This window comes from Caulobacter sp. GW821-FHT09H08, from assembly GCF_059415885.1.
Map to the genome: position 1 here is coordinate 925,841 of NZ_JBWKOC010000003.1, position 53,862 is coordinate 979,702.

Below are 53,862 nucleotides of genomic sequence, written 5' to 3' on the forward strand. Positions count from 1 at the left end.
CGGTCGGGCCGACGTCGAAGGCGGTGACGTGGCCGTCGCCGGTGACGGGCGTGACCTTGCCGGTCTTCACGTCGATGGCGAACAGCTTGCCTTGGCCGACGTCCAGGGCGGTGGCGTAGATCGTCTTGCCGTCACGGCTCCAGGCGATGGCGTCGGCCGAGCGGTCCCAGGTTGGGGCCAGTTCACGGGTCTTCTGGGTCGTCTCGTCATAGATCATGACGCCGAAACGGTCGGCTTCGAATCCCGGGCGCTTCATGGCGCGATAGGCGATCAGCTTGCCGTCCGGCGAGGCGATCCCCGGAGTGTCCCAGGCCTTGTTGTCGGCGGTGTAGTTCGTCGGCTTGGCCGAGCCGTCCAGCGGCACGCCCCACATGTCGTAGTTGGTGGTCCAGGGCTCGTCCTTGCCGGCGACCTTGGCAGAGAAGATCACCAGCTTGCTGTCGAAGCTGACCACGAAGTCGTCGTCGCCGCCGTAGGGCTTGGTCGGGGTGTCGCCGTCGAAGCCCTTCATCAGGTCGATCGGCTGGCCGGCCGCCACGCCGTTGGCGTCCAGGCCATAGGCGAACAGGTGGTTCTTGGTCCCGTCGTTCCAGGTGTCCCAATGGCGAACGAACAGGCGGTCGAAGACGACGCCCGTGGCCTTGGTCGAACCCTTGGCCGCGAGGCGGGCCTCGGTGCAGGTCAGGTCGGCGCAGTCGGGGAACACAGCCAGGCCGACCACGATCGCCTTGCCGTCCGGTGCGACCCGGTAAGCCTGCACGTCGAACGGCGCGGAGGTCACCTGCGTCGCAGTCTCGCCCGCTACATCGGTCTTGAAGACCTGCTCGGTCCCGCCGGCGCGGCTGGAGGAGAAGTAGATGGTCTTGCCGTCGGCGCTCCAACGGCCGCTCGAGGCGCCGCCGTCCGAGATCTTCAGCCGGCGCGGCGCCATCCTGGCCTTCAGGTCGGCGATCCACAGGGACATCGAGGCCTTCTGGGCCGGATAGTCCATGGTCCGCACCGCGTAGAGCACGTAGCGGCCGTCCGGCGAGACGCGCGGATCGCTGAGACGGTCCAGGCTGGCCATGTCCTTGGCGGTGAAGACGTGGGCCTTGGCAGTGGAGGCTTGGGCCGGCGGCGCTTGCTGCGCCTGCGCATGGGCCGTTCCGGCCATGGCGGCGGCGAGGGCGACGACGGAGGCGGCGAGACGCAAGCTCTTGATCATGAAACCCAATTTCCCGGAAACGGTTATCCCTTTGGCGGCGGAGCCTAGCCCTGCTTTTCGCCGCCGCCTAGGGGAACTGGGCATGAGATTCCCGAGCACGGATCGTCGATCGACGTTCTGTTGCCGCGTGTGCGTCTGTGTAATAAAAGTGAAATAAAGTCAGTCGCTTAGCGCGTAACAATCCGAAACAGACTTTGCTTTGCCGCGACGCAGCATCGCTCCTACATGCTAAGACGGGGCGAAAGGGCGACCGTAGAGTCGTCCATCGAACGATAAGGGTCTCTAGTGTCGGCTTCGGGTTATTTTCAGCACACGGTCGCAGGACCGGTGATCTTCGCGGGGATCGGCCTGCACACGGGCGCGCACGTGCGCGTCGTCGTGCGCCCGGCGGCCCCCGACATGGGGATCATCTTTGTGCGGACCGATGTGCATGACCGTGACAACCGTGTCCCCGTCACCGTCGAGTCGGTCTGCCAGACCCAGCTGGGTACGGTCATCAACAATGTCGACGACGTGCGCGTCTCGACCATCGAGCACCTGATGGCGGCCCTGGCGGCCCTGTCGATCGACAACTGCATCGTCGAGCTGGACGGTCCGGAAGTGCCGATCATGGACGGCTCGTCGGAGCCCTTCGTCCAGATCCTGGACCGCGCCGGCCGCCGCAAGCAGGAAGCCGTCCGCCAGTACATCGAGATCCTGTCGCCGGTCACGGTGGAGGAGGGCGACAAGCGCGCCAGCCTCCTGCCGGCCGACCGCTTCGAAGTCGCCTTCGAGATCGATTTCGGCAGCAAGGCCATCGGTCGTCAGGCCGTGGATTTGGCCGTCGACGAAGAATCGTTCCGCTCGGAACTGTCCGACTGCCGCACTTTCGGCTTCGTCCGCGACGTCGAGGCGCTGCGCGCCATCGGCCTGGCGCGCGGCGGCTCGATGGAGAACGCCGTGGTCATCGACGGCGACCGCGTCCTGAACCCGGAAGGCCTGCGCCGCCCGGACGAATTCGTTCGCCACAAGGCGCTGGACGCCGTGGGCGACCTGTATGTGCTGGGCAAGGCCATCGTCGGCCGCTTCGAAGGCGTTCTGGCCGGTCACGGCCTCAATAACGCCGTGGTTCGAGCGTTGCTGTCCCAGCCGCGCGCCTGGCGCCTGCGCGCTCTCGCGCCGGAACTAGCCGAAGCGGTTTAGGGGAACCCCTTTCGTGTTTGGCTTCGCATTTGCGCCTTCGGCGGCGTGGTGTAGAAGCCTTTCACGGCGCAGGGGCGCGCGTTTGCTTCGAAGGTGAGAGACTCCGTGCTTCGTATTTTCTCGGGACGTTCGGCCGTCACTATCGCCGCTGTCCTCGTCGCCGTTTCGGTGGCGGGCTGCGCCGGCAAGGCCAAGAAGCCGACCCTCGCCTACGAAGAGCGTCCCGTCGAATTGCTGTATTCCACCGGCGCCGATCGCCTGGACCGTGGCAGCTGGAACGAGGCCGTCGACTATTTCCGTGAAGTCGAGCGTCAGCACCCCTATTCGGAATGGTCGCGCCGCTCGATCCTGATGACCGGCTACGCCCACTACCAGGGCAACCAGTACAATGAGGCCATCGGTGACGCCGACCGCTTCATCTCGCTGTACCCGGGCAACCCGTCGGCTCAGTACGCCTACTATCTGAAGTCCATCTGCTACTTCGAGCAGATCGTCGACGTGAACCGCGACCAGGCCGCCACCGAGCAGGCCCTGGCGGCTCTGCGCGACGTCGTCCAGCGTTACCCGAACACCGAGTACGCGACCGACGCCCGCCTGAAGATCGACATGGTCAACGACCAGCTGGCCGGCAAGGAAATGGCCATCGGCCGCTGGTACCTGCGCAACGGCAACACCCTGGCCGCCATCGGTCGCTTCAAGGCCGTGATCGAGAAGCACCAGACCACGTCGCACACGCCCGAAGCGCTCTATCGCCTGGTCGAGTCGTACATGACCCTCGGCCTGCTCGAGGAAGCCAAGCGCAACGGCGCCGTCCTGGGCTACAACTTCCCGGGCGACCGCTGGTACGCCGACGCCTACAAGCTGCTGAACGACAACGGCCTGAAGCCCGCCGTCGAGCCGCTGAAGGCCGGCACCAAGCGCAATGCGCTGGAGCGCATCCTGACCAAGGACAAGGATACGACCCTGGCGCCTCCTGGCGAGAAGAAGGCCAAAAAGGGCGGCCTGATGGGCGTCCTGGGCATGTAGATGCGAGCGACGGAACAGGTCTGTGCCTGTTCCGTTCTCATTTGCCCCTTTGAAAAACTTTGATTCCCGGCGATCTTGCGCGTCATGCTGATCGGCCTTTCCATCCGTGACGTCGTGCTCATCGAGAGCCTGGACCTGGCCATCGGCGAGGGCCTGACCGCGCTGACCGGCGAAACCGGGGCCGGCAAGTCGATCATCCTTGACGCCCTGGGCCTGGCGACTGGCGCGCGCGCTGATGCCGGCCTGGTTCGCCGAGGGGCGGCGGGCCACGCCTCGGCGACCGCCATCTTCGCGCTGCCGGCCGACCACCCCGCCTTTGCCTATCTGGACGACAAGGGCCTGGACTACGGCCGCGACGAGGACCTGGTCCTGCGCCGCCAGCTGTCGCCGGACGGCCGCAGCCGCGCCTTCGTCAACGACCAGGCCACCAGCGTCGGCGTCCTGAAGGACCTGGGCGGCCTGCTGCTCGAGGTCCATGGCCAGCACGAGACCGTCGGCCTGCTGGACCCCAAGACCCATCGCGGCCTGCTGGACGCGTTCGGCGGCGTCGGCCTCTCCGCCGTCGCCTCGGCCTGGAGCGCCTGGCGCGCCGCCCGCGAGAAGGCCGTCGAACTGCGCGACCTCGCCGGCCGCGCCGCCGCCGAGACCGAGGAACTGACCCTCCGCCTGTCCGAACTGGACCGCCTGGATCCCCGCGAGGGCGAGGAGACCGGCCTGGCCGAGGAACGAGCCCTGTTGAGCTCGGCGGAAAAGGTGATCACCGACGTCGCCTCGGCCCAGGACATCCTGGGCGGCGACTTTTCTGGGAAACTGGCCCAGGCCTACCGCGCCCTGGATCGGGCGCGCGAACGAGCCCTGCAAGCCGGCGCGCCGGCCGATGGCGCGGCCATGACCCGCCTGCAGGCCGCCTGCGACGCCGTCGACCGCGCCCTGGTCGAGGCCCAGGAAGCCAGCGCCGCCATCGATGCGGTCGCCGAGTCCTTCGAGTTCGAGCCCGACCGCCTGGAAAAGGCCGAGGAGCGCCTGTTCGCCCTGCGCGGCATGGCCCGCAAGCTCAATGTCCTGGTCGAGGACCTGCCCGCCAAGCGCGCCGAGTTCGCTGCTCGCCTGCAGGCCATCGAGACCTCCGAGGACGCCCTCAAGGCCGCCGACAAGGACGCCGCCGAGGCGCGCGAGGGCTATCTCTACGCCACCGAGCAGCTGTCGGCCGAACGCCGCGCCGCCGGCGACGCCCTGGCCACGGCCGTCGAAGCCGAGCTGACGCCGCTGAAGCTGGAGAAGGCCCGGTTCCGCGTCGCCGTCGAGGCGTTGCCCGAAGAGCGGGCGGGACCGAACGGCCTGGACCGCATCGCCTTCGAGATCTCGACCAATCCCGGCGCGCCGTTCGGACCCATGGAAGCCATCGCCTCGGGCGGCGAACTGGCCCGCTTCGCCCTGGCGCTGAAGGCGGCGCTGGCGGGACGGGGCGGCGGTCCGCAGCCGCTGATGATCTTCGACGAGGTCGATCAGGGCGTTGGCGGGGCCGTGGCGGACGCGGTGGGCCTGCGCCTCAAGCGCCTGGCCAAGAACGCCCAGGTGTTGGTGGTGACCCACTCGGCCCAGGTCGCCGCGCGGGGTGACGCCCACTGGCGGATCTCCAAGTCCGGCGACGACACCTCGACTCGCACCAAGGTCGAGCCCCTGACCCCCGCCCAGAGCGAGGAAGAGATCGCCCGGATGCTGTCCGGCGCCGAGGTGACCGAGGCCGCTCGTGCGGCCGCGCGGGCCTTGATGGCCTAGAGGGGCCGTCCTCGCCCTTCGACAGCCTCAGGGTGAGGACTACTTTTCACGACGGCTCGGTAGGAACCTCACCCTGAGCTCGTCGAAGGGCGAGGTTTCGGTTCCTAGGCGCTGACCGGCGTGGCGCTAATGGCTAGCGGCTTGCGGGCTTGGTGGGTCTTGATCCACTGCTGCAGCGGCGCATCGACCAGGCGCTCGAACAGCCAGGCCACGACGATCGCCGCCGGGATGGTGGCCCCCCACAGCGCCCATTCGACGGCGGACGGCAGGCCGATTTTCTGCTCGACGACCCGCACCACGCCCAGCCAGACGATGGCGGTCAGCGTGTTGGTCAGGAACAGCGAGAACGACAGGCGGCCCGCCGCGCCGGCCCAGCGCCACGTATGAGTCGGCGAGGCGCCGGCGGCGTAGATCAGCAGGCCCAGCAGGGCGAGGCTCAGATGGTCAAACTTGCCGAACGCCTGGAGGCCCAGGACCGTAATCAGGGCGAAGACGGCCAAGTCATTGGCGTGGCGGCGGGCCATCTCGCCGACCGGCAGGCGCGCGACCAGCAGGCCCATCATGAACAGCGGCACGCCCCGGATCAGGCCGAAGCGTAGGGGAAGCTGGTAGCCGGGCGTGCCGAAGATGAAGTCGGCGACGAAATCGACGACCAGATAGGCCGCGACGCCAATGGCCAGCAGCAGCAATGGCGACTTCGCCTTCGCGATCTGGCGCCAGACCATCGGGAACAGGGCGTAGGCGGCGACCAGGGCCGACAGGGTCCAGGTCGGCATGTTCCAGCCCGAGTTGCCGGGGGCGAACCAAGCCTGGACCAGGAAGACCTGAGGCAGCAACTGATCCCACCGGAACCACTGCGGGTTCTGCGGGGCCAGGCCGATGGCGCTGGTGGCCAGGAAGAAGGCGACGAACAGGACCAGCATGACCAGGTGCGAGGGCCAGATGCGCTGCACGCGGCGCTTCAGGAAGCCCAGGGTGTCGACATCCGAATTCAGGACGCGCGGCCCATAGGTGCGCGCCAGCACATAGCCCGACAGCATCAGGAAGAAGTCGGTCGCCAGATAGCCGCGGCCGAACGCCGGGTTCAGGCTGAACAGCGACACCGGAGCCCGCTCGGCCACGTGGTAGAGCACGATGAACAGGGCCGCCAGGAAGCGCAGGGCGTCCAGCGGACCGTCCCGCGACAGGATGGGCAGGCTGGGAACTGTGCCGGCTTTGAACATGGCGAACTCCTTCAAGCCCTACACCGCAAGGCCTGGGCCAGTTTTCGCCTGTGAGGTGAGCGGTAGCTGACTCCCCCCGTCCGGGCGGCGTTGCTAACCTGCCAGCGTCTTCCCGTTGCCGGATTCGCGCCCGTGTCCCAGATTCTCGTCGCCGACCTCACCGAAGCCCAGGCCGTCGAGGAACTGGAGCGCCTGGCCGACGAACTGACGGCCCATGATCTGCGCTATCACCAGCAGGACGCGCCCACGATCAGCGACGGCGAGTACGACGCCCTCAAGCGCCGCAACCTCGATATCGAGACCCGCTTCCCGCACCTGATCCGCGACAACTCCCCGTCCATGAGGGTGGGGGCGGCGCGGGCCGAGCAGTTCTCGCCGGTCGAGCATGGCGTGCCGATGTTGAGCCTCGACAACGCCTTTTCCAACGACGAGGCGACCGAGTTCGACGCTCGCATCCGCCGGTTCCTGCGCCTGTCGCCGACCGACACCGTGGCCTACACGGCCGAGCCCAAGATCGACGGCCTGTCGGCCTCGCTGCGCTACGAGAAAGGCGTGCTGGTCCAGGGCGCGACGCGCGGCGACGGCCGGGTGGGCGAGGACGTCACCGCCAACCTGCGCACCATCGCCGACATCCCCCACCGCCTGAAAGGCTCGGGCTGGCCCGATGTGATCGAGGTGCGCGGCGAGGTCTATGTCGAGCTCGCCGCCTTCGCCGCCTTCAACCAGGTCGCCGAGGAGGCCGGGCAACGCACCTACGCCAACCCGCGCAACTTCGCCGCCGGCTCGCTGCGCCAGATCGATCCGAAGATCAGCGCCCAGCGGCCGCTGCGGTTCTTCGGCTACGCCTGGGGCCTGGTGTCCGAGCCGTTCGCCGACAGCCAATGGGGGGCGCTGGAAAAGCTCGAAGAATGGGGCTTCGTGACCACGGCCCCGCCGGCTCAGCGGGTCGAGAACGCCCAGGGCCTGCTGGGTATCTACGCCCAATTCGAGACCCTGCGCCCGACGCTTGGTTTCGACATCGACGGCGTGGTCTACAAGGTCGACGACCTGGAGCAGCAGCGCCGCCTGGGCTTCGTCTCGCGCTCGCCGCGCTGGGCCATCGCCCGCAAGTTCCCGGCTCAGCGGGCCCGCACGATCCTGGAAGCCATCGACATCCAGGTCGGCCGCACTGGCGCTCATACACCGGTCGCGCGTTTGAAGCCGGTCACGGTCGGCGGCGTCTCGGTGACCAACGCCACACTGCACAATGGCGACGAGATCGCCCGCCTGGACGTCCGCGTCGGCGACACGGTCGTCCTGCAGCGCGCCGGTGACGTGATCCCGCAGATCGTCGAGGTCGACATCGCGGCGCGCCCGGACCCGGAACCGCCCGTCTACGAATTCCCTCGCCACTGCGAATGCCCGCTGAAGACGGAGCTCACCCGTGAGGTCAACGCCTCGGGCCAGGAGTCGGTCGTGCGCCGCTGCACCGGCGAGTTCGCCTGTCCGTTCCAGCGGGTCGAGCACCTGCGCCACTTCGTGTCCCGCCGCGCCTTCGACATCGAGGGCCTGGGCGAGAAGCAGCTGCAGGCCTTCTTCGAGGAGGGCTGGATCACCGAACCGGCGGACATCTTCCGACTGGCCAAGGACGAGGAGAAGCTGGCGGCCCTGCGCGAGCGCGACGGCTATGGCGAGACCTCGATCGCCAACCTCGTGAAGGGCATCGATGCCCGCCGCACCATTGGCATGGACCGGATGATCTACGGCCTGGGCGCGCGCGATATCGGCGAGACGACCTCGACTGTCCTGGCCCGCAACTTTGATCGCTTCGAGGACCTGCAAGCCGCCGCCGAGGCCGCCGCCAAGGGCCTGCCGGGCGAGACCTATCTGGAGCTCTCGACCGCCCAGGGCGTCGGCCCCAAGGCGCTCGACCTGCTGATCGAAGCCGGGAGGGGCGGTCTGCTCGCCGATCCGTGGCCTCAAACCGACGACCTGGAGATCAAGATCGGTCACGCCGTGCCGAAACTGACCAAGCCGGCCAAGGCGGCGCTGGCCCAGCGCTACGGGACCTGGGACGCCTTCGCCCAAGGCCTAGTCGAGGCCGCCTCGGGCGCGCCGGGCGACGACTATCTACACCTGGCCGCCGTCGATGGGGTCGGGCCGGTGGCGGCGCAGTCGCTGGCCCGGTTCTTCGCCGAGGAGCACAACCGCCAGAAAGTCGCCAACCTCGTCGCGGAACTCGACATCCAGCCGGTCGCCAAGCCCAAGACCGACACCGCCGTGGCCGGCAAGACCATCGTCTTCACCGGCTCGCTGGAGAAGATGACTCGCGACGAGGCCAAGGCTCAGGCCGAAGGCCTGGGTGCGAAGGTCGCCTCGTCGGTGTCGAAGAAGACCGACCTCGTGGTCGCCGGCCCCGGCGCGGGCTCGAAGCTCAAGACCGCCACGGAGCTCGGCATCCAGGTCATGACCGAGGACGAGTGGCTGGCGATGGTCGCCCAATGAAGGTCATCGCCCTCGACTTCGAGACCGCCAACGAACAGCGGTCCAGCCCGTGCTCGATCGGTCTGGCCTGGATCGAGGACGGTCAGGTGGCGCGGATCGAGCATCACTACATCCGTCCGCCGGGCAATCGGTTCGCCTCGTTCAACATGGCGTTCCACGGCATCCGGCCCGAGCATGTCGCGGACGCCGAGGAGTGGCCGGCGGTGCTGGAGCAACTGCGGCCGGAACTGGAGGGCGCGCTGGTCCTGGCGCACAACGCCTCGTTCGACATCAGCGTGATCCGCCGGACCTGCGAGCACTATGACGTGCCCGCGCCGGGCTTCGACTATCTGTGCACGGTGCAGGTGGCGCGCAGCGTCTGGGCCGACCTGCCGTCGCACAAGCTGAACGTGGTCTGTGATCACCTGGGCGTCGACTTCAAGCACCACGACGCGGCGGGCGACGCTTATGCCTGCGGGCAGGTGGCCCTGGCGGCGGCGAGCCTGAACGGTCTGGCCCACGTGCGCGAGCTTCCCGCGCGGCTGGGCATGAGCCTGGGCCGGCTGGATCACGACGGCTATACCCCGTCGCGGGCGGCGGTCAGCTCGCGCCGGCGCTGGGCCTGATCGCTTTCCGAATTCCCGCCTCGTTTTCGTGTCAGCTCTTGTCGCGAGGGACGAGATCGCGCAACCAAGCGTTCAAACGCGCATTTGAAGGCGCGAAAAGGGAGCTTTGAATGATCCGCACCGCCATGATCGCCGCCGCCTTGACCCTGGTGTCGGGCTCGGCCTTCGCCGCTGACGCCACCGGCCTGTGGGCCACGCCGGGCAACGGCGGCCAGGTCGAGATCGCCCGCTGCGGCAACAGCCTGTGCGGCAAGCTTGTGACGTCCGACAACATCCGGTCCAACCCGGCCCTGAAGGACATTAAGAACAAGGACGAGAGCCAGCGCGTCCGGACCTTGAAGAACCTGCAGATGCTGTACGATTTCACCGGCGGCCCGACCAAGTGGACCGGCGGCAAGGTCTACAATCCGGAAGACGGCGGCACCTATTCGGGCACGCTGGAGCTGATCAGCGACAACGAGCTGAAGCTGAAGGGCTGCATCGTCGCGCCGCTGTGCAAGACGCAGAAGTGGACGCGGATCCGGTAGGTTTCGACGTCGACGCTGCTGCCAGGACCTGACAGTGGCGCGGCCTAATCCTTGTCTTGCCGATCTCGAAGAGGCGTCGGCGAGACAAGGAGAACGCTATGAAACACGCCTTTGTCGAAGGTCTGGTCATGCTGGCCGAGCTGACGGTCAAGCCCGACAAGCTGGCGGAGTTTCTCGACTATACCGTCGAGAACCTGGAATTGAGCCGGTCGTACCCGGGCAACATCAAGTTTGACATCCTGGTGGACGACGCCGAGCCCGAGAAGGTGACGTTCTACGAGGTTTGGGAATCGTCGGAGGCCCAGCGCGCCTACATGGCATGGCGCATCCAGGCCGGGGACCTGACGAAACTGCTTTCACTGCTGGCGAGCGAGCCCAAGTTCACGGCCTTGCGCAGCATCGCCGCCTAGCAAGGCCGCTAGCGTCACAGCGGCGCGCAGACCTCTTCCATCCACGCCCGGATTTCCGGCTCCACGCGCGGCCCGATCTCGCGCAGCACCCGCGCGTGATAGGCGTCGAACTGCGCGACCTCCTCGGCCGTCAGCAACGCCTTGTCGATGAGTCTCCGGTCGATCGGCGCCAAGGTCAGCGCCTCGAAACGGTGCATCGGGCGGTCGCCGCCGTTCACCGGTTCGGCCGGCATGACGATTTCCAGGTTCTCGATCCGGATGCCGTACTCGCCGTCCTTGTAGTACCCCGGCTCGTTCGAGACGATCATGCCGGGCTGCAGGGCGATGGTGTTCGGGGCCTTGGAGATCCGCTGCGGGCCCTCGTGAACGCCCAGATAGACGCCGACGCCGTGGCCGGTACCGTGGTCGTAGTCCAGGCCGTGCGCCCACAGCGCCATCCGCGCCAGAGCGTCGATGGCCGAGCCGGTGGTGCCGGCCGGGAAGCGCAGGCGAGCGATGGCGAGATGGCCCTTCAGCACCAGGGTGTTGCGGTTGACCATCTCGGCCGACGGCTCGCCGATGGCGACCGTGCGGGTGACATCGGTGGTGCCGTCCAGATACTGGCCGCCGCTGTCGACCAGCAGCAGCGAGCCCATGGCCGCGCGCTCGTTGGAGCGCTCGGTCGGGCGATAGTGGGGCAGGGCGCCGTGGCCGTTGGCCGCGCCGATGGTGTCGAAGCTGAGGTCCTTCAGCACGCCCGTGGCCTCGCGGAAGGCTTCCAGCTTGGCGACGGCTTCCTTCTCGTCCGGCGGATTGATCTGACCCTCGGTGGCCAGCCAGTGCAGGAAGCGGGTCAGGGCCGCGCCATCGCGCTTGTGCGCCTCGCGCGTGCCATCCAGTTCGACGGCGTTCTTGCAGGCGCGCGGCAGGGTGCAGGGGTCCATCGCCCGCACCACCTTGGCGCCAGCGGCGGCCAGGGTGTCGAAGTACCAAGCCGAGGACTGGGTCGGGTCGATGACCACGGCCTTGCCCGACAGGTCGCCCAGCGCCGCTTCCAGCTTGTCCGGCGTCTCCAGCGAGACCTGGTTGCCGAGCCAGGCGGGGAGGTCGGCGGTGACCTTGGCCGGCTCGATGAACAGGCGGGCGGTGCCGTCGGCGTTCAGGATCGCCTGCGATAGCGGCAGAGGCGAGCGGATGACGTCGCCGCCACGGATGTTGAAGAGCCAGGCGATCGAGGCCGGGGCGGTGATCACCGTCGCATCCGCGCCGAACGCGGCGACCGACGCGCCGACGCGGGCGCGCTTGGAGCTGGATTCCTCGCCGGCATACTCGACGTGCTGCGGCACGATCGGCGCCATCGGCTGGGCGGGACGAGCGTCGCCCCAGGCCTGGTCGATCGGATTGGCGGCGACGGGCTTCAGCGTCGCGCCGGCGCGCGTGGCGGCGGCCTTGAGGCCTTCGAGCGCCGAGGGGCTGTGCAGGCGGGCGTCATAGCCGATCACCGCGCCTTTTTCGGAGGTTTCCAGATAGGCGGGGACGCCGCCCTCGACGAGGTCGCGGATCTCGAACACGCCCTGATCGACCTGCTCACGGACCTGCAGGGTGTAGCGGCCGTCGACAAACACGGCGGCGCGATCCTTCAGGATCACGCCCGCGCCCGCCGAGCCGGTGAAGCCGCTGGCCCAGGCCAGGCGATCATTGGCGGCGGGCAGATATTCGTTCTGGTGCTCGTCCTCGTGCGGGACGAGGAAACCGTCCAGGCCCTGCGCGGCCATGGCGGCGCGAATCAGGGGGACATGCTTGGGTCCAAAGGACGGGTCGGTGGATTCATCGAAGGTCTGGCGCATGCCTCGGATGTAATCCGCCGATCCCGGCCTGGAAAGGGGAGGATTTCTCCCGCGTTACTGGGGCGGCTGAGCCGGCAGGTTGTCCGGTGAGGCGGCCTGGTTGTTGCGGCTGGCGGCGGCGCGGTCGGCGGCATCCTTGGCGGCTTGGGCGGCGTTGTCGGCGGCCTGCTGGCCGTCGCGGCGGACCTGATCGGCGGTCGCGCGGGCGTCACGCGCCGCGTTCTCGGCCGCCATCTGCGCGGCCTGGGTGGACGACTGCGCGCCTTCGACGACGCCGGCCTGGCGGCCTTGCTCCTGGGCCTGCAGCAACTGGTTCTGGTCAGGACCGGTGGGGCGCATCATCAGGAAGCCGACGGCGACGACAGCGACGATGGCGATCATGCCGGCGATCAGCCAGCCGGTCGTGCCGCCGCGTTCGCGCACTTCGACGCGGTGCTCAGTCGGCGGGTTGTTGGGGTCGGTATAGGTCATGGGCGGTTCCTCCAGCCTCAAGGTCTGTAGCTGAAGGAACGTGACCCGGGAGACCTAAGTTCCTACGGGCGCTGAAGGACCAGGGTCGCCCAGGCGTCGCGGTGGATGCGGTTCACGACCTTGAAGCCGCGCGAGAGGTAGGCGGCCTTGACCATCCGCTCCTGGGTGCGCAGCAGGCCCGACAGGATGACGGTGCCGCCGGGAACCAGGGCGCGCTTGATGTCCTGGGCCAGGCTGATCAGCGGGCGGGCGAGGATGTTAGCGAAGACCAGGTCGTAGGGCGCATTCTCGGCGACCAGCTTGTTCGACAGGCCCGAGGCGTGGACGAAGCGGGCGTTGGCCTTGTTGACCTGGGCGTTCTCCTTGGAGATCCGCACGCTGGGCTTGTCGATGTCGGTGCCGACGGCCAGCTTGCTGCCCGTGCGGGCGGCGGCGATGGCCAGCAGGCCCGTGCCGGCGCCGACGTCCAGCACCTTGTTGAACTTGCGGGCCTTGATCAGGCGGTCATAGGCTTGCAGGCAGCCGACCGTGGTGCCGTGGTGACCGGTGCCGAAGGCCGCGCCGGCCTCGATGCGCAGGTTGACCGTGCTGGCCGGCAGGCGGCCGCGATCGTGCATGCCGTAGACGAAGAAGCGGCCGGCGCGCACCGGCGGCAGGCCCGAGAGCGCCATGGCCAGCCAGTCGGCGTCGGCCAGCGTGTCGCGCGCGACCTTCAGGTCGTATTCGGCGAGCAGGACCATCAGGCCCTCGTCTTCCTCGTCGGTCGTCGGGAAGGCGTCGATGCGCCAGATGTTCTTGTCCTCGTCCTCTTCCAGGATCGAGTAGGTCGCGCCTTCCAGGCCCGGATGGTTGTCGATGGCGTCTGCGGCGGTCTCGGCCTCGATGCGCGAGCCGCGGGCGACGATCTGCTGGGGCGTATAGTCGGTCATGCGCACCCACTAGAGCGAGATGACCGAAAAAGCGAGCCTCAGAGCGTGGCAGCCGAAAGTGTGAGCGGTTTCGGCGTCTGCCACGCTCTAGATGTTTGGAGGCGAGCCTGTTTGTCGGCTTCTGATGGCCCATCAGAAACCGACAGGCTCTAGCGTGTCGTCATACCGGTCGCGGCCGCGTCGGCCAGCACCATCGGGACCGGCTGTGGCGCGCGATCCTCGGGCAGGGATATGTCGAGGATGTCGCCGCGCTGCGACGCCCAGTTCGGGTTGTTCGGATCGGGCGGAGCCGTCGCGGGGCCGTGCTGGGTCGGCTGATAAGGCGGAACCTCGGGGGCGGGCGGCACGTCATAGCCGACGTCGTAGGACGCCGTCTGGATCGGCGGCGGAGGCTGGGTCGATCGCAGGAAGTCGGTGCCGATGACGTAGTCGGGGACCTTGCCGGACGGCCAGGAGGTCGGCTCGGCTACGGCTTCCTGATAGGCGCCCGTCGGCTCCATCTCCGGCGTGTACGGCCCGTCCTGCGAACCGGTCTGCATGGCCAGGCCCGCCAGGGCCCCAACCACGGCGAAGGCCGGCGCGCCATACGCGATCGGGCGGGTGAGGGCGAAGGCCTTCAGGTGCTCGAGGAGGCGGGTGAGGTGCTCTTCCATGTCGCGATAGCGCGCGAAGGCCGCCTTTGGTTCGCCACGACCCGCGAAAGGCGCTCGCGAGACTCGCCGGGGCTCCTCTAGTCTGCCTGGAAAGAGGGATTCATGACCGACCGCGCCACCAAGCTGCTTCGCGAACGCCACGGCGGCGAACACGCCCGCGTCACCTATGTGGAGCTGTTCTTCGACCTCGTCTTCGTGTTCGCGGTGACCCAGCTGTCGCACGCCGTGCTGGCCCATCCGGACGGCCCGGGCCTGCTGCACGCGGCCCTGTTGTTGCTGGCCGTCTGGTGGGCATGGGTCTACACGGCCTGGGTCACCAACTGGCTGGATCCCGAGCGGCCGCTGGTGCGGATCATGCTGTTCGTGATGATGGCCGCCGCCCTGGTGCTGGCCGCCGCCATCCCCGACGCCTTCGGCGAGCGTGGCCTGGTCTTCGCCGCCGCCTATGTCTTCATCCAGGTGGGGCGGACGGCCTTCTTCCTGTGGAGCACCTGGAGCGATGCGACCCATCGGCTGAACTTCACCCGCATCCTGTTCTGGCTGGTGCTGTCCGGTGTCTTCTGGATCGTGGGCGCCTTCACGGAGGGCGAGGCGAGACTGTTGATCTGGGCGCTCGCCATGGGGCTGGAATATGTCTCGCCGGCCTTGGGCTTCTGGACGCCGGGCCTGGGCAAGACCAGCGCCAACGACTGGTCGGTCGAGGGCGCGCACCTTGCCGAGCGTTGCGCGCTGTTCACGATCATCGCCCTCGGGGAGTCGATCATCGTCACCGGCGCGACCGTGGTCGGACTGCCCTGGACGGTCGAGGTCTTCGCCGCCTTCGCCAGCGCCCTGGTGTGCAGCATCGCCATGTGGTGGATCTATTTCTCGTCGACCGCCGAGGCGGCCAGCGAGGCCATCGCCCATTCGTCCAATCCCGGCGCCATCGCGCGGGTGGCCTACACCTACAGCCACCTACTGCCGGTGGCGGGGATCATCGTGGCGGCGGTCGGGGACGAGTGGGTGATCCACCACCCGCTGGGTCATACCGACTTCAAGACCGCCGCGGCCGTCATCGGTGGGCCGGCGCTGTTCCTGTTCGGCGCGCTGGTCTTCAAGCTGGCGGTGTTCAAGCGCTGGTCGTTGACGCGCATCGCGGGCATGGCCGTTCTGGCGGGGCTGATCCCGGTCGCCGGCCATGTCAGCCCGCTGGTGCTGTCGATCCTGTCGAGTCTGGTCCTGGTGGGCGTCGGAGCCTGGGAAACCGTGCTCACGCCGGAAAAGAAGTAAGCGAGGCCTTGGGGAAGGCCTCGCTCGCAAGAGGTGGCCGCGCTCCAGGGTGAGCGGAGCGCGGCCCTCGGACGATGGGCGCCGGTTGAGGGATCGGCGCGGTCTCGTCAGAGATTGTATTCGGGCTTGCCGTAGACGGCGATCAGGTCGACCGAGAAGGCCGCGCCGTCGGCCAGGTCGGTGAAGTAGGCATTGCTGGCGTTGGCGTATTGGCCGACATCGGCCTTCATCGCCTCGGCCAGCAGCCAGCCGACCATGGCCGCCTTCGCGCCGATATCGGTCTTGCCGTAGCTGTTGAAGTAGTCGGTCCGCGTGTCGATCAGCGCGTGGACCTTGGCGTCGTCCGGCGTGGCGCCGAAGATCTTGGCGTAGGCGGTGCGGGTGGCCTCGAACAGGGTCTTGGTCCCGTACTCGGCGGCGAACGAAGCCGCGCCCGCGCCGTCACGACCCAGATTGACCGCGAAGTTGATGTAGCGGTTCTCGGCGTTGAAGGTCTGGTAGTAGGCCGAGTTCAGGTTGTTCGGGTTCGGACCGATCGGCGACACCAGATAGTCCATGCCGCCTTCGCCCGGGGTCTTGCCGGTGAAGAACTGGTAGGACGTGGTCGCCACAGCGGCCGTGGCGTCGGCCATGTTGACGATGGCCTTCAAGGCGTTGGCTTCGGTCATCTCGCCCGAGGCCACCTTGTCGGTCAGGCTTTGGACGTAGGCGCGATCGGTGTCGCTAGCCGGGCTGTAGCGCAGCAGGTTGTCGAAGGCGTCGGACAGGCGGACCAGGGTGTTGGCGCCCTTGACCAGCAGGTTGTTCCATTCGGCCAGGGTCCCGGTGACCTTTTCGACGATGATCGTGCCGCCTTCCCAGGTCAGGCGCGAGCCGCCATTGCCGTCGCTGACGACGCCGGTGAACTGCTTGCCGTCCAGGTCGAAGCGGTCTTCGGTCTTCGAGAAGTCGCGGACCAGATCCGTGCCTTGGCCGACGCCCGAGAAGGCGAAGCGGTCGGCGCCTGCGCCGCCGTACAGCTGGTCGTCGCCCGCGCCGCCGATCAGGATGTCGTCGCCGCCGTTGCCGTACAGGTAGTCGTTGCCGGCATTGCCCTGCAGCTGGTCCTGGCCGTCATTGACGTTGGCCAGATCCTGATCGCCCTGCAGGGTGTCCGAACCGTCGCCGCCGATCAGGCGGTCGTGGCCGCTGTCGCCGCGCAGGGTGTCTTCGCCCGCTTCGCCGCGCAGCACGTCGTTGCCGGCCTGGCCATAGATGAAGTCCTGGCCCACGCCGCCATAGATGGCGTCATGGCCGTCGCCGGCGTGGATGTTGTCGTTGGTCGACGTGCCCTTGATGCGGTCGGCGGCGGAGCCCGACCAGATCTCGACCTGTTCGACATTGACGATGCTGCCGCCGCCCGCGATCTGCTGCACGCCGGCCGCGCCAAAGTCGACGATCACCGACGCGCCCAGGCTCGTCAGGTTGATGTAGGCGTAGTCGCCTTGGCTGGTGTGCTCGCCGCCGTTGAAGTGGTCGCCCACGCCGCCGTACAGGCGGTCGAAGCCCGCGCCGCCGTTCAGGACGTCGCCGTAGCCGTCGTTGTCGTTGCCGCCGCCGGCGTACAGGTAGTCGTCGCCATCGCCGCCGTTCAGGGTGTCGGCGCCGTCGTCGCCGTACAGGGTGTCGTTGCCTTCCAGGCCGTTCAGCGTGTCGTTGCCGTTGCCGCCGTTCAGCTGGTCGATGCCGGTGGTGCCGTTGAGGGTGTCGTTGTTGGGGGTGCCCAGGATGACAGCCATGATCTCGTTTCCTTCTCTCTGATCTCTAGTTTTGTTGTGGAACAGGCGTGCGGCCGCGATCCGCGCGGCGCGCGGTTGGCCTCGGGAGCCTGTTCGATGGGATGACCGGAGCGCCCGGCCGGTGGTCCTAGGCCCCGAGGGGCGGTCGGGGGCCTGGCGCTCCGGGGGCTGGCGGGACCGGCGCTCGTCTTCGCGCTTGCGTTCGGCCGTCGCCGCGAGAACCCGTCCGGATCGCCGACGACCAGGCGCCAGACCAGCGGCGTTCGGCGCGCATCGGTGCGACCCGGGGAGGGGCCGAGCGATACGTCGCGAAAGGAACGGCGTTGGTCGACATGGTCAGGTGTTCTTCGGGGAGCTCGCTTAAAATGGGTGTGCAGTTCTTACTGGAACTTTTCCCCTCATCGGGGAGCCGGGGCGATACCCACCGAGCGCCGCTGGCAGTAGTGAAAATTTGTTCACGTAAGCGAGCGTAATGATTTCTGCATCTTCAGGTTTAATATCAAGTCATTGAAATGACTTCGAAATTCGAAATTCTGTCCAGATCGGACATGTCTAGTTTTTAATGAACATTGGTCGCCGATTACAGTTCGGTAAGGCAGTTCTTACGTCAAATGACAGGCGCGCTGAATCGACCGCGCGCCGTTTTTGGCGCCGGCTTGTCGACATCCTGATGGCGCCTGGAGCGGTCGATCAGGCCTTTTCGACGAAGCTGTCGATGACCTTCTTCTCGCCGGCCTTGTCGAAGGCGACGGTCAGCTTGTTGCCCTCGACGCCCGTGACCTTGCCGTAGCCGAACTTGACATGGAACACGCGGTCGCCGCGCGAATAGGCGCTGTTGGTCGGGGCCGAGACCGCGACGAGGCGGCCTTCGCCCTCGATCGGCGCCGAGCGGGCGGACGAGCCGGAACGGACGCCCTGGGTTCCGCGCCACGAACTTCCGCGATCGCTGAAGCCCGCCGTCCGTTCCTGGGCCCGTTTCCAGCCCGGGCTGTCATAGCTGCCGGCCTGGAAGGCGGACGTGCCCGGATCGTCCCAGCGCGAGGCGGCCGTCGACTGCATGCCGGGACCGCCGCCGTAGTAGCCGGTCTCGGACGCCGCATCGACGTGGGCGATCGGCAGTTCGTCGACGAAGCGGCTGGGCAGCTGGCTGGTCCAGCGGCCATAGACCTGACGGTTGGCCACGAAGCTGATCCGGGCCTCCTCGCGGGCCCGGGTGATGCCGACATAGGCCAGGCGGCGCTCTTCCTCGAGGCCCTTCTCGCCCTTGTCGTCCATGCTTCGCTGGCTGGGGAAGACGCCTTCCTCCCAGCCGGGCAGAAAGACCAGCGGGAACTCCAGGCCCTTGGCCGAGTGCAGGGTCATGATCCAGACGGCGTCGCCGGTGGCCTCGCGGTCCAGATCCATGACCAGCGACACGTGCTCCAGATAGGCCTCGAGCGTGTCGAAGGCGCCCATCGACTGGACCAGTTCCTTCAGGTTCTCCAGGCGGGTCTGGCTGGTGGGGCCCTTGTCCAGGCGCAGGGCGTCCGTATAGCCGCTCTCCTCCAGCACCGTCTCCAGCAGGCGCTGGTGGTGCACTGAGCCGATCAGCGAGCGCCAGCGATCCAGGTCGCGGATGAAGTTGGACAGCGCCGTGCGGGTGCGGGCCGGCAGTTCGTCGCTGGTGATGATCTCGCGCGCCGCTTCGGTGGTCGAGATCCCGTTCAGCCGGGCGATCTGCAGCAGCTTCTGCACCGAGGTGTCGCCGATGCCCCGCTTGGGCGTGTTGACGATCCGCTCGAAGGCCAGGTCGTCATCGGGCGACTGGATCAGGCGCAGATAGGCGTGGGCGTCGCGGATTTCCGCGCGCTCGAAGAAGCGCGGCCCGCCGACCACCTTGTAGGGGATCTGCAGCATCACGAAGCGTTCTTCGAAGGCGCGCATCTGGAACGAGGCGCGCACCAGAATGGCCATCTGGTTGTATTTGCGGCCGGCCTTCTTTGCCCGCTCGATCTCGTCGGCGATCATGCGGCTCTCGGCCTCGCCGTCCCAGACGCCGGAAACCTTGACCTTCTCGCCGCCCTTGGCCGGGGTCCACAGGGTCTTGCCCAGGCGGCCCTTGTTGGCGGTGATCAGGCCCGAGGCCGCAGCCAGGATGTGCTCGGTCGAGCGGTAGTTGCACTCCAACCGGACCACCTTGGCGCCGGGGAAGTCGCGCTCGAAGCGCAGGATGTTGTCCACCTCGGCCCCGCGCCAGCCATAGATCGACTGGTCGTCGTCGCCGACGCAGCAGACGTTCTGGCGGCCCTGGGCCAATAGGCGCAGCCACAGATATTGGGCGACGTTGGTGTCCTGGTACTCGTCGACCATCACGTATTTGAAGCGGCGCTGGAACTCGTCCAGCACGTCGGGATGGCCGGTGAACAGGCTGATATTGTGCAGCAGCAGGTCGCCGAAGTCGCAGGCGTTCAGGATGCGCAGGCGCTCCTGGTACTGACGATAGAGGCTGATGCCCTTGCCGTTGGCGAACTCGCCGGCCTCGCTGGTCGGGACGCGATCGGGCGTCCAGCCGCGGTTCTTCCAGCCGTCGATGATCTGCGACAGGATCCGCGGGGTCCAGCGCTTGGCGTCGATGTTCTCGGCCTCGATCAGCTGCTTCAGCAGCCGCTCGTTATCGTCGGTGTCGATGATCGTGTAGTTCGACTTCAGCCCCACCAGCTCGGCATGGCGGCGCAGGATCTGGGCGGCCACCGAGTGGAAGGTGCCCAGCCAACGCAGGCCCTCGGCCTCCGGGCCGATGATGTGGGTGATCCGCTCGCGCATCTCGCGCGCGGCCTTGTTGGTGAAAGTGACGGCAAGCATCTCCCACGGGCGGGCCTTGCCGGTCGCCAGGATGTGGGCGAGGCGCGTGGTCAGCACCCGGGTCTTGCCGGTGCCGGCGCCGGCCAGGACCAGCAGCGGGCCTTCGGTCGTCTCGACCGCCTCGCGCTGTTCCGGGTTCAGGCCGTCCAGATAGTCGGGCGCGCTCACGCTCGCCGGAGGACGGGCTCGGGCGAGGTCGGAGATGCGAGGAGAGGGGAGGTCGCCCGGGAAGGCCGAGTCGTCATCGGGATACATGGAACATATGTAGCACAAACCTCGCCGGGCTTAAGCCCCAACCGACCCCGATGAGGCCAGCAAAGCGGAACCTCCGGTCATGCGCGCCGTTGATCCGCCAACACGAACAGAGCCGACAGGCACGGAGACTCTCATGGCGGATGGAACCAGCAGCGGGGGCAATAGTGGCTTGGCGTTCATCGTAGGCGGACTGGTCGTCATCGTGGCGGTGCTCGCCTTCTTCGTGATGTCCGGCGGGTTCACCCAGCATAAGAAGGTCGATGTGGACATCTCCGCTTCGGCGCCCAAGCTGCCTGACGCGCCAGCGCCTAAGCCGGCGGGTTGAGGATCGCCATGAAAACCCTCGCACATGACGCCAGACACCAACCGGCGCCCCATCATGATCGGAGCGGCCTATGGGCGGCCCTGTTGGTCGTGGCCATCCTTGCCGCCGCCGTCTGGGGCGCGTGGAAGCTGGGCGTCATGGCCGGCGATCAGGTCGAGTGGCGCTCGCGCCTTCCCGACGTGGCGGCGCTTCGCAAGGGACCCAACCCTCAACCCGCGCCGATCCCGACGTCCCGCCGGCCTGGCGTGACGTCGGAGCCGCAGCGATAGGCTGGAAGCCAGCGGTCCCGGCTAGTTCGGCCGGGCTCGCTGTACCGCCGGAACCAGCAGGCCCGCCTGGTCGGTCGGCGCCTTGATGTCGTGATTGGTCGCCTTGCCCGCACCGGCGCCGCTACCCTGGCTGGCCCGGGCGCTTTCGACCGGAATCCATTCCTTGTGGTCGTCCTTCTTGCCCTTGCGGGCGCCGTCGCCGTTCACATCGCCGGCGGCGACGTTCAGAGCTCCCGACGGGCGAGCCTTGGTCTTCTGGCTTTCGCCCTTCACGCCATCGTACTTCATGAAGGCCGGCGCGGCCTGGACTTGTGTGACGCTAAGCATCGCGCAGGCGGCGATGGCGGGGAACAGGACTGAACGCTTCATCTTGAGCTTCCTTCGATTGTGTCGCGCCTAGGCGCGTTGTCCCTGGTTGTGTTCTGCCGGGAAGGCGCGCGAGCGCTCAGTTGCAGCGCCGGGCGGCGGCCGTCCGCGAAATGCATCCGGGTTGCACGCTGGTTGCACACGAGCCGCGTGTGGATCACTGTTTCCCAATGCACAGCTTGGCGCCGAAGCTGGAACTGGCCCTGAAGGCCCTCTCGATGAGCCGGGGGCGGATGGCGGCTGAGTTGGTGGTCGACAAGTCGCTGGTCGGGCGCTGGATTTCCGGGAAGGTTATCCCTTCGGCGCACAACCTGGCGCGTCTGACAGAGCTGATCGCGCAGCGGCGGCCAGGCTTCACGCTCCTGGACTGGGATCGCGACCTCGCCGCCCTGGCCACCGCGCTTGGCGTTGAGACGTCGCCGTCACCGTCGTCGGACATTCTCGCCGACTGGATTCCACCGGCCATCCTCAAGGAAGCCCTGCAAGGCGCGGCGGCGCGGGGCGCTGCCTATGAGGGCGTATGGCGATCGACCCGCCCGTCCAGCGATCTGCCTGGCCGTTTCCTGCATGACCACTGCCTGATCCAACGCGCGGAAAACGGCCTGCTGTCGTTCCGCACCGGCGTGGAGGGCGTCAGCTACGAGGGTGGCGCCCTGCTGCTGCAGCATCAGCTGTTCAGCGTGGCGGCTGACCGCGCGCACGGGACCTTGCTGTTCAGCATCTTCAACGGCGTGGCGCGGCAGAAGGCCGAGGTGCTGGACGGCATCACCCTGGCCTGTCTGCGCGACGCCGGCGGCTCGCCCGTGGCCTCGAGCTGCGTGCTTCACCGTGTGGCCGATCCGACCGGTGATCCCGACGAGGATTTGAGGATCTACGAGACCTGCATCGCCAACCAGGGAACGCCCTTGGCGCCGGAAGGCTCGGTTCCGGAAGCCATCCGCGCGCATCTGGTGCGTCAGGCCGATCCCGCCGGCATGGGCCTGGGCGGTTTGCTCAGGATGTACTTCGGTCAGTCCATGGCCCGGGGCTCCAGCCTCGACGGCGGAGTCTGAGGTTCAGCCCGGCTGGCCCGCGCGCGCCAGGGCGAACACCCGGCAGGCCGAGGCGAGGGGGCGTTCCCCGCGCTCCAGATCGATCTTCTGGATCAGGCCGGCAAAGCTGAGGCCGTCGCTGGCCGCCGCGCGGTCCAGCACCGCCCAGAACTCCGGCTCCAGGGCCAGGGACGTCGCGTGCCCCGCCAGGTTCACCGAACGCTTTTTCAGCAATCCAGCCAGGTTCAATCCTCGCGCTTGGCGCCGTCGAGGTCGCGCTTGAGCTTGTCGATGCGAGCGGCGTCCAGGGTTTTCTCGCCCTTGGTGCGGCCGAACTTGGCGCGGTTCTCTACCGCGCGGGCCTTGTCGTCGGCCTTGGCCTTGGCCTTGCGGGCCTGGTTCAGATTGACGATGTCGGCCATGGCGGGACTTCAGTTTCCTGGAACAGGGGGTTTCTTCTTCGGGACAGGACGAATGACCACGGTTTCCTGCAGGCGCAAGGTCTGATCCTTCTTGAGGATCAGTGGCGCGCGACCCGGGAACACGCAGTTCTGCATCGAGCGGTCATTGTACAGCATCCAGCGCTTCACCGCCTGGCCATTGGCCTTGCAGGCCAGGCCCACGGACCAAGCCGGGACGTCCGCGCCGCCGCTCCAGGCGAAGCCCATCGAGGTCCCGGCGTCGATGGCCGCGCCGTTCGGCGTGATGGTCTTGCCGCCCGACGCGAAGGTGAGGCGCTCGGGGGCGACCAGGCGGATCGAGAAGCCGCCGAAGCCGCGCTCGTCCTCGCTGCCGCCCAGCCCCAGGGCGTCGACGCGCGAGGCGATGGTGGTATCGAACTCCACCCGCCGGGCGCCGGCCTTCAGCGGCCGCACCGTGACCTTGGTGGTCTCGCGGGCGACATAGGCCAGCTCCGGCCCGGAATTGACCATCCAGTCGACCTCGACCGTCAGGGTTCCGCCGCCCTCGGCGTCGCCCAGGAACGTCTTCGAGCGGACGAAGTAGCTGAGCCCCTTCATGTACCAGCCGTCGGCGACCGTCTTGCCGTCCGTCTGGACCTTCATCCAGGCCCACCAGGCGCCCCGCTGGTGCGGGTGGTCGCCGGGCTTGTCCTCGGTCAGGGCCGTGCCGTCGGGCGCGTAGAGCGGGCTGACATAGTTCGAGCGCCCGGGCTCGGCGGTCGGATCCAGCGGCTTGGTCCGATAGACAAGCACCGTCTTGCCGGCCTCGGTCAGGGTCACCGCATCGTCGGCGAAGACCGCGTCCACGCGCTTGTCGATCGCGGGATCCGCCAGCGCGGGCGCGGCCGACAGCAACAGGGCGGTGGCGAGAAGAGCGCGGAGGCTCATGCGGCGTCCTCTAGGAGTTCGGGAACGTATCAAGAACAATCCAGGCGTGCATGGCAAGCTGAAACTTGGATCCTGAAACTTGGCCGGTGGCGTGGCCGTTTGATGTCCGAAGGGCCGAGATGGGCCCTGGCAAGCCTTGGAGACGACAGATGATCGACCTCACCCAGATCAAGGAACACCAGGAAGTCGTCGGTTCGGACGGCGGTCACGTCGGCCGCGTCGACCACATCGCCGGTGGCGAGATCGAGCTGGCCAAGCTGGACCTGGGCGGCGGCTTCAAGCACCACATGATCCCGCTGTCGTGGGTGGAATATATCGACGACGACAAGGTCCACCTGGCCCTGACCAAGGACGACGCCAAGTCCCAGTGGCGCGAGAAGCACTAGGCGCTCAGCGTTCGTAGGATCAGGAGGCCTCCACGTCGCAAAGTGGGGGCCTTTTGATTGACCTGGCCCAAGAAGCAGCTGCCTATCCGCGCGATCAGCGCGGAGGGTCTTCGATGTACACGCTCTATGGTTCGCCCAGCACGGCCGGCACGGCCATCCACTGGATGCTCCTGGAGCTGGACGTCCCGTTCGAGGTCCATCTGCTCGACTTCGACAAGGCCGAGCACAAGACACCCGAATATCTGGCGATCAATCCCGATGGCGTGGTGCCGACGTTGATCGTCGATGGCGCGCCGATCACCCAGATGGCGGGCCTCGCGACCTTGCTGGCCGAGCGCCACCCGGAAGGCGGCTTCGCACCGCCGCTGGGCTCCGTCGAGCGCGCCGAGTATCTGAGCTGGACCCTGTGGCTGGCCAACGCCTTCCAGCCCAACTTCCGGGCCTGGTTCTATCCACACGAGCCCGCCGGCGGCGAGGCCGTGGAGGCGGTGAAGGCCGCCGCCGGGGCGCGCATCGAAGCCGGGCTGGCGCGGATGGACGCGCGGCTGGCGGATCGCGACTACCTAGTGGGCGACGGTTTCACGACGGTGGACCTGCTGGCCACGATCCTGTGCCGCTGGACCCGCAACATGCCCAAGCCCGCGACGGCGTTCCCGAATCTGAAGCGCTACCTGGACACCATCCGCCAACGGCCGGCGCTGCGTGAAGTGCACGCGCGCGAGGGTCTCACCGACTGGATCGACGGCTAACCGATCCGAGAGGACATCCCGCCGTCCACCGGCAGGACGACGCCCGTGACGAAGCGGGCTTCGTCGCTTGCGAGGTAGAGGGCGGCGTAGGCCGTGTCCCAGGCCGTACCCATCGCGCCGCCCAGCGGAACGCGGGCGCTGCGGCCGGCGCGGACGGCCTCGATGCTCTGGCCGGTCATCTCCGCGATGCCGGCCACCGCCATGGGCGTGTCCATCAGGCCCGGCGCGACGGCGTTGCAGCGTACGCCCTTGCCGGCGTTGGCCTGGGCGACGCTGGCGGTCAGGCGGTTCACCCCGGCCTTGGAGACCTCGTAGGCCAGCTGAATGCCGCCGGCGATCCCGGCCAGGGACGAGATGTTGACGATCGACCCCGCGCCCTGCTCGCGCAGGACGAGGAGGGCGGCGCGGGTTACGCGCCACAGGCCCTTCAGATTGACGTCGAGGATGCGCTCGAAGGCGTCCTCGGTCAGGCGATGGGCGGGACCGTCGCCACCGCCGCCGATGCCAACATTGTTCACCAGGATGTCGAGGCCGCCCAGTTGGGCCTGCGCGGCCGCGACGATGGCGTCACCGGCGTCGGCCTTGCGGATATCGGCGGCCAGCGCGTGAGCCGTTCCGCCCTCAGCGGCGATCAGGGCGACGGTCTCCTGGGCGCGATCCAGGTGACGGTCGACGCAGAGGATGCTGGCGCCTTCCCGAGCGAACAGCAGGGCGATGGCGCGGCCGTTGCCGATGGTCTCGCCCGGGGTCTGGCCGGCCCCGACGACAATGGCGCGCTTGCCTTCCAGGCGGCCCGCCACCTCAGAAGGCCTTCAGGTCGGGATCGAGCGTCTGACCCTCGTCCAACTGCACGCCGAAGGTGTTCAGCAGCATCGAGACCTGGGTGTACTGGCCGGCCGTGAACACCACGTCCATGGCCTGCTTCTCGCTGAAATGGGCGAGCAGGGCGGTCCAGGTGGCGGTCGAGACGAAGTGGTCGTGGTGCAGCTCGTCGGTCGCCTGGATCAGGGCGGTGTCGGCGGGGCTCCAGCCCGGCGCGCCGGCCCCGGTCTTCAATCGCTCGATCTCGTGGTCGGTCAGGCCGCAGCGACGGCCGATCTCGGCGTGCTGGGTCCACTCGTAGCCGCTGCGGCACAGGAAGCCGGTGCGCAGGATGACGACCTCGCGCTCGCGGGGCGGGAGGTCGCTCTTCTTGGAGAGGATGTAGTTGCCCCAGGTCAGGAACGCCTTCAGCGCCTTGGGCGCGTGGGCCATGGTCCGGAAAATGTTCAGCACCGGTCCCGCCGGGATCACCCCACCGCCGCCCAGGGGCGCCAGGACCTCGGCCTGATCCGGGGTGAGGGCGTCCATCGACAGCGGGCGGATCCTGGGCTCGGGCAATCTCACGGCGCGTCTCCCTCTTGTATCGTTGGCGCCATTTCGGCCGACGCGCGGCGAGGCGTCAAACGAATGTTTGAGGTGTTTGTGGTCGGCCTCTTGTCGCTGTGTAACTCCAAGGTTACATGTAACCTCAGCGTTACATGATCGATGGGGCGACGAAGCGATGAGCGAAGTGAATCTGGTCGAGAAGGCCGAGCGCCTCTCCAAGCGACGGGCGAGGATCTTCGCGGTGCTGGCCGTGATGTTCCTGGCGTTGCAGACGATCTACCTGTCGAACGGCGCGCTGCATGAGAGCACGCGCATCGCCCATTTCAAGATCGGGGCCTGGGCGCTGAACGCCGCGCTGCTGCTGTTCCTGCTGGCCACCGGCGGCTTCCTGCTTCGGGGCCAGGCGATGCGGAACCTGCTGAACGACGAGACGACCCGCGCCCACCGCCGCATCGCCACCGCTTGGGGCTTCTGGGCGATGATCGCCACGGGCTTCGTGCTTTACATCGTCGGCCAGTTCGAGGAGGTGACGACCCGCGAGGCGCTGCACATGCTGATCACCTTCGGCGCGGCCGTGCCCTTGCTGGTGTTTTCGTATCTGGAGCGGCGCGCTTACCGGGATGCATGAACGGCTGAACAACCGCCTGCGCGAGGTCCGGACAGGCAAGGGGCTGACCCAGGCGGACCTGGCCGAGAAGGCGGGCGTCTCGCGCAAGACGATCAACACCGTCGAGAACGGGGTCTTCGTGCCGTCGACGATCCTGGCCCTGACCTTGGCCAAGGTGCTTGAGGCCAGCGTCGAGGACCTGTTCCAGCTGCCGGACTAGACAAAGAAAAGGGGACCGGCGCGAGCCGATCCCCTTTGTCGTTTCAACGCTGTGGCAGCGCCTACTTCACGCTGGCGCAGAAGCGCTGGATGCGCGAGCAGGCGTCTTCCAGCACGTCGCTGCTGGTGGCGTAGCTGATGCGGAAGAATGGCGAGAGGCCGAACGCCGCGCCGTGCACGACGGCCACGCCCTCGGCTTCCAGCAGTTCGCCGGCGAAGTCCTCGTCGCTCTCGATGACCTTGCCCGAGGGCGCGGTCTTGCCGATCAGGCCGGCGCACGAGGGGTAGACGTAGAAGGCGCCTTCCGGAGTCGGGCAGTGCAGGCCGGTGGCCTGGTTCAGCATCGACACCACGAGGTCGCGGCGCTCCTGGAACAGCTTGGCGTTCGGCTTGATGAAGTCCTGGGTGCCGTTCAGGGCCTCCAGCGCCGCCCACTGCGAGATCGAGCAGGGGTTGGAGGTCGTCTGGCTGATCATCTTGCCCATGGCCTTGATCAGCGGTTCCGGACCACCGGCGTAACCGATGCGCCAGCCGGTCATCGAATAGCCCTTCGAGACGCCGTTCATCGTCAGGGTGCGGTCATAGAGCTTGGGCTCGACCTGGGCGATGGTGGTGAACTCGAAGTCGTCGAACACCAGGTGCTCGTACATGTCGTCGGTCAGCACCCAGACCTGCGGGTGGCGCAGCAGCACGTCGGCGATGGCCTGCAGCTCGGCACGAGTATAGGCGCCGCCCGAGGGGTTGGACGGGCTGTTGATGATCAGCCACTTGGACTTGGGCGTGATCGCCGCTTCCAGGGCTTCCGGCGTGATCTTGAAACCGCTCTCGGCGGTGGTCTCGACCGACACGGGCGTACCGCCGGCCAGCAGGGTCATGTCGGGATACGACACCCAGTACGGCGCGGGGATGATGACCTCGTCGCCCGGGTTCAGGGTGGCGACCAGGGCGTTGAAGATCACGGGCTTGCCGCCCGGCGCGACGTGGATCTGGGCCGGCTTGTAGTCCAGGCCGTTCTCGCGCTTGAACTTGTCGCAGATCGCCTGCTTCAGCGCCGGCATGCCGTCGGGATCGGTATATTTGGTGTGGCCGGCCTTGATCGCGTCGATGGCGGCATTCTTGATATTGTCCGGCGTGTCGAAGTCCGGCTCGCCCGCCGACAGGGCGATGATGTCACGGCCGGCGGCTTTCAGCGCGCGCGCCTTGGCGCTGATGGCGATGGTGGCCGACGGTGCGATGCGCCGCAGTGCGGCGGACTCGAGCGACATCTTGCAGGACTCCCCTGTGCTTGCTTGGCCCTTCAAGCGGGCCGTTTCAGGATTGCGGCGGTGTTTACGCCCCCGTTCGCCGCGGTGCAACGCAGCAAGGGCGGTTTCCTGGATGGTCCGCGACATTTTGGCGACGCTTCCCCCGCGTGACCGTCTTGCGTCCGGCAAGTCTGCGAGATACCGCTACCATTTGTAGGATCGATCGCGCGCAACGGCGGTCGGCCTCGGGGGAAACGTGGGCCGCGAAGTTGGCCCTTGGGGGAGGGAAACCACCATGAACACGAAGATTCTGTACATCGCCGTGGCTGTCTTGGCATTGGCGCTGGGCGCGGCCTCGCCAGGCTTCGCTCGCCAGTCGGGTGACGGCGACATCCTGCAGAAGGCGATCAACAAGCCGTCGGCCAACTGGCAGGTCTATGGCGCAGGCCAGAAGACCAGCCCGGTCAAGGACAAGGCCGTGGCCGGCGGCGGCGGCATGAAGGTCGAGGTCCTGGCGGCCAGCGACAAGCCTTGGGGCGTCGGCGCCCAGCAGGGCCTGACCGGCAAGGTCAGCAAGGGCGACGTGATGCTGGTGGCCTTCTGGGCCAAGGCCGAGGGCGTCGATGGCGGCGCGGCCGAAGGCACGGTCTCGGCCGTCCGCGTGCAGCAGGCCGCCGCGCCCTACGAAGCGGCCATGCAGGGCTCCAACGTCAAGATCGGCGGCGAGTGGAAGATGTACACCGTGCCCGGCCGCGCCACGATCGACATCCCGGCGGGGGCGGCCAACGTGTCGCTGCACATCGGCGCGGTGAAGCAGAACCTGGTGCTGGGTCCGGTGTTCGTGCTGGACTTTGGTCCGGACTACGACCTGAGCAAGCTGACCCAGTAAAGGGTCAGGAACGCGCGCGGATAACCGCCGCGAAGCTCGCCAGGTGACGCGCGATTGCCTGGCGGGTGCGCTCGTCGATCAGGGTCCCGTTTTCGAACTTGGTATGGGCCTGGCCCACCAGGATGTCGGAGAGCGGGGCCAGGTCGGCGCCGGTGCGCTTGAGGTTCAGGCGCAGGGCGTCCTGGGCGCGGACCGTGCCGGTGATCCCGGGGCTGGCCCCCAGGGCGCAGGCGATCTTGCCGTCCAGCGGGGCGGGCTTGCCGCGCGAGGCCCAGTCGATGGCGTTCTTCAGCACCGCCGTCAGGCCGCCATTATACTCCGGGCAAGCGATCAGAATGCCGTCGGCCTGACGCACCGCGTCCTTCCAGGCGACGACCGCAGCGGGGTCGCCTTGCTCCTCGACGTCCTGGTTGAAGAACGGCAGGTCGCCCAGGCCGAAAACCTGGATCTGCATCTCCTCGGGCGCCAGTTCGCGCGCGGCGTGGAGCAGGGCGGTGTTGTACGAGGCCGCCCGCAGGCTGCCGGAAACGGCGAGAATCTTCATAGGCCGAGGTTTAGCCGGCGCGGGCGCGGATGTCCTCTTCGCCCAGCAGCATCGGGGCGATCAGGTCCCAGAGGCGCGTGAATTCCTCGGCGGAGGCCGAACCCGGCTCCCATTCGCACACCGAACGACCATGGGCGATCGACTGCTGATAGGCGTTGCGGGCGCGCAGGCCGATCGGCGCCAGGGGCATGCCGGTGAAGCGCAGGGCCTCGGCGGCCTTCAGCACGGCCGGCGGCTCGATGCCGTTGCGGCGCGACGGGGCCTGGCTGAGCACGATCACGCCTTTCTTGCCCAGGCGACGCACGGCCTCGGCCGAACGCACCACCGAGGCGATGTCCAGGAAGGTCGGACGGCAGACCAGCACGCAAAGGTCGGCGCAGTGGATCGCCTGCAGCACCTCGGCTTCCGGCGAGGCGGGAGTGTCGATGACCAGGGCGTCGAAGTGTGCGTTCTGGCCCAGCATCTGGGTGGAGAACAGCTTGCCGGCGTTGATCTCGGCCAGAACGGGGCCATCGCCGTTGCGGGCGCGCAGGGCGTCGGAGGCGGAGCGTTGCGGATCGATGTCCGCCAGCATGGTCTTGAGGCCGGAGAGATGCGCGGTGATCGCCAGATTGACCGAAAGCGTCGTCTTGCCGGCGCCGCCCTTGCGGGAGATGACAGCCAGGGTTTTCACGTCACGACTCCTTGTCAGGCCAAGGTTTTCGGATCTTGCAGCCTGTGGATAAGTAACGCCGTGATGTGAAGCCCGCGCAACAGAATTGTCGTATTGGGCGAGTCTTAACGTCCCCGGATCGCGGTTCGGGGGCATCCGCCGGAAAAACGCCCGGTTCTGGTGAGCCTGTCCGTCGGATCGTTTCGGAGGCTTCGCTTGACCCTGGGCGGCGCCTGCGCGAGGAGGGGCCGTGATCCGCCGCATACTCGATTTCGTGACCAACATGGACGCCCGCGCCTGGCGCACGGTGGCGGTCTCGTTCGTCCTGTTCGGCGGCGTTGGCGTGGTCTTCCTGTTCGGCGCGCAGTTGCTGGGCGTCAACGGCGAGGCGGCGGTCGAGCACTGGCTGGGCGCGGCCAGCGGGCCGTGGGCCCTGCCGGCGGCCGTGGCGGCCTTCGCGATCATGGCCTTCCTGGGCGTGCCGCAGTTCGTGCTGATCGCCGCGGCGGTGGTCGCCTTCGGGCCCTGGACAGGCTTCGCTTACAGCTGGATCGGCACCCTGGCTTCGTCGCTGGTCGGCTTCTGGCTGGGCCGGGCCTATGGGGCGCGGATCCTGCGCGACTTCGCGGGCGAGGGCGTCAACAAGTTCATGCGGATGATCGGCAAGAACGGCTTCATGGCCAGCCTGATCGTGCGCCTGGTGCCCTCTGCGCCGTTCATCGTCGTCAACATGGCCGCCGGCGTGACGCCCATGCGCCTGCGCCACTTCGCGGCCGGCACCGCCATCGGCATCATCCCGAAGATCGCCCTGACCGCCTTCGCCGGCAATTCGATCGTCCAGGCCATGAAGGGCGGCGGCAAGCAGCACATCGCCATGATCGCCCTGGCCATCGTCATCTGGCTGGGCATGGGCCTGGTCAGCCGCGCCTGGCTCAAGCGCCGTGAGGCGGGGGAAGATCAGGAGGGCTGAGGCCGGCAGCAGCGTAGGTCGCCTCGCGCCACGCCTTGACGATCTCGCCGAACCAGCGCGTCCGCGTGGCGTCGTCCATGCCGTCGGTTTCCTCGACCCCGGCCGCCCAGGCCTCGATCACGAACGGCATGAAGGTGCGGGCGGCGTGGCGGCAGGCGGCTACCGCCTTTTCCGCAGCCGCGGGCGGCGGCGCCACGAACGGTTCGATCAGGCGGGTCAGCAGGTCTTCCAGCGCCGCGCGCCAAGCCGCGGCCTCCGGCGCGCTGCGGGCGTCGCGCAGCAGCAAGAGGGCCAGCTTCGGGTTGGGGCGGGACATCCTCACCAGCCGCGCGATGCTGGAGCCGTAGCCGCCCCAGGGGCGTCCGGCCTCGGCCTCGATGCGGGCCAGCAGGTCGTCGAACAGCGCGTCGATCAGGCTCTGGCGCGAGGGGTAGAGCCGATAGATCAGGATCTTGGCCACGCCCATGCGGTCGGCGACGTCCTGCATGGTGGCCGCCTGCAGGCCCTTCTCGGCGAACACCTCGACGGCGGCTTCCAGCACGGCCAGGCCGCGCGCGGCCTTGTCGACCCGGGGCTTGGGCTGGCCGGGACGGCCTCTCGGGGTAGGGACTTTCGCGACGCCGCTCATCGGTGCTATGTAGAATGAAACTATAAAGTTTCAAATAACGGGGAGCGAGATGCGCAAAGGAATGTTCGCGGCGAGCGCGCTGGCGGTGGTGATGATGGCAAGCGCGGCCCAGGCCGGCGATCCGGCGACGCCGATCACGGTCGAAAAGCAGAAGGCCTTCGCAGCCGGCCTGCCGATGAGCGACCGCCAGGACTTCGAGTTCGCCGACAGAGGCTTCATGGGCACCCGCGCCGATCCGCTGATCAAGCGCGAGGATGGTCAGCCGGCCTGGAACCTGGCGGCCTACGACTTCCTGAAGGGCGAGGCGCCGGCGACGGTGAATCCCAGCCTGTGGCGCCAGGCGCAGCTGCTGTCCAAGCACGGGCTCTTCAAGGTCAGCGACCGCGTCTATCAGGTGCGCGGCTTCGACATCTCCAACATCACCTTCGTGCGCGGCGACACCGGCTGGATCGTCATCGACCCGCTGACCATGCGCGAGACGGCCAAGGCGGCGCTGGATCTCGTCAACGAGAAGCTGGGCAAGCTGCCGGTCACGGCGGTGGTCTACACCCACAGCCACACCGACCACTTCGGCGGGGTGCGGGGCGTGATCGACGAGGCCGACGTCAAGGCGGGCAAGATCGCCATCGTCGCGCCCAAGGGCTTCATGGAGGAGGTCGCGGCCGAAAACATCCTGGCCGGCAACGCCATGAGCCGCCGGGCCCAGTACCAGTTCGGCATCATGCTGCCGCCGGGCGCCGAGGGGCAGATCACCTCGGGCATCGGCCAGACCATCGCCAAGGGCTCGATCACCCTGATCCCGCCGACGGCGATCATCGACCACACCGGCCAGGAGCTGACCCTGGATGGCGTGAAGGTGCGTTTCCAATACACGCCCTCGACCGAGGCCCCGGCCGAGATGAACCTCTACTTCCCGGAGCTGCGCATCCTGGACATGGCCGAGAACGCCAACGTCTCGATGCACAATATCCTCACCCCGCGCGGCGCGCTGGTGCGTGACAGCAAGGCCTGGGCCGACGACCTGACCGAGTCCCTGCGCCTGTTCGGCGACGGCTCCGACATCATGATCACCAGCCACGGCTGGCCGCGTTTCGGCGGGGCGGTGGTCAAGGACTTCCTGGCCGATCATCGCGACGCCTACAAATACCTGCACGACCAGACGGTGCGGATGATGAACCTCGGCATGACCGGGGACGAGATCGCCGCCAGGATCCAGCTGCCGCCGGCGCTGGCCAAGGACTGGTTCAACCGCGGCTACTACGGCTCGATGAGCTTCAACAGCCGGGCCGTCTATCAGCGCTACATGGGCTGGTACGACGCCAATCCGGCCCATCTGGTCCCCGCGCCGCCGGCCGATGCGGGCAAGCGCTACATCGAGGCCATGGGCGGGGCGGCCAAGGTCAAGGCCATGGCCAAGGAGGCGGCGGGGAAGGGCGATTATGCCTGGGCCGCCACCTTGTTGAACCACACGGTCATGGCCGACGACGGCGACAAGGAGGCCAAGGCGCTGTTGGCCGCCGCCTATCAGCAGATGGGCTACCAGACCGAGAACTCGCTGTGGCGGAACATCTATCTGACCGGCGCGGATGAACTGCGAGGCGGGGTGCGCAAGCTGCCGACCTCGATGGCCCCGCTGGACATGATCTCGGCGCTGGAAAGCCAGATGATCTTCGACGTCCTGGCCATTCGCCTCAACGCCCAGAAGGCTGGCGACGCGCGGCTGAAGATGGTCTTCGCCTTCCCGGACCGGAACGAGCGGTTCCTGGTCGAGGTCCGCAACGGCGTGCTGGTCGCCCAGCCCTCGCAGGGCGGAGAGGCGGTCGACGCCACCCTGACCGTCGCGCGGCCGGTGTTCCTGGACTCCCTGTTCCGGGGAACCTCGCTGCTCCCGAAAATCCTGACCGGGGAAGTCAAGCTTGAGGGAGATCGCGCGGCGATGGGCCGTTTGGCGGGTTGGTTTGACGCCTTCCCGACCGACTTCCCGATCGTAACGCGCCCGAACTGATCAGCGTATGGAATAAATTTGCGCCAGCTGCGGCCGATTGTGCGGCTGGCGCAAATTGCTTGCTCGATTCTGGGGCGATGTGTAGAAAGTCCGCTATGAACGTCGCGCGCGCACTGCTTTCGCTTCGGCTTATCAGCCCCTGGGCGCTCTAGGGGCCGCGCATCGTCGTGGCCGGGCGCACAGGGGATAGCTCACCCGCAGCCCGCACGCAGACACCCCATTCGACGAGTACTTCCATGACCACCGTATCCCCAGGCGCTTTCGACAAGCGCGACAACGTCGTCATTTTCGACACCACCATGCGCGACGGCGAGCAATCGCCCGGCGCGTCGATGTCGCTGGAAGAGAAGCTGGAACTGGCCAAGATCCTCGAGGAGATGGGGGTCGACATCATCGAGGCCGGTTTCCCGATCGCCTCGAACGGCGACTTCGAGGCCGTCCGCGAAGTGGCCAAGATCGTCAAGAACTCGACCATCGCCGGCCTGTGCCGCGCCCACCAGGTCGATATCGACCGCTGCGCCGAGGCCCTGAAGCCCACGCAGCGCGGCCGCATCCACGTGGTCATCGCCACGTCCGACCTGCACATGAAGCACAAGCTGCAGATGGAGCCGGACGCCGTCATCGACGTGATCGCCCGCTCGGTGACCCACGCCCGCAACCTGCGCGACGACGTCGAGTGGTCGGCCGAGGACGCCACCCGCAGCGACCGTCAGTTCCTGCGCCGCGCCATCGAGACCGCCATCAAGGCCGGCGCCACGACGATCAACCTGCCTGACACGGTCGGCTATACCTATCCGTCGGAATACGCCGACCTGTTCAACTGGATGGTCAATAACGTGGAAGGCGCCGACAAGGTGATCTTCTCGACCCACTGCCACAACGACCTGGGTCTGGCCGTGGCCAACAGCCTGGCCGGCGTGCAGGGCGGGGCGCGCCAGGTCGAGTGCGCCGTGAACGGCCTGGGCGAGCGCGCCGGCAACGCCGCGCTGGAAGAGATCGTCATGGCCCTGAAGGTGCGCGGCGACCGTCTGCCCTACCAGACGGGCATCGACACGACGCACATCACCCGCGCCAGCCGCTACGTCTCGGCCATCACCGGCTTCCCGGTGCAGTACAACAAGGCCATCGTCGGCAAGAACGCCTTCGCGCACGAGAGCGGCATCCACCAGGACGGCATGCTCAAGAACCGCGAGACCTACGAGATCATGACGCCGGAGTCGGTGGGCCAGGCCCCGTCGAGCCTGGTCATGGGCAAGCACTCGGGCAGCCACGCCTTCCGCGCCAAGTTGAAGGACCTGGGCTACGAGCTGGGCGAGAACGCGCTGAAGGAAGCCTTCGGCCGCTTCAAGGACCTGGCTGACCGCAAGAAGCACGTCTACGACGACGACATCATCGCCCTGGTCGACGACGCCCTGGCGCGCGGCTCGGAGAAGATCCGCGTCTCGCACCTGCGCGTGGTGGCCGGCACCGAAGGCCAGTCGGCCGAGCTGACCCTGGACGTCGATGGCGTCTCCAGCACGGCCGAGGCGACCGGTGACGGTCCCGTGGACGCGGTGTTCAACGCCATCCACAAGATCGTGCCGCACAGCGCCGCCCTGCGCCTCTTCCAGGTGCACGCGGTGACCGAAGGCACGGACGCCCAGGCCCAGGTCTCGGTGCGTCTGGAAGAGGACGGCCGCATCGCCACCGGCGCGGCCGCCGACACCGACACGCTCACGGCCTCGGCGAAGGCGTACGTCAACGCCCTCAACAACCTCTTCGCGCGTAAAGAGAAGAGCCGGCCGGAAGCCGCGATCGCCAGCGGCTTCTGAGGAGCCGAAAACCCCGCCCTTCGACAAGCTCAGGGTGAGGTTTTCTACCGAGCCGCATTCGTCCTCACCCTGAGCTTGTCGAAGGGCGAGGGCGGCTGCACGGGTTCAAGCCGCCTGCCGCTTACTGAACGGTCGCGTCGCCAGGAGTTCGGCCCCCAGGTGCGCCTGGGGCTGAACCTCCAGGCCCAATTCCCGCAAACTGTCGGCGAGCGCCCTGCGGGGCGCTTCGTCCAGCAGCGCGCCTGCGTCCACGACCAGCGTCCCGCCGGGCCGCAGCATGGCGTAGGTCGCGGCGACGACCGCGCGCGCGTCCGGCAGGGTGGGACAGTCCAGCACCAGCAGCACGTCGCTGCGCTCGTCGGCCGCCCCGCAGGTGGCCCGGCGCGCGGCTTCGACACGCTGATAGCCGCGTCGCCACAACTGGCACATGGCCTCGCCCGCTCCGGGGCCGGCCACGGCCACGAAGCAGAGCGGGCTGGCTGGGCGAGCTCCAGCATGCGGTCGAGGGCGGGATTGCTCCCGTCGGTGGGCACGCCGAGCAAGAACTGGGCGGCCTGGCGGATAGGGACCCATTTGGTCGGGCGGGGCGACATGGTCGAAACCTTCTTCTGATGGCCCGCGAGGCGGGTCGACCCCCGTGTTCTGCGTCCAACGCCCGCAAGGGCTCCATTCGGAAACAGGCCCTTCGCATAAGGGCCGCGTAAGGAACGACGAGATGTTCGGTGACAACACCGCCGCCGCGCCCGTCGCCTGGGCAGCGATCCAGGCGCGCACCGCCGCGCTGGGCTTCGACATGCCTTCCGAGGCCGACACCGGCGCCATGCTGCGCTTCCTGGCCGCCGCCAAGCCCGGCGGACGGATGCTGGAGCTCGGCACCGGCACGGGGCTGGGGACGGCCTGGCTGCTGGCCGGCATGGACGCGGCCGCCGGCCTGGTCAGCGTCGACCTCGATGCGACCGTCCAGGACGTCGCTCGCGAGTACCTGGAGGACCCGCGCGTGCGCTTCCTGCTCGCCGACGGCCTGGACTATGTCCGCGAACAGTCGCCAGGATCGTTCGACCTGATATTCGCCGACGCCTGGCCCGGCAAGTACGAGGGGCTGGACGAGACCTTGGCGTTGCTCAAACGGGGAGGGCTGTACGTGATCGACGACATGCTGCCCCAGCCGAACTGGCCGGAAGGGCATCAGGCGCGAGTTGACGCGCTGGTCGCGAGGCTGGAAAGCCATCCGGAGCTGGTCGTGACCCGGCTGGCCTGGGCGTCGGGCCTGATCGTCGCGGCGAGGCGCTAGAACCATGATCTGGATTCCCATCACCATCGGGGCCGCCGCGCTGCAGGTGGCGCGCAACGCCGCTCAGCGCTCGGTCATGGGCGGAGCGGGGCCTTGGGGCGCGACCCTGGTGCGGTTCCTGTTCGGCCTGCCGTTCGCCACCGTCTTCGCCGCCGTGGCCTGGATACTGACGCCGGGAGCGATCGCCCACCCGACACCGCTGTTCTGGCTGGCCTGCGCCGCTGGAGCCGGATTGCAGATCGCCGCGACGGCGGCGCTGCTGACCGCCATGCACCGCTCGACCTTCGCCCTGGGCACGGCGATGCAGCAGAGCGGCCTGCCGTTCGCTCTGGTCTGGGGCGCGCTGTTCTTCGGCGACCATATCGGCCTGATGACCTGGGCCGGTGGCCTGATCGCCACGGCGGGCCTGGCCGCCCTGACCTGGCCGCGCGGCGAGGTCGAGATGCGCAAGGGCGCGGTGGTCGCCGGCCTGGGCTCGGGGGCGATGTTCGCGCTCAGCGCCAACTGCTTCCGACAGGCCAGCCTGGCCTTTGAGCCGGCGCATCCGGCGGCCTCGGCCTTCGTGACGGTGATGGTCGTCCAGGCGATCCAGACGCTCGCCCTGACCAGCTATCTGGCCTGGCGAAACCCGGACTCCCTGAAGGCCGTGATCGCCGCCTGGCGGCAGTCCCTGGGCGCGGGCTTCTGTGGCGCGGCGGCCTCGGGCCTGTGGTTCACGGCCATGGCCTTGTCGCCGGTGGGGCCGGTGAGGGCGGTCGGGGTGGTCGAGATGCCCATCGCCGCCATCGCCGGACGCCGTCTGTTCAAGGAGCGTCTGACGGCCTTCCAGATGGTCGCGGGACTGATCACGGCGGTCGGCGTGGTCATGGCCGCGCTCGGCTAGATTTCGCCATCTTCGGGTGCTTGGCCAGCTTGGCTGCAAAAGCCTTGGAAAACCCCGCTAATAGACCTTGAATTCAACGCTTTCGCAGGGCAAACGGGCGGCGTCAGCGCGCTTTTGGCCGCTCGGACGACGGCGCGGCCAGGGGGCGGCGCTCCCGCCGGGCGACGAGACGCGCGGACTGGGTCGAAATCCCCTAAATGCGGGAATCATGTTGTCCTCGCATTGAATTGAAGTAGGAGCTTTTTTCTCTCCGCCGACCCCGTCTCCGGGACGGATCAGGCTCCGCTTCTTCGACTACCTTTTTCGATCCGACCGCCTGTAACGCCCCTCATACCCCTCAGTCAGGGCCCTCAATGTTCTCTTCCCTCTTCGGCGTGATCTCGAACGACATCGCCATCGACCTCGGAACGGCCAACACCCTCATCTACATGAAGGGCAAGGGGATCGTTTTGAACGAGCCGTCGGTGGTGGCGTTGCGCAATGTCGGCGGTCGCAAGATCGTCCACGCCGTGGGTATAGAGGCCAAGCAGATGCTGGGCCGCACGCCGGGCCACATGGAAGCCATCCGCCCGATGCGCGACGGCGTCATCGCCGACTTCGAAGTCGCCGAGGAGATGATCAAGTACTTCATCCGCAAGGTTCACAACCGCAAGGGCTTCGTGAACCCGAAGGTGATCGTGTGCGTGCCGTCGGGCGCCACCGCCGTGGAACGCCGCGCCATCAACGACAGCTGCCTGAACGCCTCGGCCCGCCGCGTCGGCCTGATCGACGAGCCGATGGCCGCCGCGATCGGCGCCGGCCTGCCCATCCACGAGCCGACCGGCTCGATGGTCGTCGACATCGGCGGCGGCACCACCGAAGTGGCCGTGCTGTCGTTGTCGGGCATCGTCTATTCGCGCTCGGTCCGCGTCGGCGGCGACAAGATGGACGAGGCGATCATCAGCTACATGCGTCGCCACCATAACCTGCTGATCGGCGAAACGACCGCCGAGCGCATCAAGAAGGAAATCGGCACCGCCCGGGCTCCGGCCGACGGCGAGGGTCTGTCGATCGACGTCAAGGGCCGCGACCTGATGCAGGGCGTGCCGCGCGAAGTCCGCATCTCGGAAAAGCAGGCCGCCGACGCCCTGGCCGAACCGGTCGGGCAGATCGTCGAGGCCGTGAAGGTGGCCCTGGAAGCCACCCCGCCGGAACTGGCCAGCGACATCGCCGACAAGGGCATCATGCTGACGGGCGGCGGCGCGCTGCTGCGCGGCCTGGACGCCGAGATCCGCGACCACACCGGCCTGCCGGTCACGGTGGCCGACGATCCGCTATCGTGCGTGGCCCTGGGCTGCGGCAAGGTGCTGGAGCACCCGAAGTGGATGAAGGGCGTCCTGGAATCGACGCTCGCCTAAGCCACAGTTCCTCTAGAGGCGCCTCGGGGGCGTCAGGAGACTTAAGTTCGTGCCCTTTCGTGAAGGTCCCCTTGGCGACCTGAAAGTGCCGCTTACCTGGACGGCGGCGGTGGCCCTGATCGTGGCGGCCGTCATCGCCGTCGCCTTCCTGCTGGCCGACCGTCGCGAGACTCTCCAGGAACAGGCGTACGGCGTGACCCGCCAGACGGTGGACGTCGTGGCCAGGCCGGTCAGCGGGGCCATCGCCGCGCCCGGCCGCTGGACGGGCCTGGGGCTGGACTATGTCCGCAGCTACTTCTTCACGGCCTCCGAGAACCGTCGCCTGAAGACCGAGCTGGCCGAGATGCGCCAGTGGCGTGACCGCGCCCTGGACCTGCAGGACCAGAACGAGCGCTTCAAGTCGCTGATGGGCCTGCGCACCGATCCGCCGATCCCGATGGCCGCCGCGCGGGTGGTCAGCGACAGCCGCGGTCCCTTCGCCAACACCCGCTTGGCCGACTCCGGCTCGGAGAAGGGCATCGTCGTCGGCAATCCGGTGCTGAACGAGCGCGGCCTGATCGGTCGCGTGGTCGGCGTCTCCAAGGGCGTCAGCCGGGTGCTGCTGCTGACCGACATCGCCTCGCGCACGCCGGTGATGATCGACCGCACCAACGCCCGCGCCATCCTGACCGGCGACGGCGGTCCCAATCCGAAGCTGGAATACCTGCGCGGCGTCGATCCCATCCAGCAAGGCGACCGTGTCGTGACCTCCGGCGACGGCGGCGTCGTGCCGCGCGGCCTGCCGGTGGGCGCGGCCGTGAAAGGCCTGGATGGCCGCTGGCGCGTGGTGCTGTTCGCCGACCAGTCGTCGATCGACTTCGTCCGCATCCTGCTGTTCAAGGACTTCGCCCAGCTCGCCAACGAGAAGGAGCTGGAGGCCAAGGTCCTGCCGCCGGTGACGACCGAGGACCCGCAGACCTCGATCCTCTCGACGCCGGCCGCGGCTCCAACCCCGGTCGCGCCGACGGCTGCGACGCCCGCCGCGCCCAAGCCGACGACCGCCGCTCCCACCGCCAAGCCGCCGGCCAAGCCCGCCGCCGCGCCGACGGGAGCGCCGCGATGAGCCTCAGCGGCGCGCGGCCCCTCAATCCAGGCCGCTGGCTGGGCGTGCCGATGCTGCTGAGCATCCTGGCGACCGTGGTGTTCGCCGCCCCGATCCGCATCTGGGGCCTGCAACTGCCCGAGCCTGTGTTCGCCATGGTCCCGGCGTTTGCCTGGGCGATGATCCGGCCCTCGATCCTGGCGCCGTTCGCCATCCTGTTGCTGGGCCTGTTCCTGGACAGCTTCTGGGGCGGGCCGACCGGCCTGTGGGGCCTGTCGCTGCTGGTCGCCTACGCCATGGTGCTGATCCTGCGCAACGCCATGACCGGCCAGAGCCGCGCGATGATGTGGGCCTGGTTCGCCGGCGTCACCGCCGTGGCCATGACCGCCAGCTTCCTGTTCACGATGCTGGACAGCCTGGCCATGCCCAGCCTGCTGGCCGTATTCTGGCAGGCCCTGGTCACGGCGCTGCTGTTCCCGTTCGCCCATCGCCTGGTCGATCGCTTCGAGGACGCCGACGTGCGGTTCCGGTGAGGCGATGAGCGAACCGTCCATCTTCTTCTTCGAGGTCAACGAGCGCCAGGGGGTCTTCCACCGGCGGGCGTTCCTGCTGGGCGGCTTCACGGGCCTGGGCCTGCTGGCCCTGGGCGGTCGCCTGGCCCAGCTGCAGCTGGTCGAAGCCCAGCGGTACCAGAAGCTGTCGGCCGGCAATCAGTTCAACTACCGCCTGGTGCCGCCGCCGCGCGGCCTGATCCTGGATCGCAACGGCGTCTCGCTGGCGTCCAATCGGCCGAACTTCCGGCTGATGATCAACAAGGACAAGGGCCTGGACGCCGAGGCCGTCATGGACGATCTGGCCAAGCTGGTCCCGATCGACGGCAGCCGCCGTTCCCGCGTGCTCAAGGAACTGGACCGCGCGCCCAAGAAGGCCCCGGTGGTGGTGATGGAGGACCTCTCCTGGGAGGAGTTCTCGCGCGTCAACATCCGTGCGCCCGAGCTGCCCAGCGTCACCGCCGACATGGGCGAGGTGCGGGTCTATCCGTTCGGAGGGGCCTTCGCCCACGTGATCGGCTATGTCGCCAAGGTCTCGGACCGCGACCTGAAGGCCGCCGAGGGCGACGCGACCCAGGACCAGGAACTGCTGCACCATCCGGGCTTCCGGATTGGCAAGCAAGGCGTCGAAAAGGCCTTCGACAAGGAACTGCGCGGCCGCGCCGGCGCGACCAAGACCGAGGTCGACGCCCAGGGCCGCGTGGTGCGCCTGGATCCGGAGGGAGACATCCCGCCGGGCCCCGGGGCCGAGGTTCGCCTGACCCTCGACGCCGACATCCAGAACCGCGCCCTGGAAGTGATGGGCGAGGAAAGCGGCGCGATCGTCGTCATGGACGTCCGCAATGGCGACCTGCTGGCCATGGTCTCGGCCCCCAGTTTCGACGCCAATCGCTTCGTCAAAGGCCTGTCGGGCGCCGAGTACAAGGCGCTGGCCGAGTACGAGCGCAAGCCGCTGCTGGACAAGTCGCTGACCGGCAACTTCCCACCGGGCTCGACCTTCAAACCGACCGTGGGCCTGGCGGCGCTGACCGCCGGCGTCGATCCCGAGGTCCGCATCAACTGCGGCGGCAGCTGGTACTACGGCGGCCGCACCTGGCGGTGCTGGGAGCCGCGCGGCCACGGCTCGCAGAACCTGCACGACGCGATCAAGAACTCCTGCGACGTCTATTTCTACCAGACCTCGCTGAAGATCGGCCCCGACGCCATCGCCACCGCGGCGCGGGCCATGGGCTTCGGCCAGCTGTTCGACATCGGCATTCCCGGCCAGAAGAAGGGCAACGTCCCCGACCGCGCCTGGAAGAAGCGGGCCTTCAAGAAGAATCCGGCCAACCAGATTTGGTTTCCGGGCGAGACCCCCAGCTACGGGATCGGGCAGGGGGCCCTGACGGTCAACGCCCTGCAGCTGGCGGTGATGACCTCGCGCCTGGCCAACGGCAAGAAGGCGCTGAACCCGCGCCTGATCAAGTCGGTCGGCGGGGTCGAGCAGCCCAGCGGCGCGGCCGTGCCCGACCTGCCGTTCTCGCAGGAGCACCTGGAATATGTCCGCGGCGGCATGGCGGCCGTGGCCAACGACGTGCGCGGCACCGCCTATCGCCAGAGCCAGCTGGGGCTGGGCGACGTGCAGATGGCTGGCAAGACCGGTACGGCCCAGGTGCGCAGCTATGACGGCGTCACCAACCGCAAGGGCTACGCCACGACCTGGCGCCTGAAGGACCACAACCTGTTCGTGGCCTTCGCGCCCTATGACGACCCGCGCTACGCCGTGGCGGTCATTATCGAGCACGGCGGTCTGGGCGGCGCCACCGCCGGCGCCCCGCGCGCCCGCGAGGTGATGCGCGTGGCCCTGCTGAAGGACCCGGAGATCCGGGCCCGCATCGAAAAGCCCGCGCCTCTGCCGGAGGTCGCGCCCGAGGACGTCATGGAAGGCGCCGCGCCGGAGGATCCGGTCGAGACGCCGGCGCCCGCGCCCGGCGCCGCGCCCACGGCTCCGCCCACCACTCCGCAGGGAGGCCACATATGACCCTGAGCGGCGGCCTGACCCGGCCGGGCGAACGCGATCGCCCGATTATCAAGTTCATGGAGGTCGACTGGACCTTCTGCCTGGTGCTTGCCCTGATCGCCGGCACCGGCGGGCTGATGCTGTTCTCGATCGCCGGGGCCTCGTGGGAGCCCTGGGCCGACCGGCATCTGCTGCGCTTCGGGGCCTATTTCGTCATCATGATCGCCCTGGCCATGTGCGACCTGCGATGGTGGTTCAACATGGCCTACCCGATCTATGTGGTCGGGGTGCTGCTGCTGATCGCGGTGGACGTCGTCGGCGACATCGCCCTGGGCGCCCAGCGCTGGCTGCAGGTGGGGCCGCTTCGCTTCCAGCCGTCGGAGGTGATGAAGATCGGCCTCGTCCTGGCCCTGGCCCGTTTCTATCACGGACTCTCGGCCGACCGGGCGCGGATGTCGTGGTGGCTGCTGATCCCGGCGGCGATGATCGGCGTGCCCTTCCTGCTGGTGGCCAAGCAGCCCGACCTCGGCACCGCCATCCTGCTGGGCGCGACCGGAGGGGCGATCATGGTGCTGGCCGGTTTGTCCTGGCGCATCATGGCGGCCATTGGGGCCTTGGCCGCGGTGGCGGTGCCCCCCTTCATCCTGTTCGGCCTGCACGACTATCAGCGCAACCGGATCCTGACCTTCCTGAACCCCGAACAGGACCCGTCCGGCGACGGCTATCACATCCTGCAGTCCAAGATCGCCCTGGGCTCGGGCGGCTTGCTGGGCAAGGGTTTCGGCCTGGGTTCGCAGAGCCAGCTGAACTTCCTGCCCGAGAAGCAAACCGACTTCATCTTCGCCACCCTGGCCGAGGAGTTCGGTTTCGTCGGCTGCTTCGGCGTGCTGTTCCTGTACGGCGCGGTGATCTTTATGGCGCTGCGCATCGCCTCGATCAGCCACAGCCACTTCGGACGCCTGTCGGCGGCCGGCGTGACGGCGACGTTCTCGCTGTATGTCCTGATCAACGGCGCGATGGTCATGGGCCTGGCGCCGGTGGTGGGCGTGCCGATGCCGATGCTGTCGTACGGCGGCACCGTCATGCTGACGGTCATGGTCGGCTTCGGCCTGGTCCAGTCCGTGCGCGTGCACCGCTATACCGAAGTCACCAGCGGCAAGGGCTCGCTGGTCTGATGGCGGACGACGAGGCCGAGCTGCTGCCGGTCCTCGTCACGCCGCGCCTTCGGTTGCGCTGCTTTCGCGAGACGGACGCGGCCGCGCTGTCGGCCAACCTGACGCCACCGGTCATCCGCTGGCTGACCTCATGGCCCGACCCGACCACAGTCGAGATCGCCACCCAGCGTATCGCCGAGGCGCGGGCCGGCGTGCGCGAAGGCTGGCACGTGGGCTACGCCATCGAGCGCCTGTCGGACGGCGTGCTGATCGGCGGCTTCGGCGGCGGCTCGCCCGACGGCAGGGTCGAGATCGGCTATCATCTGGCCGAGCACGCTCATGGCCAGGGCTATATGCTGGAGGCCGGCAGAGCGGGCCTCGCGGCGATCTGGGATATCCTGCCGACGGACAAGGTCGAGGCCCAGGCGCATCCCGACAACGCCGGCTCGCGGGCGATCCTGACCAAGCTGGGCATGACGATGGTGGACGAGCGACCCGCCTTCGCCTCGGCGCGCGACGCCTGGGAGCCGGGCTGCTTCTACGAGATTGCCAGACCCGTAACGGCGACCTAGCTGACCAGCGCCGCTTCGGTCGCGCGCACCAGCCCGTCGATGACGCCAGGCTCCGTCGAGGCGTGGCCGGCGTCCCAGATGATGTCGAAGCGCGCTTCGGGCCAAGCCTTGTGCAGCTTCCAGGCGCTGTCCAGCGGAGTCACCACATCGAACCGGCCCTGGACGATCCAACCCGGGATGTGACGGATCTTGTCGATGTTCTTCAGGATCCAGCCGTCCTGGTCGAAGAAGCCGGCGTTGGTGAAGAAGTGGCACTCGATCCGCGCGAAGGCGATGGCGAAGTCTTCTTCATTGAACTTCGGGGGACGGGCCTCGGGCCCGCGCAGCGAGATGGTGTCGCCTTCCCACTGGCTCCAGGCGGCGGCGGCCTCCAGTTGCACCTTGCGGTCGGGAGCCACCAAGCGGCGGTGATAGGCGGCCATCAGGTCGCCGCGCTCGTCCTCGGGGATCGGGGCCAGGAACCGCTCCCAGGCGTCGGGGAACAGCATCGAGGCGCCTTCCTGGTAGAACCAGTGCAGTTCGCGCTGGGTCAGCAGGAAAATGCCGCGCAGGACGAGGCCGTCGACCCGATCGGGGTGCTTGATGGCGTAGGCCAGGGCCAGGGTCGAGCCCCACGAGCCGCCGAACACGGTCCACTTCTCGACACCTAGGTGCTCGCGCAGGCGCTCGATGTCCTCGATCAGGCTCCAGGTGGTGTTGTCGTCCAGGCTGGCGTTCGGACGCGAGCGGCCGCAGCCGCGCTGGTCGAACAGGGTCATGCGCCACTTGGCCGGATCGAAGAACCGCCGCATGGTCGGATTGACCGCGCCGCCCGGGCCGCCATGCAGGATCACGCAGGGCTTGCCCCGCGGATTGCCGCATTCCTCGTAATAGATCTCGTGCGGGCCGCCCGTCTGCATCCAGCCGAACGAGAACGGTTCGACCTCGCGGAAGAGGCCTCGACGACCGACGGAACTCATGGCGGCGGCGGAAGCGTTACGATCCATGACGTCAACCCTAGCGTGGTTTGCATCCGCCTGTGAACGGAGGATACGCGTGGGCTCGCGCCTTTCGTTTGGTTCTGTATGTTGCGCTCATGACTCAGCTAGCCCCTGAAGACTATTCGGACGACGAACTGCTCGAGATGCTGAATCCGGTTCAGCTGGCCGAGCTCGACCGCCAGATCGGCGAGATGTTCGGCGCCGAAGGTGTCGACCGCGCCGAGGCTTTGTTCGCCATGGCCAATGTCTATTCGTTGCGCGCGGCCGAACGCGATCCGACCTCGGCCCTGGCCATGTTGCAACTGGCCGCCGCCATGCGCCGGCGGGCTGAGCAGATGATCGCGTCGCGGAACTGAGGCCCGGAAACCTCGTCCTTCGACAAGCTCAGGATGAGGTTTCTACTGCCGGCGTTGGTTCTAATCCTCACCCTGAGCCCGTCGAAGGGCGAGGATCACGCACCATGCTAGGCCGGGAACTTCCGATCCAGCCAAGCCAGGATCGCCGCATTCACTTCGGCCGGCTTCTCCTGCTGGGTCCAGTGGCCGCTGCCTTCGATCAGCACCTTCTCCAGGTCGCTGATCTGGTCGCCCATGCGATCGGCCATGGCCGGCGGCAGGACGACGTCCAGCTCGGCCATGATCATCAGGCAGGGGACGCCGTCGATGCGGCGGGGCAGGGACTCGGCCTTCTCCCAGTTGCGCGTGAAGTTGCGGTACCAGTTGATGCCGCCGGTGAAGCCCGTGCGCTGGAAGGCCTCGACGAAGAAGGCCAGCTCGTCGGGCTCCAGGAACTGGTTGTCGTCGGTCGCCGGATCGTAGTGAAGCAGGGCGTCCTGCAGCGCCAGGCTCCGGCGTTCGGCCGGGCGGCCCAGGAACTCGTCCTGGCTGCCCTTGGGCTTGCGCATGAAGAACCGGATCGTCCGCTCGGGATCCGCGCCCAGCCGTGCGTCGGCCTCTCCCGGCTTCTGGAAGTGGACGATGTACATGTCCTCGCCGAACGCGTTGCGGAACATCTCGATCGGGTCCATCGGCAGGCGCGGGGTGAAGGGCGTGTTCAGGCCGATGACGCCGGCCACCCTTGTCGGATGCAGCAGCGGCAACTGCCAGACGACGATGCCGCCCCAGTCGTGGCCGACGAAGATCGCCTTCTCGACGCCCAGGTGGTCCAGCAGGCCGACCAGGTCGCCGGTCAGGTGCTCCATGTCGTAGGCCTCGACCGCCTCGGGGCCGGGGGTGAGGCCGTAGCCTCGCTGGTCTGGCGCGATCACCCAGCGGCCGGCGGCGGCCAGGGCGGCGATCTGGTGACGCCACGAGAAGGCCAGCTCCGGGAAGCCATGGCAGAAGACGATGGGCACGCCTTGGCGCGGTCCGGCCTCGTAATAGGCCATGCGGATGCCGTTGATGTCGGCGTACTGGGGTTCGGGCAGGCCTGGATTCTTGACCGTCATGACCGCTCTTCCTCCCGCGTTTCTATGTGATTGCCGATCACCCTGGAGCGCTCCACCGACGCGGGCAAGCGCCATTTGAGGTTTCCGTAGGGTCGAAAAGGCGTAGAAGCGAAACCATGACCGACGCGCCGCCGCCCGCCGCCGTTCCGTGGCGACTTGTCCTGCTGCTGGGTGCGCTGACGGCCTTCGGGCCCATGTCGATCGACATGTATCTGTCCAGCCTGCCGTCCATCGGCGCGAGCCTGCATGCTGGGCCCGAGCAGACCCAGGCGACCCTGGCGGCCTTCTTCGCTGGCATGGCCATCGGCCAGTTCGTCTACGGCCCCGCCTCGGACCGGTTCGGTCGGCGCCTGCCGTTGCTGTTCGGCATCGGCGTCTTCCTGGCGGCGTCGATCGTCTGCGCCCTGGCGCCGACGATCGAGGTCCTGATCGCCGCCCGCTTCGTCCAGGCGCTGGGCGGCTGCGCGGGGCCGGTGGTCGCTCGCGCCGTGGTCCGCGATCGCTTCGGCCATTCCGACACCGCGCGCGTGCTGTCGCTGATGACCCTGATCATGGGTCTCGCGCCGGTGCTGGCCCCGCAGTTCGGCGGCGTCGTGCAGTTCTTCGCCGGCTGGCGCGGGGTGTTCTGGGTGCTCGTCGTGTTCAGCAGCCTGATCGGCCTCTGGGTGATCCTCAGCCTGTCGGAGTCCCGCTCGGCCGAGACCCTGGCCCAGGCCAAGGCCGAGAACCCGCTGAAGGCCTATATCGCCCTGTTCGGCATGCGCCGGCTGATGGGCTACGCGATCGCCGGGGCGCTGAACGGGGCGGTGCTGTTCACCTACATCGCCGGGGCGGCGGACCTGATCATGGGGACCTACGGCCACTCGCCGCTGGTCTTCAACCTGCTGTTCGCCTTCAACGCCGTCGGCATCATCGGGGCCAGCCAGATCAATCGCCTGCTGCTGCGCCGCCACCTGCCGGACCAGGTGCTGAGCCGGGCCAGCATCGCCTCGATCGTCGCGGCCCTGCTGCTCTCGATCGCCGCCTGGACCGGCTGGGGTGGGCAGTGGACGGTGCTGCCGCTGCTATTCCTGGCCCTGTCGATCTACGGCCTGATGGGCGGCAACACCATGGCCGGGGCGCTAAGCGTCGATCCGCGCCGGGCCGGCTCCACCTCGGCCCTGATGGGTTCGACCTCGTTCGCGGCGGGGGCCTTGTCGTCCTGGGCCAGCGGCCTGCTGCACGACGGCACGCCGCGACCGGTGGCCGGGGTGATGTTCGCCTGTCTGGTCGGCTCCAGCCTGGCGATCTTCCTGCTGGCCCTGCCGGGCGCGGAGAAGCCTCAGGCCTGAGGCAGCTTGAAGCCGCGCCAGGCCAGCAGCGCCCAGCCGGCCATGAACGCCAGGCCGCCCAGCGGGGTGACGGCGCCCAGAATGCGCGGACCGCCCAGCGCCATGGCGTAGAGCGAACCGGAGAACAGCAGCGCGCCGACCAGGAACAGCGCCGCGACCACGCCCATGCCCTTGGCGCCCGCGCGCTGCAGGCCGAAGGCGGCGAAGACGGCCAGGGCGTGGGCCATCTGGTACTGCGAGCCGGTGTGCAGCCACTCGACCGGCTTGGGCTCGGTCATGCCGTGCGCGGCGAAGGCGCCGAAGCCCACGGACAGCAGGGCGCTGAGCGCCGCCAGACCCGTCCAGGCCCTGGGAGTCCAACTCGCCATCGGCTTTACGCTCCGTCACCGTTGCAATCGTCGGGCGTGACCTTAACGTCGATCACCTGGACGTAAAGCGACGCCGCTTCCTTACGGCATCAGAGCGTCGCGCGATCCAGGGGAGGACGGCATGGCGCTCACCTGGGGCGACGATTACCCGATCCATCAGACGCCGGAACCCGTGGCCTATGCCGGGACGGATCGGAACTTCTACGACCGCTATTTCTTCAACGGCTACGCGGCCGAAGGAGACGGGAACGACCTCTTCTTCGCCGCCGCCTTTGGGGTCTATCCGCACCTCAACATCGCCGACGCCGCCTTCTGCGTGATGAAGGATGGTAGACAGGTGAATCTCCACGCCAGCCGCTGGCTGCGGATGGAGCGGATGGACCTGAGCGTCGGGCCGATCAGCATCGAGGTGCTCCAGCCGTTGCAACGCCTGAAGCTGACCGTCGCCGCGCCCGAGCAGGGCATCGCCGCCGAGATCGTCTTCGAAGGCCGAGCCTTTCCGATCGAGGAGCCGCGCTTCGTCCGTCGCAACGGGCCGCGCACGCTGCTCGACTACACCCGCCTGACCCAGAACGGCCGCTACAGCGGCTGGATCGAGGTCGACGGCGTCCGCACCCGCGTCGACGGCTTCGTCGGCACCCGCGACCGCTCGTGGGGTGTCCGGCCGATCGGCGCGCGCGACGCCCAGGAGCTGGCCCCGCCGGTCTTGCCGCAGTTCTTCTGGCTGTGGGCGCCGTGCAATTTCGCGGACGGCAGCCTGTTCTTCCACACCAATGACGACGAGCTGGGCCGGCTCTGGAACCGCCGCGCCGTCTGGCTGGAGGACGGCGGTCGCGAGGACCATTTCGGCGGCTTCGCCGAGTCCGCCTGCGCCATCCAGTGGAAGAGCGGCACGCGCCACGCCTCGGCGGCCGCGATCGATCTCGGCGCCGATGGATCGGTGACCATCGAGCCTCAGACCGAGTTCTTCATGCTGGGCCTGGGCTACAACCATCCGACCTGGGGGCACGGCCAGAACCAGGGTGAGCTGAAGGTCGAGCGGGAGGACTTCGTCACCGCCGACCTCGACCGGAAGATGCCCCATCTGCTGCACGTCCAGGCCCTGAGCCGGGTGACCTTCGTCGACGGCGAGGGACGTGAGCGGAAGGGGCGGGGGGTCTTCGAGCAATTGGCGATCGGACCGCACGCGCCCTCGGGTTTCTCCTCGATCCTGGACATGGCCCCATGAGTTCGAGCCCCATGACCCTCGCCGAACGCCTGGAGGCGTACCTGACCCGGATCTGGGCGGGGCCGGTGACGGTGGCCGATCTCTCGCGCATCCCCGGCGGGGCCAGCCGCGAGACCTATCGCTTTGTCGCGAGCGTCGGCGGCGAGACCAAGCCGCTGATCCTGCGTCGCGACCCGCCCGGCAGCCTGATCGAGACCGATCGCAGCCTGGAATATCTGGCGCTGGAGAGCTTCCACGACCGCGTGCCGGCTCCGCGTCCCGTTGCGATGGACGCCGAGGGCGCTGAGCTGGAGCGCCCGTTCTTCATCATGGAGCGGGTCGAGGGCGGGGCGGTGGCCTCGCCGTTCACGGTCATGCCCTACGGCGCCAACGCCCGAACGATCGGCGAGTCGTTTTTCGACATCCTGGGGCGGATCGCCAGCGTGGACCCGGCCGGCCTGCCGCTGGCCAAGGCCGCGGAGAACCCCGCGCCGCAGGACTGCTGGCGGATCGCGGTGGACCACTGGGCCGCCGTCATCGAGGCTGACGAACAGCACCCGCAGCCGATCGTCCGCGCCGCCATCCGCGCGCTCCGCCGCAAGCCGCCACCGCCGCCCCGCGCGGTGCGGGTGGTGCACGGCGACTATCGCGGCGGCAATTTCCTGCACGCCCCGGACGGGACCATCCTGGCGATCCTGGACTGGGAGATGGTCCACCTTGGCGACCCGCTGGAGGATCTGGCCTGGGCCATCGATCCGCTCTGGAATCCGTTCGACGCCGCCACCGTGGCCGCCATGATCCCGCGCGAAGACGCACTGGCGATCTGGTCGAAGGCCAGCGGCCTGCCGGTCGACGAGGGGGCGCTGGCCTGGTGGTCGCTGTTCGCGGCCGTGAAAGGCCAGGCGATCTGGACCTCGGCGGCCAAGGAGTATCGCGACGGCGGCTTCAAGGAGCCGATCCTGGCGGTCTCCGGCTGGTACACCGCCAGGCGGCACGACGAGATCCTGGCCGCCGCTCTCATGCGCCTGGAGGGCCTGCAATGACCCCGAGCCTGCCCGACATCCTGGTCGGCAACTTCATGTGCATGGCCGATCCCGGACCGCCCGAGCAGCAGGGCGAGTTCATGGCGGGCAAGGTGGGACTGGTGGCGCTACTGTCGCTGTTGGCGGCCCAGGAGGCCGAGCGCGGTGTGGCGGCGCGGGTCGAGGAGAACGCCCTGATCCGCGCGACGCTGGACGGGGCGACGGCCGACTACGGCCTGGATCCCGCCGCCTGGCCGACGACCGACACGTTCACCACCACGGCGCTGGACGGCGTCAACGCCGCGCTGCGCAAGGCCTTGATCAGCCTGCACGAGGCGGTGGAGACGAAGGGCGACACGACACGCCACCACGCCATCCTGCGCCTCTACGCCAAGATGGCCGACCTGCGCCGACTGGACTTGCCGCCCCTGCCGGCGCGCTAAGCGCGCCGGTCGATGAGACATGCCCGCGCGCTAGGCGTCGGCTACTTGTGCTTGTTGTGCTGAGCGATCTCGGCCGGCTGGATGTCCAGCGGGGCCGGCGCGGCGGCGTTGTAGGCGGCGGTCTGGTTCAGGTCCATGACCACGCTGCGGTGACCTTCCCAGATCATGTGCATGGCGACATAGAGCACGATCGCCAGGCCGACGAAGCCGATCCAGCGGTGCTTGTGCAGCAGGTTGGCGATGGCGCTGGCGGCCAGGCCCATCAGGGCGATCGACAGCAGCAGGCCGAAGATCAGGATGCCGGGGTGCTCGCGGGCGGCGCCGGCAACGGCCAGCACGTTGTCCAGCGACATCGAGACGTCGGCGATCAGGACCTGGATGAAGGCCTGCTTGAAGGTCTTGGCCTTACGCGTGCTGGGCTCGGTCGAGGGATCGCCGTCGATCGCGGCCATGGCGTCGTCGTGCGCGGCCTGCTCGCGCATCTCGCGCCACATCTTCCAGCAGACCCACAGCAGCAGGAAGCCGCCGGCCAGCAGCAGGCCGATGACGCCCAGCAGCCACGTGGTGATCAGGGCGAAGCTGATGCGCAGGACGACAGCGGCGCCCAGCCCGTACAGGATGACCTTCTTGCGGTCCTTGGGCGGCAGGCCGCCGGCGGCCAGGCCCACGGCCACGGCGTTGTCCCCGGCCAGCACCAGGTCGATCATCAGGACTTGCAGCAGGGCCATCAAGGGCCCCTGCAGGCTGCCCAGCTGGGCCGTCAGAGCTTCAAACATGCATCCTCAATGCGGTGACGCGAGCGCTGATGCAAGGCGCAAAAGGGGCGCGTCGGCAAAACGCGCGCGCGTCATACAAAAGCACAGCGCCCCGGATCGTTGACCCGGGGCGCTGCTTCTCGGTGGAGCCTGCGCTTAGTGGGCGGGCTCGGGTTCCTTGTGGTCGTTGGCCTGATGCTCCTGAGCGTGGTGCTCCGGGGCCTGGGGCTCGACCGTCGCCTCGGCCGGCGGTGCGACGACCGGCTCGGGAACGTGGTGTTCGGCCGGAGGCGCGATCGGGTGGACGTTCTGGGCCACGAACGGGTTGTGATGTTCCTGGACGGGAGCGGGCTGCGCCTCGACCGGAGCGTGGACCTCCTGAACGGGAGGGACCTCCCGGTGCGCCGGTTCCTGGAACGGTGCGTGGTGCTCTTCGACAGGGGCGAAGGGCTCGGGCGCCGGGGCCGGGGCTTCTTCCTTGTGGTGCGTGAAGGCCGCGGTGGCCGCCGCGCCCGCCACCGCGCCGCCGGCGGCGGCCACGAACGGGTTCACATAGGAGGTCTGGGCCGGCTGCGGCGCCTCGAACTCCATCTCGTTGCGGCCGTAGTCGGTGTGGGTGCGGTAGCGGCGCTGGCGTTCCTGGCGGCGGCGGGATTCCGTGGCGTTGCGCGACACGATGGCCAGGATGATCACGGCCAGCAGGACCAGGGCCCCGCCCAGCACGGTCTTCAGCGAGGTCTCACCGACGCCCGGCAGGTTGATCGAGCCGTTCAGCGGGCCGAGATCCAGACCGCCGACGCCCTTCTTGACCTGCTCCGGCACGGCGGCGACGCGCTTGGTGATCGTGCCCAGGGCGAAGTCCTGCGGCGGCTTGGCGCCGTTCAGTTCGACGCCGAACTCCGACTTCAGCTGGCCCTTGGCCTCCGGACCCGGCTTGACCTGCCAGGCGAAGGTGGTGGGCTCGCCCGGCTTCACCACGGCCGTCTGGCGACCGTTCGGCGTGACCTCGTAGCCTTCGCCCGAGAGCTGGGCGTAGGCGCTGGTCTTCTTGGCGGCCTTGGTCAGGCCCAGCTTGGCGGCTTCCTTCTTGATCAGGTCGCCCAGCGTGGTCGGCAAGGACAGGGTGACCTGGCCCGGCTGGTTCTTCGACAGGCTCTCACCAGCCGCCAGGACGGCGCCGTTGGTGGCCTCGGTCGCGGTGGCGGCCTGCAGCTTCTCGAGCTTGGTCGCCGGCTTGTCCGGAGCGGGCTTCGGCGCTGCGGCGGGCGGGGCGACCGGCTTGGCGGCGGCCACGACCGGCGGCTTGGCCAGCGGCGTGGTCGGCTTGGCTGGTTGGACAGCCTTCAGCGGCGCGGGAGCGGGCGCGACGGTCTTCGGCGCGACCGGCTTCACCGGCGCTGGCTTGGCCGCCACGACGACGGGCGGCTTGGCCACGGGCCTGGCGAGCGGCGCGGGCTTGGCCGCGGCGTGGACGACCGGCGCGGCGTGATGCGTCGGGATCGTGGCG

At 68.1% G+C, this 53,862-nt stretch carries 57 protein-coding genes and 1 pseudogene (2 of these 58 only partly in view); 33 read left to right on the top strand and 25 right to left on the bottom strand.

Annotated elements, in window-relative coordinates:
* A protein-coding gene (locus AC07NN_RS13980; RefSeq protein ID WP_494641691.1) for a S9 family peptidase crosses the window boundary here: on the bottom strand, positions 1-1,204 show its 5' portion. Its footprint begins 917 nt before the window's first position; only the first 1,204 of its 2,121 coding nucleotides appear in the window; it begins with the start codon at positions 1,202-1,204; the stop codon falls past the left edge of the window.
* Between the two features lie 285 nt (positions 1,205-1,489).
* Here AC07NN_RS13980 and lpxC point away from each other — a divergent pair, with 285 nt between their 5' ends.
* From lpxC to recN, 3 genes are all read left to right on the top strand, one after another.
* On the top strand, positions 1,490-2,386 hold the full coding sequence (gene lpxC / locus AC07NN_RS13985; RefSeq protein WP_494641693.1) for a UDP-3-O-acyl-N-acetylglucosamine deacetylase: 897 nt from the start codon (positions 1,490-1,492) through the stop codon (positions 2,384-2,386).
* A 93-nt stretch (positions 2,387-2,479) separates the two neighbouring features.
* Positions 2,480-3,412 carry an outer membrane protein assembly factor BamD gene (locus AC07NN_RS13990; RefSeq protein WP_494641695.1) on the top strand — a complete coding sequence of 311 codons (933 nt, stop codon included), beginning with the start codon at positions 2,480-2,482 and terminating at the stop codon, positions 3,410-3,412.
* An 84-nt stretch (positions 3,413-3,496) separates the two neighbouring features.
* Positions 3,497-5,191 (top strand): DNA repair protein RecN, encoded by a 1,695-nt coding sequence (recN, locus tag AC07NN_RS13995; RefSeq protein ID WP_494641697.1) that lies wholly within the window; start codon positions 3,497-3,499, stop codon positions 5,189-5,191.
* A 104-nt stretch (positions 5,192-5,295) separates the two neighbouring features.
* Here the strand turns inward: recN and AC07NN_RS14000 are convergent, their stop codons facing one another.
* Positions 5,296-6,414: an acyltransferase family protein gene (locus tag AC07NN_RS14000; RefSeq protein ID WP_494641699.1), complete on the bottom strand. Its 1,119-nt coding sequence runs from the start codon at positions 6,412-6,414 to the stop codon at positions 5,296-5,298.
* Positions 6,415-6,546: 132 nt separating this feature from the next.
* Here AC07NN_RS14000 and ligA point away from each other — a divergent pair, with 132 nt between their 5' ends.
* The 4 genes from ligA (at position 6,547) to AC07NN_RS14020 (ending at position 10,440) form a co-directional block, all read left to right on the top strand.
* Entirely contained in the window at positions 6,547-8,898 is a 2,352-nt protein-coding gene (ligA, locus tag AC07NN_RS14005; RefSeq protein ID WP_494641702.1) for an NAD-dependent DNA ligase LigA, read from the top strand.
* On the top strand, positions 8,874-9,503 hold the full coding sequence (locus tag AC07NN_RS14010; RefSeq protein WP_494641705.1) for a 3'-5' exonuclease: 630 nt from the start codon (positions 8,874-8,876) through the stop codon (positions 9,501-9,503). The genes ligA and AC07NN_RS14010 overlap by 25 nt, the downstream gene beginning before the upstream one ends.
* 110 nt (positions 9,504-9,613) lie before the next feature.
* A complete protein-coding gene (locus AC07NN_RS14015; RefSeq protein ID WP_494641708.1) occupies positions 9,614-10,030 on the top strand; it encodes a DUF2147 domain-containing protein in 417 nt (138 codons plus the stop codon).
* A 98-nt stretch (positions 10,031-10,128) separates the two neighbouring features.
* The gene (locus tag AC07NN_RS14020) at positions 10,129-10,440 is read left to right on the top strand and encodes a putative quinol monooxygenase (RefSeq protein WP_494641710.1); all 312 of its coding nucleotides are present in this window, start codon (positions 10,129-10,131) and stop codon (positions 10,438-10,440) included.
* Positions 10,441-10,454: 14 nt separating this feature from the next.
* On the opposite strand, the gene AC07NN_RS14025 is transcribed toward AC07NN_RS14020, so the two are convergent.
* The 4 genes from AC07NN_RS14025 to AC07NN_RS14040 form a co-directional block, all read right to left on the bottom strand.
* On the bottom strand, positions 10,455-12,266 hold the full coding sequence (locus AC07NN_RS14025; RefSeq protein ID WP_494641712.1) for an aminopeptidase P family protein: 1,812 nt from the start codon (positions 12,264-12,266) through the stop codon (positions 10,455-10,457).
* 54 nt (positions 12,267-12,320) lie between these two features.
* Positions 12,321-12,737 carry a hypothetical protein gene (locus AC07NN_RS14030; RefSeq protein WP_494641714.1) on the bottom strand — a complete coding sequence of 139 codons (417 nt, stop codon included), beginning with the start codon at positions 12,735-12,737 and terminating at the stop codon, positions 12,321-12,323.
* A gap of 62 nt (positions 12,738-12,799) precedes the next feature.
* Entirely contained in the window at positions 12,800-13,666 is an 867-nt protein-coding gene (locus AC07NN_RS14035) for a 50S ribosomal protein L11 methyltransferase (protein ID WP_494641716.1), read from the bottom strand.
* Between the two features lie 149 nt (positions 13,667-13,815).
* The gene (locus AC07NN_RS14040; RefSeq protein ID WP_494641718.1) at positions 13,816-14,319 is read right to left on the bottom strand and encodes a hypothetical protein; all 504 of its coding nucleotides are present in this window, start codon (positions 14,317-14,319) and stop codon (positions 13,816-13,818) included.
* A 102-nt stretch (positions 14,320-14,421) separates the two neighbouring features.
* Between AC07NN_RS14040 and AC07NN_RS14045 the strand changes: the two genes are divergently transcribed.
* Positions 14,422-15,588: a low temperature requirement protein A gene (locus AC07NN_RS14045; protein ID WP_494641721.1), complete on the top strand. Its 1,167-nt coding sequence runs from the start codon at positions 14,422-14,424 to the stop codon at positions 15,586-15,588.
* Positions 15,589-15,695: 107 nt separating this feature from the next.
* On the opposite strand, the gene AC07NN_RS14050 is transcribed toward AC07NN_RS14045, so the two are convergent.
* Together AC07NN_RS14050 and AC07NN_RS14055 are read right to left on the bottom strand one after the other, a co-directional pair.
* Complete coding sequence (locus AC07NN_RS14050; protein WP_494641723.1) at positions 15,696-17,366, bottom strand: hypothetical protein; 1,671 nt, start codon at positions 17,364-17,366, stop codon at positions 15,696-15,698.
* A 690-nt stretch (positions 17,367-18,056) separates the two neighbouring features.
* Positions 18,057-20,462 carry an ATP-dependent helicase gene (locus AC07NN_RS14055; protein ID WP_494641725.1) on the bottom strand — a complete coding sequence of 802 codons (2,406 nt, stop codon included), beginning with the start codon at positions 20,460-20,462 and terminating at the stop codon, positions 18,057-18,059.
* Between the two features lie 169 nt (positions 20,463-20,631).
* Here AC07NN_RS14055 and AC07NN_RS14060 point away from each other — a divergent pair, with 169 nt between their 5' ends.
* Positions 20,632-20,787, top strand: coding sequence for a hypothetical protein (locus AC07NN_RS14060; protein ID WP_494641727.1), 156 nt, complete (start codon positions 20,632-20,634; stop codon positions 20,785-20,787).
* An 83-nt stretch (positions 20,788-20,870) separates the two neighbouring features.
* Positions 20,871-21,056, top strand: coding sequence for a hypothetical protein (locus tag AC07NN_RS14065; RefSeq protein ID WP_494641729.1), 186 nt, complete (start codon positions 20,871-20,873; stop codon positions 21,054-21,056).
* A 21-nt stretch (positions 21,057-21,077) separates the two neighbouring features.
* On the opposite strand, the gene AC07NN_RS14070 is transcribed toward AC07NN_RS14065, so the two are convergent.
* Entirely contained in the window at positions 21,078-21,425 is a 348-nt protein-coding gene (locus AC07NN_RS14070) for a hypothetical protein (protein ID WP_494641731.1), read from the bottom strand.
* Between the two features lie 167 nt (positions 21,426-21,592).
* Between AC07NN_RS14070 and AC07NN_RS14075 the strand changes: the two genes are divergently transcribed.
* The gene (locus AC07NN_RS14075; protein WP_494641733.1) at positions 21,593-22,474 is read left to right on the top strand and encodes a helix-turn-helix domain-containing protein; all 882 of its coding nucleotides are present in this window, start codon (positions 21,593-21,595) and stop codon (positions 22,472-22,474) included.
* 3 nt (positions 22,475-22,477) lie between these two features.
* Here AC07NN_RS14075 and AC07NN_RS14080 read toward each other — a convergent pair whose 3' ends face one another.
* Genes AC07NN_RS14080 through AC07NN_RS14090 form a run of 3 tightly spaced genes read right to left on the bottom strand, consistent with a single transcriptional unit; the run spans position 22,478 to position 23,802 of the window.
* Positions 22,478-22,687 (bottom strand): ribbon-helix-helix domain-containing protein, encoded by a 210-nt coding sequence (locus AC07NN_RS14080; RefSeq protein ID WP_494641735.1) that lies wholly within the window; start codon positions 22,685-22,687, stop codon positions 22,478-22,480.
* Between the two features lie 11 nt (positions 22,688-22,698).
* Positions 22,699-22,875, bottom strand: a complete 177-nt coding sequence (locus AC07NN_RS14085) for a DUF4169 family protein (RefSeq protein WP_494641737.1) — start codon at positions 22,873-22,875, stop codon at positions 22,699-22,701.
* A 9-nt stretch (positions 22,876-22,884) separates the two neighbouring features.
* Positions 22,885-23,802 (bottom strand): DUF6807 family protein, encoded by a 918-nt coding sequence (locus AC07NN_RS14090; protein ID WP_494641739.1) that lies wholly within the window; start codon positions 23,800-23,802, stop codon positions 22,885-22,887.
* 149 nt (positions 23,803-23,951) lie between these two features.
* On the opposite strand from AC07NN_RS14090, the gene AC07NN_RS14095 reads away from it, so the two are divergent.
* Together AC07NN_RS14095 and AC07NN_RS14100 are read left to right on the top strand one after the other, a co-directional pair.
* Positions 23,952-24,188 carry a DUF2171 domain-containing protein gene (locus AC07NN_RS14095; protein ID WP_494641741.1) on the top strand — a complete coding sequence of 79 codons (237 nt, stop codon included), beginning with the start codon at positions 23,952-23,954 and terminating at the stop codon, positions 24,186-24,188.
* Between the two features lie 113 nt (positions 24,189-24,301).
* Positions 24,302-24,937, top strand: coding sequence for a glutathione S-transferase family protein (locus tag AC07NN_RS14100; RefSeq protein ID WP_494641743.1), 636 nt, complete (start codon positions 24,302-24,304; stop codon positions 24,935-24,937).
* Here AC07NN_RS14100 and AC07NN_RS14105 read toward each other — a convergent pair.
* Together AC07NN_RS14105 and AC07NN_RS14110 are read right to left on the bottom strand one after the other, a co-directional pair.
* Positions 24,934-25,737, bottom strand: a complete 804-nt coding sequence (locus AC07NN_RS14105) for an SDR family NAD(P)-dependent oxidoreductase (RefSeq protein ID WP_494641745.1) — start codon at positions 25,735-25,737, stop codon at positions 24,934-24,936. The two genes, AC07NN_RS14100 and AC07NN_RS14105, sit on opposite strands and share 4 nt — an antisense overlap.
* A 1-nt stretch (position 25,738) precedes the next feature.
* Positions 25,739-26,323, bottom strand: coding sequence for a carboxymuconolactone decarboxylase family protein (locus AC07NN_RS14110; RefSeq protein ID WP_494641748.1), 585 nt, complete (start codon positions 26,321-26,323; stop codon positions 25,739-25,741).
* Positions 26,324-26,480: 157 nt separating this feature from the next.
* Between AC07NN_RS14110 and AC07NN_RS14115 the strand changes: the two genes are divergently transcribed.
* Both AC07NN_RS14115 and AC07NN_RS14120 read left to right on the top strand, forming a co-directional pair.
* Entirely contained in the window at positions 26,481-26,933 is a 453-nt protein-coding gene (locus AC07NN_RS14115; protein ID WP_494641749.1) for a hypothetical protein, read from the top strand.
* Positions 26,926-27,132 (top strand): helix-turn-helix transcriptional regulator, encoded by a 207-nt coding sequence (locus AC07NN_RS14120; RefSeq protein ID WP_494641752.1) that lies wholly within the window; start codon positions 26,926-26,928, stop codon positions 27,130-27,132. The genes AC07NN_RS14115 and AC07NN_RS14120 overlap by 8 nt, the downstream gene beginning before the upstream one ends.
* Positions 27,133-27,193: 61 nt before the next feature.
* On the opposite strand, the gene AC07NN_RS14125 is transcribed toward AC07NN_RS14120, so the two are convergent.
* Positions 27,194-28,396, bottom strand: a complete 1,203-nt coding sequence (locus AC07NN_RS14125; RefSeq protein WP_494641754.1) for a pyridoxal phosphate-dependent aminotransferase — start codon at positions 28,394-28,396, stop codon at positions 27,194-27,196.
* A 274-nt stretch (positions 28,397-28,670) separates the two neighbouring features.
* Between AC07NN_RS14125 and AC07NN_RS14130 the strand changes: the two genes are divergently transcribed.
* Positions 28,671-29,264, top strand: coding sequence for a hypothetical protein (locus tag AC07NN_RS14130; protein WP_494641756.1), 594 nt, complete (start codon positions 28,671-28,673; stop codon positions 29,262-29,264).
* Between the two features lie 4 nt (positions 29,265-29,268).
* On the opposite strand, the gene AC07NN_RS14135 is transcribed toward AC07NN_RS14130, so the two are convergent.
* Complete coding sequence (locus AC07NN_RS14135) at positions 29,269-29,808, bottom strand: NADPH-dependent FMN reductase (protein WP_494641758.1); 540 nt, start codon at positions 29,806-29,808, stop codon at positions 29,269-29,271.
* Between the two features lie 10 nt (positions 29,809-29,818).
* Positions 29,819-30,481 (bottom strand): AAA family ATPase, encoded by a 663-nt coding sequence (locus AC07NN_RS14140; protein WP_494641760.1) that lies wholly within the window; start codon positions 30,479-30,481, stop codon positions 29,819-29,821.
* Between the two features lie 229 nt (positions 30,482-30,710).
* Here AC07NN_RS14140 and AC07NN_RS14145 point away from each other — a divergent pair, with 229 nt between their 5' ends.
* Positions 30,711-31,430, top strand: a complete 720-nt coding sequence (locus AC07NN_RS14145) for a TVP38/TMEM64 family protein (RefSeq protein ID WP_494641762.1) — start codon at positions 30,711-30,713, stop codon at positions 31,428-31,430.
* Here AC07NN_RS14145 and AC07NN_RS14150 read toward each other — a convergent pair.
* On the bottom strand, positions 31,393-32,058 hold the full coding sequence (locus AC07NN_RS14150; RefSeq protein ID WP_494641766.1) for a TetR/AcrR family transcriptional regulator: 666 nt from the start codon (positions 32,056-32,058) through the stop codon (positions 31,393-31,395). The two genes, AC07NN_RS14145 and AC07NN_RS14150, sit on opposite strands and share 38 nt — an antisense overlap.
* Positions 32,059-32,107: 49 nt before the next feature.
* Here AC07NN_RS14150 and AC07NN_RS14155 point away from each other — a divergent pair, with 49 nt between their 5' ends.
* The 3 genes from AC07NN_RS14155 (at position 32,108) to AC07NN_RS14165 (ending at position 35,874) form a co-directional block, all read left to right on the top strand.
* Entirely contained in the window at positions 32,108-34,063 is a 1,956-nt protein-coding gene (locus AC07NN_RS14155) for an alkyl/aryl-sulfatase (protein WP_494641768.1), read from the top strand.
* Between the two features lie 95 nt (positions 34,064-34,158).
* Complete coding sequence (locus AC07NN_RS14160; protein WP_199170726.1) at positions 34,159-34,215, top strand: hypothetical protein; 57 nt, start codon at positions 34,159-34,161, stop codon at positions 34,213-34,215.
* 84 nt (positions 34,216-34,299) lie between these two features.
* Entirely contained in the window at positions 34,300-35,874 is a 1,575-nt protein-coding gene (locus AC07NN_RS14165; RefSeq protein ID WP_494641771.1) for a 2-isopropylmalate synthase, read from the top strand.
* A gap of 7 nt (positions 35,875-35,881) precedes the next feature.
* Here the strand turns inward: AC07NN_RS14165 and AC07NN_RS14170 are convergent.
* A pseudogene (locus AC07NN_RS14170) lies at positions 35,882-35,964 on the bottom strand (hypothetical protein); the annotation flags it as partial.
* Positions 35,965-35,979: 15 nt separating this feature from the next.
* Positions 35,980-36,303, bottom strand: a complete 324-nt coding sequence (locus tag AC07NN_RS14175; protein ID WP_494641772.1) for a hypothetical protein — start codon at positions 36,301-36,303, stop codon at positions 35,980-35,982.
* A 286-nt stretch (positions 36,304-36,589) separates the two neighbouring features.
* Here AC07NN_RS14175 and AC07NN_RS14180 point away from each other — a divergent pair, with 286 nt between their 5' ends.
* From AC07NN_RS14180 to AC07NN_RS14215, 8 genes are all read left to right on the top strand, one after another.
* Complete coding sequence (locus AC07NN_RS14180; RefSeq protein WP_494641774.1) at positions 36,590-37,165, top strand: O-methyltransferase; 576 nt, start codon at positions 36,590-36,592, stop codon at positions 37,163-37,165.
* 4 nt (positions 37,166-37,169) lie between these two features.
* Entirely contained in the window at positions 37,170-38,048 is an 879-nt protein-coding gene (locus tag AC07NN_RS14185; protein ID WP_494641776.1) for a DMT family transporter, read from the top strand.
* A gap of 353 nt (positions 38,049-38,401) precedes the next feature.
* Positions 38,402-39,445, top strand: a complete 1,044-nt coding sequence (locus AC07NN_RS14190) for a rod shape-determining protein (RefSeq protein ID WP_004623009.1) — start codon at positions 38,402-38,404, stop codon at positions 39,443-39,445.
* Between the two features lie 49 nt (positions 39,446-39,494).
* Complete coding sequence (mreC, locus tag AC07NN_RS14195; RefSeq protein ID WP_494641778.1) at positions 39,495-40,547, top strand: rod shape-determining protein MreC; 1,053 nt, start codon at positions 39,495-39,497, stop codon at positions 40,545-40,547.
* On the top strand, positions 40,544-41,059 hold the full coding sequence (locus AC07NN_RS14200) for a hypothetical protein (protein WP_494641780.1): 516 nt from the start codon (positions 40,544-40,546) through the stop codon (positions 41,057-41,059). The genes mreC and AC07NN_RS14200 overlap by 4 nt, the downstream gene beginning before the upstream one ends.
* A gap of 4 nt (positions 41,060-41,063) precedes the next feature.
* Positions 41,064-43,097: a penicillin-binding protein 2 gene (gene mrdA, locus AC07NN_RS14205; protein ID WP_494641783.1), complete on the top strand. Its 2,034-nt coding sequence runs from the start codon at positions 41,064-41,066 to the stop codon at positions 43,095-43,097.
* The gene (rodA, locus tag AC07NN_RS14210; protein WP_494641786.1) at positions 43,094-44,251 is read left to right on the top strand and encodes a rod shape-determining protein RodA; all 1,158 of its coding nucleotides are present in this window, start codon (positions 43,094-43,096) and stop codon (positions 44,249-44,251) included. The genes mrdA and rodA overlap by 4 nt, the downstream gene beginning before the upstream one ends.
* Positions 44,251-44,802 carry a GNAT family N-acetyltransferase gene (locus AC07NN_RS14215; RefSeq protein ID WP_494641788.1) on the top strand — a complete coding sequence of 184 codons (552 nt, stop codon included), beginning with the start codon at positions 44,251-44,253 and terminating at the stop codon, positions 44,800-44,802. The genes rodA and AC07NN_RS14215 overlap by 1 nt, the downstream gene beginning before the upstream one ends.
* Here AC07NN_RS14215 and pip read toward each other — a convergent pair.
* Complete coding sequence (pip, locus tag AC07NN_RS14220; protein ID WP_494641790.1) at positions 44,799-45,788, bottom strand: prolyl aminopeptidase; 990 nt, start codon at positions 45,786-45,788, stop codon at positions 44,799-44,801. The two genes, AC07NN_RS14215 and pip, sit on opposite strands and share 4 nt — an antisense overlap.
* 89 nt (positions 45,789-45,877) lie before the next feature.
* On the opposite strand from pip, the gene AC07NN_RS14225 reads away from it, so the two are divergent.
* Entirely contained in the window at positions 45,878-46,138 is a 261-nt protein-coding gene (locus AC07NN_RS14225) for a low temperature requirement protein A (protein WP_494641792.1), read from the top strand.
* A gap of 107 nt (positions 46,139-46,245) precedes the next feature.
* Here AC07NN_RS14225 and AC07NN_RS14230 read toward each other — a convergent pair whose 3' ends face one another.
* Complete coding sequence (locus tag AC07NN_RS14230; RefSeq protein ID WP_494641794.1) at positions 46,246-47,229, bottom strand: alpha/beta fold hydrolase; 984 nt, start codon at positions 47,227-47,229, stop codon at positions 46,246-46,248.
* A 116-nt stretch (positions 47,230-47,345) separates the two neighbouring features.
* On the opposite strand from AC07NN_RS14230, the gene AC07NN_RS14235 reads away from it, so the two are divergent.
* Positions 47,346-48,560 carry a multidrug effflux MFS transporter gene (locus AC07NN_RS14235; RefSeq protein WP_494641796.1) on the top strand — a complete coding sequence of 405 codons (1,215 nt, stop codon included), beginning with the start codon at positions 47,346-47,348 and terminating at the stop codon, positions 48,558-48,560.
* Here AC07NN_RS14235 and AC07NN_RS14240 read toward each other — a convergent pair.
* Positions 48,551-48,928, bottom strand: a complete 378-nt coding sequence (locus AC07NN_RS14240) for a DUF423 domain-containing protein (RefSeq protein ID WP_494641798.1) — start codon at positions 48,926-48,928, stop codon at positions 48,551-48,553. The genes AC07NN_RS14235 and AC07NN_RS14240 overlap by 10 nt on opposite strands.
* 121 nt (positions 48,929-49,049) lie before the next feature.
* Between AC07NN_RS14240 and AC07NN_RS14245 the strand changes: the two genes are divergently transcribed.
* From AC07NN_RS14245 to AC07NN_RS14255, 3 genes are read left to right on the top strand one after another with little or no spacing between them, the layout of a single operon-like run.
* Complete coding sequence (locus AC07NN_RS14245; RefSeq protein WP_494641800.1) at positions 49,050-50,156, top strand: Rv3169 family protein; 1,107 nt, start codon at positions 49,050-49,052, stop codon at positions 50,154-50,156.
* Positions 50,157-50,167: 11 nt separating this feature from the next.
* Complete coding sequence (locus AC07NN_RS14250; protein WP_494641802.1) at positions 50,168-51,178, top strand: phosphotransferase family protein; 1,011 nt, start codon at positions 50,168-50,170, stop codon at positions 51,176-51,178.
* Positions 51,175-51,600 (top strand): hypothetical protein, encoded by a 426-nt coding sequence (locus tag AC07NN_RS14255; protein ID WP_494641804.1) that lies wholly within the window; start codon positions 51,175-51,177, stop codon positions 51,598-51,600. Before AC07NN_RS14250 ends, AC07NN_RS14255 begins: the two co-directional genes overlap by 4 nt.
* Positions 51,601-51,641: 41 nt before the next feature.
* Here the strand turns inward: AC07NN_RS14255 and AC07NN_RS14260 are convergent, their stop codons facing one another.
* The gene (locus AC07NN_RS14260; RefSeq protein ID WP_494641808.1) at positions 51,642-52,376 is read right to left on the bottom strand and encodes a TerC family protein; all 735 of its coding nucleotides are present in this window, start codon (positions 52,374-52,376) and stop codon (positions 51,642-51,644) included.
* 135 nt (positions 52,377-52,511) lie between these two features.
* On the bottom strand, positions 52,512-53,862 hold the 3' portion of the coding sequence (stpX, locus tag AC07NN_RS14265; protein WP_494641813.1) for a stalk-specific protein StpX. It continues 500 nt past the right edge of the window; 1,351 of the gene's 1,851 nt are visible here — the last part of the coding sequence; the start codon falls outside the window, past its right edge; the stop codon is at positions 52,512-52,514.

What these genes read in the sequence shown, in the direction of transcription:
- recN (WP_494641697.1), top strand. Translation starts at nt 3,497, where the DNA reads ATGCTGATCGGCCTTTCCATCCGTGACGTCGTGCTCATCGAGAGCCTG.
- AC07NN_RS14000 (WP_494641699.1), bottom strand. Translation starts at nt 6,414, where the DNA reads ATGTTCAAAGCCGGCACAGTTCCCAGCCTGCCCATCCTGTCGCGGGAC.
- AC07NN_RS14015 (WP_494641708.1), top strand. Translation starts at nt 9,614, where the DNA reads ATGATCCGCACCGCCATGATCGCCGCCGCCTTGACCCTGGTGTCGGGC.
- AC07NN_RS14020 (WP_494641710.1), top strand. Translation starts at nt 10,129, where the DNA reads ATGAAACACGCCTTTGTCGAAGGTCTGGTCATGCTGGCCGAGCTGACG.
- AC07NN_RS14025 (WP_494641712.1), bottom strand. Translation starts at nt 12,266, where the DNA reads ATGCGCCAGACCTTCGATGAATCCACCGACCCGTCCTTTGGACCCAAG.
- AC07NN_RS14030 (WP_494641714.1), bottom strand. Translation starts at nt 12,737, where the DNA reads ATGACCTATACCGACCCCAACAACCCGCCGACTGAGCACCGCGTCGAA.
- AC07NN_RS14035 (WP_494641716.1), bottom strand. Translation starts at nt 13,666, where the DNA reads ATGACCGACTATACGCCCCAGCAGATCGTCGCCCGCGGCTCGCGCATC.
- AC07NN_RS14040 (WP_494641718.1), bottom strand. Translation starts at nt 14,319, where the DNA reads ATGGAAGAGCACCTCACCCGCCTCCTCGAGCACCTGAAGGCCTTCGCC.
- AC07NN_RS14045 (WP_494641721.1), top strand. Translation starts at nt 14,422, where the DNA reads ATGACCGACCGCGCCACCAAGCTGCTTCGCGAACGCCACGGCGGCGAA.
- AC07NN_RS14050 (WP_494641723.1), bottom strand. Translation starts at nt 17,366, where the DNA reads ATGGCTGTCATCCTGGGCACCCCCAACAACGACACCCTCAACGGCACC.
- AC07NN_RS14055 (WP_494641725.1), bottom strand. Translation starts at nt 20,462, where the DNA reads ATGTATCCCGATGACGACTCGGCCTTCCCGGGCGACCTCCCCTCTCCT.
- AC07NN_RS14070 (WP_494641731.1), bottom strand. Translation starts at nt 21,425, where the DNA reads ATGAAGCGTTCAGTCCTGTTCCCCGCCATCGCCGCCTGCGCGATGCTT.
- AC07NN_RS14075 (WP_494641733.1), top strand. Translation starts at nt 21,593, where the DNA reads ATGCACAGCTTGGCGCCGAAGCTGGAACTGGCCCTGAAGGCCCTCTCG.
- AC07NN_RS14085 (WP_494641737.1), bottom strand. Translation starts at nt 22,875, where the DNA reads ATGGCCGACATCGTCAATCTGAACCAGGCCCGCAAGGCCAAGGCCAAG.
- AC07NN_RS14090 (WP_494641739.1), bottom strand. Translation starts at nt 23,802, where the DNA reads ATGAGCCTCCGCGCTCTTCTCGCCACCGCCCTGTTGCTGTCGGCCGCG.
- AC07NN_RS14095 (WP_494641741.1), top strand. Translation starts at nt 23,952, where the DNA reads ATGATCGACCTCACCCAGATCAAGGAACACCAGGAAGTCGTCGGTTCG.
- AC07NN_RS14100 (WP_494641743.1), top strand. Translation starts at nt 24,302, where the DNA reads ATGTACACGCTCTATGGTTCGCCCAGCACGGCCGGCACGGCCATCCAC.
- AC07NN_RS14115 (WP_494641749.1), top strand. Translation starts at nt 26,481, where the DNA reads ATGAGCGAAGTGAATCTGGTCGAGAAGGCCGAGCGCCTCTCCAAGCGA.
- AC07NN_RS14120 (WP_494641752.1), top strand. Translation starts at nt 26,926, where the DNA reads ATGCATGAACGGCTGAACAACCGCCTGCGCGAGGTCCGGACAGGCAAG.
- AC07NN_RS14125 (WP_494641754.1), bottom strand. Translation starts at nt 28,396, where the DNA reads ATGTCGCTCGAGTCCGCCGCACTGCGGCGCATCGCACCGTCGGCCACC.
- AC07NN_RS14130 (WP_494641756.1), top strand. Translation starts at nt 28,671, where the DNA reads ATGAACACGAAGATTCTGTACATCGCCGTGGCTGTCTTGGCATTGGCG.
- AC07NN_RS14135 (WP_494641758.1), bottom strand. Translation starts at nt 29,808, where the DNA reads ATGAAGATTCTCGCCGTTTCCGGCAGCCTGCGGGCGGCCTCGTACAAC.
- AC07NN_RS14150 (WP_494641766.1), bottom strand. Translation starts at nt 32,058, where the DNA reads ATGAGCGGCGTCGCGAAAGTCCCTACCCCGAGAGGCCGTCCCGGCCAG.
- AC07NN_RS14155 (WP_494641768.1), top strand. Translation starts at nt 32,108, where the DNA reads ATGCGCAAAGGAATGTTCGCGGCGAGCGCGCTGGCGGTGGTGATGATG.
- AC07NN_RS14165 (WP_494641771.1), top strand. Translation starts at nt 34,300, where the DNA reads ATGACCACCGTATCCCCAGGCGCTTTCGACAAGCGCGACAACGTCGTC.
- AC07NN_RS14175 (WP_494641772.1), bottom strand. Translation starts at nt 36,303, where the DNA reads ATGTGCCAGTTGTGGCGACGCGGCTATCAGCGTGTCGAAGCCGCGCGC.
- AC07NN_RS14180 (WP_494641774.1), top strand. Translation starts at nt 36,590, where the DNA reads ATGTTCGGTGACAACACCGCCGCCGCGCCCGTCGCCTGGGCAGCGATC.
- AC07NN_RS14185 (WP_494641776.1), top strand. Translation starts at nt 37,170, where the DNA reads ATGATCTGGATTCCCATCACCATCGGGGCCGCCGCGCTGCAGGTGGCG.
- AC07NN_RS14190 (WP_004623009.1), top strand. Translation starts at nt 38,402, where the DNA reads ATGTTCTCTTCCCTCTTCGGCGTGATCTCGAACGACATCGCCATCGAC.
- AC07NN_RS14200 (WP_494641780.1), top strand. Translation starts at nt 40,544, where the DNA reads ATGAGCCTCAGCGGCGCGCGGCCCCTCAATCCAGGCCGCTGGCTGGGC.
- mrdA (WP_494641783.1), top strand. Translation starts at nt 41,064, where the DNA reads ATGAGCGAACCGTCCATCTTCTTCTTCGAGGTCAACGAGCGCCAGGGG.
- rodA (WP_494641786.1), top strand. Translation starts at nt 43,094, where the DNA reads ATGACCCTGAGCGGCGGCCTGACCCGGCCGGGCGAACGCGATCGCCCG.
- AC07NN_RS14215 (WP_494641788.1), top strand. Translation starts at nt 44,251, where the DNA reads ATGGCGGACGACGAGGCCGAGCTGCTGCCGGTCCTCGTCACGCCGCGC.
- pip (WP_494641790.1), bottom strand. Translation starts at nt 45,788, where the DNA reads ATGGATCGTAACGCTTCCGCCGCCGCCATGAGTTCCGTCGGTCGTCGA.
- AC07NN_RS14225 (WP_494641792.1), top strand. Translation starts at nt 45,878, where the DNA reads ATGACTCAGCTAGCCCCTGAAGACTATTCGGACGACGAACTGCTCGAG.
- AC07NN_RS14230 (WP_494641794.1), bottom strand. Translation starts at nt 47,229, where the DNA reads ATGACGGTCAAGAATCCAGGCCTGCCCGAACCCCAGTACGCCGACATC.
- AC07NN_RS14235 (WP_494641796.1), top strand. Translation starts at nt 47,346, where the DNA reads ATGACCGACGCGCCGCCGCCCGCCGCCGTTCCGTGGCGACTTGTCCTG.
- AC07NN_RS14240 (WP_494641798.1), bottom strand. Translation starts at nt 48,928, where the DNA reads ATGGCGAGTTGGACTCCCAGGGCCTGGACGGGTCTGGCGGCGCTCAGC.
- AC07NN_RS14245 (WP_494641800.1), top strand. Translation starts at nt 49,050, where the DNA reads ATGGCGCTCACCTGGGGCGACGATTACCCGATCCATCAGACGCCGGAA.
- AC07NN_RS14250 (WP_494641802.1), top strand. Translation starts at nt 50,168, where the DNA reads ATGACCCTCGCCGAACGCCTGGAGGCGTACCTGACCCGGATCTGGGCG.
- AC07NN_RS14255 (WP_494641804.1), top strand. Translation starts at nt 51,175, where the DNA reads ATGACCCCGAGCCTGCCCGACATCCTGGTCGGCAACTTCATGTGCATG.
- AC07NN_RS14260 (WP_494641808.1), bottom strand. Translation starts at nt 52,376, where the DNA reads ATGTTTGAAGCTCTGACGGCCCAGCTGGGCAGCCTGCAGGGGCCCTTG.